Raw genomic sequence first — 57,671 nt, forward strand, 5'->3', positions numbered from 1 at the left:
GCTCCCGCAGCATGCTCTGACTCAGAGTGCGAGCGACTGCAGTGACTTGTCCGAGCACGAAGCGTGAGCGAGTGCATTCTCCAACGCACTCACTGCGTACTCTGATCAACACCCCAAAAACAAAACTGGCCGCCAGAAGATCTGGCGGCCAGCGACATTTCAGATGTGTGCAGCGGACCTGATCAGAAGGTCACGACAGCGTCCATCATGAACATGCAGTTGTTGAGGTAGTCCCCGGCAGAAGCCTTGTTCGGGGGTGGCAGTCCGCCAGCCAGGAAGTTCGGCACGCCGTTGGCCCAGTTATACCGGACTTCAGGACGCAGCAGCAGGTTGGCCATCGGACGGTAGTTGATACCGTAAGCCATTTCCTGCATCGAAACGCCGTTGGCTTTCCACCATTCGACGCGTGCACCAGCTTTGGTGTTGTCGTTGATGGTGTAGAACAGGTACTGGTTCACGCCCAGGGCGTTGTACTGCTGTCCAGCATTGTTCGGGGAGTTGTTGATCGCATCCAGGTCGCTCTGGAAGACGTATTCCCAACGATCGTTGATGACATAGTCAATGACGATCGAGTGTGAGTACCCGTTACCGATCCACCCGAGGTTACCCGCGGTGCAGATGTAGGTCACGGTGACGTCATCGGTTACCCCGACGCTCGCACCGCCCAGGAAGCTGCTTCCGCCGTTCAACTGATCGAAACCAGTATCCCATCCGAAGGTGTAACCGCCGTACAGGGTGACGTTGTCAGAAGCCTGATAGGTGGCCAGAGCACCGGTGTGGGTAAACGCTTCACCGAAGTTGAAGGTGTACGGAATGCTGTAGAAGAAGTTACCGGTTGCCGGAACGACCTGATAACCGAGCAGCGTGTAGAAGTGACCGACCTTCACAGACAGCTTGTCATAAGCCACTTCAGCGTACAGCTGAGGAACGGCCCAGCCGTAAACCCCGTACTGTGCACCGTTGAAGTCGAACACGCCGAAGCGGTTACCGAACGACTGGGTGTTGGTAGCGTCGGTACCGTACATCACGTCGATACGGCCCCCGAACCCGAGTCCTTCACTGCCGTCTGCAACCTTTTCGACGAAGATGTTCGTCTGGTTGTTCTGGAAGTGGCCGGGGTATGTCGCGAACACACCGTCGTTGTCGGTGCTGAATCCCCAGCTGGTCCATCCGCCGATGTCCCATCCGGAATCCGGAGCAAACAGGGAGTCGCCCAGGTCATAAGCTTCATCTGGTCCGAACAGGTAGCCGCTTCCGCACCCTGATGCGTCGCAGGCGTCGTCACAGTTGATGTCACAGCTGGTCGCGCAGGCATCGTGTCCGATCTGCTGCACGAGGGGCTGTTCCGACGAGCCGAAAATGGCATCGGCTCGCTGCACATACTGGTTGTCCTCGGCGTACGTCGACGACGCTGCGCCAAGCATGGCTGCAAGGGACAGCAACCAATCTCTCGTCTTGAGTTTCTGCATTGAAGTTCACTCCAGGAACTGTTTCTTTTTGGGACGCGGGAGCACTCCACTTCCCAGTGCCGACGAACGTTTCCCTGCTATGCGTCCGCTTCGTGTTTGCCACCTGTGACGTGGTGGCGGCTCCGGCAATAACTGCCGCAATCGCTTCGATCCGGACAATGAGCGCATCCGCAGGAATCTCTCTGCGTCGTCAGATCGGCACTGCAATCATGCCGTAATCCGGATTTGAGAGAGGGGCCGGACAATCGATACAACCATCAGAATCGGTCCGACAAACTTCAGATTTCCCCTCAAGTCAACTTGCCTAACACCAATTCGTCCAGGCGGGTAGAATGCAGAGCGGTCAGGGAGCGGGCAGAAAACGGCGGATTTTGCGCCACTTGAAGGGAATTGAGAAATGTACGGTCGTTTGACTCGATCCGAAGCGGGACGTTGGAATCTCGGATTTGCACTGTTCGCCGTATGGCTTCTGGCAGCCATCAGCGCCTGCAATTCCGAACCGAAACCTCCCGTCGACGGCGCCTCCGCACCAACTCAAACAGCGACCGATCCCGCTGCTCCCGCTAAAACGCCCCCAGCAAACGCTTCCAAACCGGCAACCTTGCTCGGCGACTGGCAGAGTCCTCAAGCCGCGCTGGTCTTCACGGGTGACATCCACGGATACCTCGAACCGTGTGGATGTCAGGAAAAGCAGTCTGGAGGATTCGCCCGTCGCGGCGGCCTGTTGAAGCTGCTGCGGGAAGAGAAAAAATGGCCGACGACGGCACTGGATGTGGGCGATTCGCTGAACGAAGCCCGCATCACGTACCCCCAGACCCGCATCAAGTTTTCCATCATGCTCAAGGGGCTCAACGAAATGGGCTACGAGGGACAGGCCCTGGGCAAAACCGAGTTGATGCTGGGAGCTCAGGACCTCTACACCGAATTCACGCAGGTCTCCTCCGAGCCCGACTTCCATGTTCCTTTTCTGGGAACCAACACCACGATCTTTGGTGCAAAGGAACTGGGAACTCCGCTGGAAGTTCGATTGATTGAAATCGGCGGGATGAAGATCGGTGTGACCGCCATCGCGGGTGACAGCACCATCAAGGAACTCGCAGCGGCTGGACTGACCCGCGACGCCAATGAACTGCTCGTCCAGGATCCTCGCGAAGTTCTTCCAGCAACCATTGAGAAGCTCAAAGCGGAGAAGCCGGATCTTCTCGTGCTTCTCTCCGCTGCCACGATGGAAGAATCCGAATCACTTGCCCGCACCTACCCCGAGTTCAATATCGTCGTCACCTCGGGAAGCGTGGAAGATCCGCGATCCGAGCCCGTCTATATCGGAAAGACGATGCTCGTGCAGGTCGGTAAGAAAGGGAAGAACGCAGCCGTTGTCGGTGTCTATCCCGACAATCAACTCAAGTACACCGTGCTGGAGCTGGATCAGGAGCGGTTTGAAGAACTCCCCGCCATTCATGATCTGATGCAGGAGTATCAGGATCGCCTCAAGGCAGCGTGGCCTGAACTGACCGCCCAGAAGATTTCCGATCCGGACGGCAGACAGTTCGTCGGCGTGCAGGAGTGCAAGGAATGCCATGCGGACGCCTACGACGTCTGGAAAGACAGCAAGCACGCTCACGCATTTGAAAGTTTGAAGACGGGACGCGCCGGTCAGGAAGCACACTATATCCCGCGCATCTGGGACCCGGAGTGTCTGGCTTGCCATACGACCGGATGGGAACCGCAGAAAGCACTTCGCTATCAGAGTGGATTCATCGACGAAGCTCAGACACCGCTCCTCGCGGGCCAGCAGTGCGAAAACTGTCACGGCCCCGGCTCGGAGCATGTCGCTCTGGAAAAATCCTGGAAGACCGGCGATGAGATCACCGCCAACCTGCAGAATGCGCGAGAGGGCATGAGACTCACGCTCGCCCGGGCGAAATCAGAAACGTGCATCCGCTGTCACGACGGCGACAACGATCCCCATTTCGACTTCGAGAAGTACTGGCCGGACGTTGCTCACTGACCGGGGGCGGGAAGCAATCATCTCCCGAAGCGGAAGATCTCGCCGTCAGGGTTCGGGGTCCCGGTGAGTTGATCGGCCAGGATCCTGGCAGCGATCACGCTGAAGGTAATTCCGTTTCCTCCAAAACAGAGTGCGAAACTCGTGTACGGATCGCGCGGGCTGGGGCCGATGTATGCCAGCCCGTCAGCCGTCTCCCCGAACGTGCCTGCCCAGGCATATTCCGGTTCGAGATCCTGATCGGGAATCAACTTGTTCAGCCTCTTCATCAGCTTTCGAACTTTCACCGAGATGCGGGCATCGCGACGTGCCGGGTTGCGGAATGAATCATCTTCTCCACCGACCAGCAACCGGTCATCTTCTGTCGTTCTCATGTAGAAATAGGGCCGAGCCGTCTCCCAGAAAATCCAGTCACGGTTCCACGGGCTAACGTCTTCGAGCGGCTGAGTCACCAAAGCATACGTGCTTTTGAGCTTCGCCACTTTGACACCAGCCTGCCGCTGGGATTCGTATCCGTTCGCAAAGATGATCCGTCCCGCGAGAATGTCCGGACCTCGATCCGTTTCAACTCGAACTCCCTCGCCGGAGTGGATGAACTGTGTCGCTGTCGTGCGGTCGTAGACACGGGCTCCGCGATCAATCGCATTCTGAAGGAGTCCATGTGCCAGCGAGAACGCGTTGCAGACGGCCGCATCATGGGAGACTAGAAGTGCGGGCTGATTGAGCCCGTACCGCGAGATCTCTTCGGGGGTCTTCAGCAACTCGACGTTGATCCCGCAGGCACGGCGGGCAGCGTGTTCTTTCTCCAGCTCACGGACATCTCGCCTGCGACTCGCAGCGTACAAACTCGTTTTCCCTTGAAAGCCACACGGGAAACGGCATTCCCCTGCCAGTCGCTCCAGTTGAGAGATGGAGTCGAGACAAAGCAGATACGCTCGCTCAGCGTGTGCACGTCCGACTTTGCCGATGAGATCGCACAGGTGAACGTCAATTTCGTACTGCAGGAGCCCTGTGGTCGCGCTGGTGCTCCCCTGCCCCACATCGCGGCGGTCCAGAACGACGACATCCATCCCACGCCGACTCAATTCGTCCGCAACCAGTGCACCGGTGATCCCGGCACCGACGACCACAACCTCACAATTCTCATCCCGGGTCAAGGGAGGATAGGTGGCCAGAAGCCCCTCTTTGATCGGCCAGAACGGGGATGCGGATTTGAGATCCACGGATGCGATCCTTGTTGCAGACACATGTTGACGCCGAAGTGCATCCCGTTCCCGGCAAATTTCAGTACGATACAGGTTCTTGGAAAAACAGGAATTTCAGAAACTGACGACTGCGAGTGGGTGTTGGCATGGCGATGGTGGAGGTGCGATGTGAAGTGAGCGAGGAGCAGGCGGGGCGACTGGATCAACTCGTCCAGTCCATGGCGTCCCGTTCCCGCGCAGAGGTTCGCGGCCTGCTTCATCATGACTGCGTTCTGCTGAATGGCAAGCTCTGTAAGAAAGGAGGAGTGACCGTTTCCCCGGGGGATGTGGTCGTCGTCACTCATGACCCACACACCCGCTACAAGGAACCGGCTCCGGAACCCCGCAACTCAGCTTTTCAGGTCGTGTACGAAGATGATCAGCTGATTGTGGTCGACAAGGCAGCCGGAGTTCTCAGCGTGCAGACCGATGCGGGTGGGCAGAAAACACTCGTGGATGCGGTAACACACTACCTGCGACGCAGACACAAATCGGCCCGGGCTGTCCCGGTGCATCGACTGGATCGGGACACATCGGGCTTGCTGGTCCTCGGGAAGTCCGATCGGACAGCGCAGGCTCTCATCGAACAGTTTCGGGTTCGCAAGGCGGAACGCGAATATGCCGTCATCGTGGCGGGCAAAGTGGCTCAACGAGCCGGAACCTTCAAGACGTTCATGGCCACATCGAAACGGCTGCAGCGGTACTCGGTCCGTCCTGGCGAAAAAGGAGAAATCGCCATCACTCATTACAAGGTCGAACAGCATTTGCGTCAGGCCACTTCGCTGCGGGCCACTCTGGAGACGGGGCGGCGAAATCAGATCCGCGTTCATTTCGCGGAAGTCGGACATCCAGTGCTGGGGGATGACAGATATCGACCGGACCTGGCGACTCACCCCGCGTGGAAGGCAAAACGCCTGGCACTGCACGCAGCGATTCTCGGGTTTGTTCATCCTCAGACAGGGAAAGCCGTGCGTTTCGAAGCCCCGCTCCCTCCCGAGTTTGAACGCTTCCTGCGGACGCAATCGACTCGAACTCCGTGAGACTGTGTCGTCCGACAACGAGGATCACGGTATCATCCAGAATCAACCACGGAGGGAGACGACGATGTTACGAAGACTCTTTAAACTCTGCTTGCTGACAGGGATCTGCGGTCTGCCGGGAATGGGTGTTCTGCAGGCTGGGGACTGGCCGCAAATCCTCGGCCCGCAGCGAAACGGAATCGCCCAGGACGAACAACTCGCCCGGCGGTGGACCCGGGAAGGCCCGCCACAGCTGTGGGAAAAGAGGGTCGGCAGCGGTTACGCCGGGCTGGCTGTCGTCGGAAATCGGGCAGTTCTCTTCCATCGTATTGGCGATGAAGAAGTCATTGAAGCTCTTGATGCCACGACCGGTCAGACCCTTTATGCGGACTCTTACCCGACAACATTCGAGCCGCAGGTCGGTTCTGAAAATGGCCCTCTCTGTGTCCCGGTGATTCACGGCGACAACGTGATCACTTTTGGAGCGCAGGGCGTTCTGACCTGTTTAAACTTCCGGACTGGAGAACGTCTGTGGCAACGGCAGACACACAGGGACTTCAAAGCTCCGGAAGGCTACTTCGGAGCGGGAAGCAGTCCGATCGTGGTGAACGATCTGGTGATTGTGAACGTCGGCGGGACCAAGACAGACGCGGGAATCGTCGCCTTCTCTTTGAAGAACGGTGAAACCGTCTGGACTCGGACGAACGAACCGGCCAGCTACGCAGCTCCTGTCCTGCTGGAGATGAACGGCACCCCGCTGGTGATGATGATCACCCGTTATCAGTGCCAGATGCTGGATCCGAAAACGGGGACGATCCTGTTCCAGTTTCCGTTCGGACAGCGAGGCCCCACCGTCAACGCTGCAGCTCCGCTGATTCTCAAAGACCGACTGCTTGTGACCGCTGCCTATGGAATCGGAATGGTTTATGGGGAATTCAATCTGCTGGGATTTCGGACTCTGTATCGTGAGGAAGGTCCAATCGCGACACAGTACTGCACACCCATCCACAAAGACGGATATGTCTACGTCATCGACGGCCGGGATGATGTTCCGCCAGCGGATTTGAAGTGCGTGGAACTGTCTGCATTGAGCGTGACAACGGACGAATCCAATCCCTCGACACCATCCGGGAAAGTGGCGTCACCGGTGAAATGGGTTGAGCAGGATTTCGGCTATGGAACGCTGCTGCTGGCGGACGACAAACTGCTGGCGATGAAGACAACCGGCGAGTTGCTGTTGATGAATCCCGACCCGGAAGGGATGAAGGTCATTTCGAAATGCCGGCCACTTTCAGGCACAGTTCGGGCTCTGCCAGCCCTTTCGAATGGGAAGTTCCTGATTCGAGACGAAAAGGTGTTGAAGTGTTTAGACCTGGGAAGGTGACTGTAAGGGATAGCCCGACTCAGGGGGAGGAAATGGCTGGGATTTGGGCGAATTAGTGAATCTCGCCTTGCAGGAAGCACGATGTAGCAATTCGCCTCAAAGCAGTTGTCGGGGAGAGAAGAGGGGGGCCATCGGGGCGATAGCGAGAGCGGCTCAGAACTCCAGCTTTTTTTGAATAAAAGTTGGAATGGCAAAAAAAATCTGCGTGGACGGTCATTGGAGTTGTGTTAGGATGACAGACGAGTTGCAACGATTTTGTGTCAAGTCGTGCAGCGACCCGGATTCATTGAACACGTTGAGCCACAAGATGTTACAGCGTGAATTCGAGGGTAGAATCCGGTACGGGCTTCGTCATCGGGAGAGAGACAGGATGCAATCGCCCCGAAAATTCTTAGCCGGCCCCTCCTCGGTCGGTCTACCGGTGTTGAACAAGGTGTCTGCAGGAGCTGAGCCTCAAAATTGCGGGACGCCCCATCGACGCGGTCAATTGGACGGGAGTTGGCTTGTGCAATTCGGACTTTCTTCTGATTTTTCAGAAAAGTCTGCACCAAAGCGAAGACGGACAGGACATTAGCTGGCTGAGCAGTTTTGATAAGAAGTGTGGATCGCGACGATTGGTTGCGAAGGAACTGTCCTCCGTATGTTTTGACCGCTTTGTTTTCACCTCTCACCCGGCATGACGTCGTATGATTCAATCACGCATTATTCCCCGGAAAAAGGATTGAACAAGAGCAAGTCTATCGCAGACGAAACATCTCGTGCTGCATTCGCTGATTTCCGATTTCCTTGGAAATTCTGCGAAAACTTTGGAAGACGACCGTAAAGACCAGAAGACAATTGGCGTTCATGAGATGACCTGCAGGCCGGAGTGTGGTGTTTCCCGGCCCAAATGACGCCCGACAGAACATTCAGATTCAAATTTTGTGTAGGAGCTGACCCCGTGCATCGACTCGATTCTGGACTGGCCGACCTGATGAAGAAGGCCTCCAAGCGAGGGTTTCTCACCTATCAGATGGTCGACGAGTACCTCCCTGATGAAGGGGGTGACCCCGTCATGATGGACCGGATCATTCATGCGCTCGAAGAACTCGACCTGCCGCTCATCAACGATCCGAATCAGCCCAAGACGGTCGCTGAAAAAACCCGGATGGAGCAGCACACGACCGACAAGGACGTGACGGAAATGGCTCTCGCCCGCGGGCTGATCGAGCCAGATGCTCCCATGTCCTCGCGCGATCCGATCCGGATGTATCTGAGCCAGATGGGAAACATCCCGCTGCTCACCCGCGAAGACGAAATTTTTCTCGCCAAGCAGATCGAAATCACCCGCAAGCGGTACCGTCGCACGTTGATGGAATCCGATTTTGCCCTGACAACGGCCGTCGAAATCCTCGAGCAGGTTCACACGAACGAACTCCCGTTCGAACGCACCTTGCGGACCTCCGATACCGAAAACACCAAGAAAGAGCAGATCCTCGGCCGCATGCCGGTCAATCTGCCGACCATCCGGCACCTCCTTGCCGAGAACCGACTCGACTTCGACGTCACGCGTTCCGAGAACGCCACCGCTGAAGAAAAGAGTGCTGCCAAAGAGCGGATGAAGATCCGCCGCCGCAAGATGTGCTCGCTGTGCGAAGAACTCTCGCTGCGAACACATCGTCTGCAGCCAGTCTACAAGCGGATGCAGCAGATCGGCGAACGGATGGCCGAACTCGTTCGCGAGATCAACCTGCTCAAACGCAAGCCGACCGCCGCCAACGAAGTGGCCATGCTTCGTCGTGAACTGCAGGATCTGGTCGACCTGACCTGTGAAACTCCGGAAGAGTACAAAGCCCGTCTGATCCGCATTCGCGACCGCTTCGATGCCTGGACACATGCCAAGCAGCAGCTGTCGGGCGGTAACCTGCGACTGGTCGTCTCGATTGCCAAGAAATACCGCAACCGCGGCCTCAGCTTCCTGGACCTGATCCAGGAAGGGAACGCCGGACTGATGCGCGGCGTCGAAAAGTACGAATACCGTCGCGGCTATAAGTTCTCGACCTACGCCACATGGTGGATTCGCCAGGCGATCACCCGCGCTGTCGCGGATCATGCCCGGACGATTCGAATCCCAGTCCACATGTTCCAGAGCATCTCCACACTCAAGGCCAAGAGTGAGCAGATTCGTCAGGAAACCGGGCGGGAGCCGACCACCGAAGAACTCGCGGAAGCAGTCGGGCTCTCGGTCGAAGAAACCGAACGGATCATGAAGACCTGGAAGCATCCGATCAGTCTGGATACTCCAGTCGGTGAGAGTGAAGACTCCAGCTACGGAGACTTCCTCGAAGACAGCAGCGAAAGCACTCCTGCCGATTCCGCCATGCACCAGATGCTGCGGGACAAGATCACTCACGTGCTCAAGAGCCTGACGTATCGCGAACGCGAAATCATCAAGCTCCGTTACGGTCTGGGCGACGGCTACAGCTACACGCTCGAAGAGACCGGACGGATCTTCAAGGTGACCCGCGAGCGTATCCGCCAGATCGAATCGAAAGCTTTGCGGAAGCTGCAGCACCAGACCCGTGCCGAGCATCTGCGAGGATTCGTCGAGTCCCTGTACTCGGGCGAGCCGGGCGAAATGCCGGTGATCGATGTTGAAGACGAAAGCCTGGAGCCGGCCGCCCTGTAAGGTGGGACCAGCTGCACTCCATGAATCCAATCGGGTCGGTCTTACCGGCCCGATTTTTGTTTTTAGGATCGTCTTCTCACGGCACCAGTCGTCGTGTACTCGCTTTCAAATTGCAATTTCACCGAGAATGCGCGAAGTTCGCGAAGAGCGGAATGTTGAAAGTCATTGTGATCTCTATTCGTAAGCTGATTGACTGAAACGAAGCGATGCTCTTCAAGTTCAGGTTGATATCGTGAACCAGGGGAGACTTCGCGTCCTTTGCGTCCTCGCGGTAAAAAACTGCGACTCTCCGCCGTATCGATCCAGTGCCTCTCAGCAGAGAAGACCCCATGCTGTGCATCTGAGGTCACTTCCGGTCTGGCTCAATGGGAGTTCGTTGCCACGGCGCTCGACTTCAAGACTGCCAGCAACTCGGTGAAGTTACGGGCCTGAAGAATTCGCTCCATAACCCATTCCGGCTTGAAGGCCTGGGCGATGGCAGCGATCAACTCCAGCTGTGCTCCGCCGTCATTCTCCATCACCAGAATGAGGAAGATGACATGGGCCGCCTGCCCGTCGGGGGAGTCGAAGTCGACCCCTACGTCGGAGAGACCGACAGCGATCAGCGGAGCAGCCAGATTGTTCAACCGGCCATGCGGAATCGCGATGCCCCGGCCAATTCCCGTATGCATGGTCTCTTCGCGGTCGAGCACAGCTCGAGTCGCCTCTTCAACGTCGACATTACTGGCATTGCATGCTGCCCGCACAAGTTCCTGAATGACCTGAGTCCGGTTCGTCCCTTGCAGCCTGTGAACGAATCGCTGGCTCGACAGCAGGTTCGCCAGCGTGCGCCGCTTGGAGAGCCCCAGGACCATCTGCATTAACGGTCCGCTGGCAACGGATGTCACCACAGCCATCACCACCAATGCCACAAACAGCTTTTCGCCAATCAGCCCTGCGTCGAGTGCCAATGACCCAAGAATGATTTCCATGGCTCCGCGGGCGTTCATTCCAAGCCCGACTGCCCATCGGTCTCGCGACGGCAGTCCAGCCCAGACCGCCCCCAGCCAGCAACCGGCGAGTTTGCCGATGCAGGCGATAATCAACACGGTGAAGACCAGCACCGGTTCGAAGTTCGAGATGAAATTGACCTTCAGCCCGATGCTGGCAAAGAACAGTGGAGCGAAGACAAACGACACAAAATTGTCGATCGTGATCCGAGTCCGCTCCCGCAGATGTGAAGAATCACCAACCGCCACGCCGACCAGGAATGCACCGAAAATGGCATGCACGCCAATCCATTCCGTGAAGGCTCCTCCAATGAGAGCCAGTGCCAGCGCACAGCTGAGAACACCTCCCGCGCCGTGCGAATACGCCTGAATGACCGGGACGCTGCGATCGATCAGCCATCGTCCGACCGTCAGCATTCCCGTGGCAAAGATCAGGATCATGGCGATCGTTGCCCCGATCGACAGCTGTGGTCCGTGCGCGTCCCCCATCAGGCTCAAGGTCATCGCGAAGACCACCCAGCCGACCAGGTCGTTCAGGATGGCTGCACTGATGATCAGCATCCCGATATCGCTGCGGTAAAGGTTGAGATCCATCAGCATCTTGGCGATCACAGGGAGCGCCGAGATGGACAGGGCTGTTCCGAAGAACAATGCAAACACCAGCGCGTTGCCGTGCTGGTTGCACCCCATGGCCCTTGGCACCAGCCAGCCGCACAGAAGACCAATGATGAAAGGAACCACCATCCCGGGAAGGGCCACTTTCAGGGCGGTCGTCCCCTGTTTCCAGACCGAGGAGAGATCCACCTCCATGCCGGCCACGAGCAGAAACAGCGTGATCGCCAGTGTCGTCACCGCATCGCGGACAACAGCAATCGATCCTGTCTGCGGAAAGAGGCTCGAAGCCAGATCCGGAGCCAGAACCCCAAACACCGACGGCCCCAGCAGAAGGCCCGCAACAATCTCTCCCACCACCGCCGGCTGATGCAGCCACTGGGCAACTTCGCCGAGCAGGCGCGCAATCGCCAGTAATACTCCCAGCGAGAGCAGCAGGATCGTCAGGTCGTGGCTGGACAGGGCATCCATAAAAAAATCGGCATCAACCGCGGCATCGCAACGTCTGTTGGACCGCAGTTCATGATCATGGCCTCAGAGGCGGGGTTTTCCTTTTCAACTGCGTCGTTTCGATTATGGTGAACAGAGCAATTCCCAGGGCGGGACTGAGCGATGAGTTGTAACCGGTGACGGCAAACCGGGAAACTGGAATTTGGGAGTGACAGGACATGACAACAACATTTCGCTCAATTAACCCCTCTAATGAAAAAGTCCTTGCGGAGTATCCCCCGCATTCGACAACGGAAGTCAATGCCCTGATTTCCAGAGCCCGGGACCACTTTTCATCCTGGCGATCCACCCCGGTAGATGATCGGGCCAGGCTGCTGCAGCGATTGGGCCAAACCCTCAAGGCCCAGCGTGATGCACTGGCGGAGCTGATGACCCTCGAGATGGGAAAGCCCATTCTGCAGGCTCGGTCGGAAGTGGAGAAATGTGCCCTTCTGTGTGACTACTACGCGAAAGAAGGGCCTCCGAACCTTAGACCACTCGAGGTTCAGGGAAACTCCGCAAAACGCAGCTACATCCGGTTTGATCCGATGGGGGCTGTCCTTGCTGTGATGCCCTGGAACTATCCCCTTTGGCAGGTGTTCCGGTTCGCAGTGCCGACTCTGCTGACGGGAAACGTTGGAATTCTCAAACACGCGACCAACGTCCTTGGCTGTGCTGCAGCGATTGAAAGAGTGTTCCTGGAATCCGGATTTCCGCAAGGAACATTCCTCTCGCTGAATGTTGACCGGGACGCCATTCCTGGGCTGATCGAGCACCCGTTCGTCCGGGCAGTTACGTTGACCGGAAGTGAAAAAGCGGGAATCGCCGTCGCTGAGGCGGCAGGGAGACAGCTGAAGAAATGCGTCCTGGAACTGGGGGGCTCTGACCCGTTCATCGTACTTCCGGATGCGGACCTGCAGCGAACGATTCGAAAAGCGGTCGAATCCCGCACGATGAACAACGGTCAGAGCTGCATCGCTGCCAAGCGGTTTCTGGTGCATCGCGACGTCTATGAGGAATTCGTAGAGGGCATGACCGCGGGCCTTCAGGATTTGAAGGTTGGAGATCCGATGCAGGAGGAGACTCAACTGGGGCCGCTCGCCCGTGAAGATCTACGTGAAACGCTGCACAAGCAGGTTCTGGCCACGTTCAAGCAGGGAGGACGTCTGTGCACCGGAGGAACATCCCCCGATCGCCCCGGATGGTTCTACCAACCGACGCTATTGAGCGACGTCGAACCGGGCATGACCGCGTTTGATGAAGAAACCTTTGGCCCGGTCGCTGCCGTCACGCGGGTCGACAGTGCTGAGCACGCGATTGAGCTGGCGAACCGCTCCGAATTCGGACTCGGAGCGAGCCTGTGGACCAGCGATTTGACGCTTGCAGAACAACTGGCGGCGAACATCGATTCCGGGAATGTCTTCATCAACGAATATACAAAATCGGACCCGACTCTCCCGTTCGGCGGCGTGAAAAAATCAGGATTCGGGCGGGAGCTGGGAACATTCGGACTCCGCGAATTCGTGAACATCAAGACGGTGTGGGTCGATTCCGGGAGCACTTGATCCCTCACCGTGAACAACACTCGCGGAACCTGCGCCAATTTGCGGTCGACACCCATCCGCTTCGATTTCCGAATTGACAAGCTCTTCCTGATGCAGGATGTTGGGGCTGGCACGATCTGAAATTGCCCCAACTGCTTGAACAGGAGAAGTGGAAAGTGAATCTGGAACTGGGACGTCGTGAATTTCTCCGGCAGAGCATCCTGGGCGCAGCGATTTTTGGCGCGTCGCAGCTCACCGACGGCATCGCGACTGGCGGATTCCTGGCGCGTGCATCTGCTGCCGACGCCAATCCGTTGTTCCGAATTTCGCTGGCACAGTGGTCCTTGAATCGCGCCCTGTTCGGGAAATCGGATTTCAAACTGGATCATCTCGATTTCGCCCCGTTCGCCATGAAGGAATTCGGCATTGATGCTGTCGAGTACGTCAACCAGTTCTTCAAGGACAAAGCTGAGGACACCGATTATCTGGCCGAAATGAAAAAGCGGGCCGACGATGCAGGCGTGCGGAGCCTGCTGATCATGGTGGACGGCGAAGGTCTGATTGGCGATCCCGATGATGCAGCTCGCAAGAAGTCGTTCGAGAATCATAAGAAATGGGTGGATGCCGCAGCCCTGCTCGGCTGCCATGCCGTCCGCGTCAATGCGGGGAGCCGGGGAACCCCCGAAGAACAGCATGAATACGTTGTTGACGGTCTGCGAATGCTCACCGAATTCGCTGAAGAGCGAAACTTAAGAGTGCTCGTCGAGAACCATGGAGGACTTTCTTCCAACGGCAAATGGCTGGCGAAGGTGATCTCGGCCGTCGATCATCCCCACTGCGGGACGTTGCCCGACTTCGGCAATTTCCGGATTTCTCCCGAAGAGCAATACGACCGCTACGAAGGGGTGACCGAGCTGATGCCGTTTGCCATGGCGGTCAGTGCCAAGTCCCTGGACTTCAACGAAGCGGGTGATGAAACCACGATTGATTATCCGCGCATGCTGAAGATCGTGCTGGATGCCGGCTATCACGGATACATCGGGATCGAGTACGAGGGGCACCGTCTGGATGAGGTGGACGGAATTCGAAAGACACAGGCCCTGTTGACCCGCGTTCGCGACGAGCTGACAAAGTCAGGCACCACCGAACAGTCGTAGAGAGCCCGCAACGTGGGTGAGTTTTGAATTCCCGAAAGATCGATCGAGTCACGTTCAGTTGCACACGTCAAGCGTGCAGCTGAACCACCGTTGTTGTGATCTTCAACGGACAGCCCGTGGAAAATTGCCATGCCCGAACTGTTTGTGGGAGTGGATGTCGGCGGTACGTCGGTGAAATTCGCCCTGGCAGGAGCGGATGGGAAATTGGTCCGCGAAGGGAGCATTCCCACGGACTCGCACGAAGGGCCGCAGGCGGTTCTTCAGCGCATCGGCGAATACGTCAAACAACTGACAGCTGAAGCCGGCGTTTCGCCGGCCGCCCTGGGGATGGGACTGCCCGGCCTGGTCGATGCGAGGCAGGGAATCACGCGGTACCTTCCGAATATGACCACGCACTGGAAAGATGTCCCCGCCGCAGACATTCTTTCACGGCAGCTGGGATGCGAAGTCCGCCTGCTGAACGACGTGCGGATGGCGACCTATGGCGAACTGGTCTACGGGCACGGACGCAGCGTCGAAACCATGATGTTCATGGCGATCGGGACCGGTGTCGGCGGCGGCATCGTGATCGACCGAAAGCTGCGGATCGGTCCGCTGGGCGCTGCCGGCGAACTGGGCCATCAGACGATTGACCCGACGGGGCCGTTGTGCGGCTGCGGAAATCACGGCTGTCTGGAGACGCTCGCCAGCGGAACTGCCCTGGCCGCCGAAGGGATCCGGCTGATGCTGATGGGACTGGCCCCTGCCCTGCATGACGCTGTCGATGGAGATCCCGGAAAGGTCACCGCGGAAGTCATGGGAGAAGTGGCCCATCTGGACAATCCCGTGAAGCAGGCGATTCTCCACGCGGCATCCTATCTTGCGATCGGCATTGCCAACGTGGTTGTCACAATCCACCCGGAACTGGTCGTGATCGGGGGTGGAGTTGCGAAGCTGGGGGACCTGCTGCTGGGACGGGTGCGGGACGATATGCAGGCGCGGGTCGGCCGACTGTTTCCCGTCGACAATCTTCGCATTGAAACGTCACAGCTGGGAAGCGAAGCGGGCGTCCTGGGAGCGATCGCGCTGGCCTCGCAAGGACTGCCTGCCTAAGCGTTGAATTTGCTGCGATTTGCGTGTCTCCACGATTTCGGTGCCCCGTTTGCTCGAATTCGATTCCGCTGTTGCAACAAAGAAACCGCTGGTTTTAGAATCATGCAAATTTGGCTTTCTTTCTCTTCAACCATTTTGGTGTCATGAACAGGTCGACAGACGTCCGTATCAAGCAGGCAATCATCACTCTGGAAGAGTTTCCGTTCCGGACTCCGCTGAAGTTCGGCGGTCGAGTGATGGAAAAGCATCAGTTGATCAACGTTCAGGTGACGCTTGAGCAACGCGATCGGAAGCACGCCTTCGGCCTGGGAAGCATGCCGGTTGCTCCCGCCTGGGCCTGGCCGTCAGAAAATGTCACCATGGATCAGGCCCAGAAAGCCATGGTCGACTTCGCAGGGCGAGTCGTCGAACTGGCCGACAGCCTGGAAGATTTCGCTCACCCCATCGACCTGATTTACACCATCTCCGCGGAATATGCACATCTGGGCAAAGTGGTTGCCCGCGATCATAAGCTTCCCGAACCCCTCCCTCATCTGGCCCAGCTGGTGGCTGCCAGTGCCCTCGACGCTGCTCTGCATGACGGGTTCGGTAAGGTCAATAACCGGAACAGCTACAACACCCTGTCAGCCGAGTTCATGCACCATGACCTGGGCTACTATCTCGACGATCAGTTTGCGGGTGAGTATCTGGACAAGTACACGCTGCGCGAGCCGAAGAAGACGATTCCGCTGTACCACCTTGTCGGCGCGCTCGACCCGCTGACTCAGGCGGACGTCACCAAACCGATTAAAGATGGCCTTCCCGTCACGCTGGGAGAGTGGATCGCTGCCGACGGCCTGACCCACCTCAAGATCAAACTCGCTGGCGACGACCTGGACTGGGACATCGCACGCGTGCTGGGTGTCGAACAGGTGACCGCCGAAGCACAGGTCAAGCGCGGCTGTTCCGAGTGGTTCTACTCGCTGGACTTCAACGAGAAGTGCGAGAACGTGGACTATGTTCTGACGTTCCTGAAGAAGATTCAGGAGCAGTCCCCGCAGGCATACGACCGCATTCAGTACATCGAACAGCCGACACACCGGGACCTGAAGGCAAACCCGGACAACAAGATGCACAAGGCTGCCGCACTCAAGCCGGTTGTCATTGATGAATCTCTCATCGACTACGAATCCCTGCTTCTCTCCCGGGAACAGGGTTACAGCGGAGTCGCCCTGAAGGCCTGCAAGGGACACACCGAAGCTCTCTTCGCAGCTGCAGCCGCACAGAAGTTCGGCCTGTTCCTCTGCGTTCAGGATTTGACCTGTCCCGGCTTCTCGTTCCTGCACTCCGCCAGCCTGGCAGCCAGAATTCCCGGCGTCACGGCCATCGAAGGGAATGGCCGCCAGTACTGCCCGGTGGCAAACAAAGTCTGGGCGCACGACCTGCCCCAGATGTTCGACATCAAGAACGGAACCGTCGAAACTGGTTGCCTCACCGGCAACGGGCTCGGCTTTTAAAGAAGTTGAGTCAGGGTCGATGCCGGCCACAGCGACGTGGCCGGGCTGGACCGAGCAAAGCGAAGGAATCCCCGGAATTCACGAGTCCGTTTCTCGCAGGATGAAATGCACTTGCTGACGCAGCGTGCTCTGATCACTCAGAGCACTCAATTATCAGTTTTCTGACGGGACAGCTCCTCGAAGTAGCTTCTCACGAAGTCGGTGTACTTCTCGGGGACAGGATCTCTGTCGACGGGGACCAGTTGCCGCTGGGGATCGCGGCGGGCAAGTTCTTCCGCAATATCCTTCTCCAGCTCCAGAAGCGGACCGTAGATGGACGCGCGGACCACTTCCCAGTCGGGAGCTTTCGAGTGGCGTTTGATGCTGATCCGCTCTTGACGGACGCGGTCGCGAATCGCTGCCGCCTGTGCCCGCAGTTCCGCTGTCGTTAAAGCCTCTTCCAGGTTCTGCAACCGCTGAGACCACTCCGTGTATGAAGTCCCGGTGAGTGGGCCTTCCTCGGGTCCGCTCCCCATTCCGCCCTGAGATCCCCCCAGTCCCAGCAGCCGGTTTATGGCCTCGCTGGAGGGAGCCCCCTCCCCTTTTCCGTTCGCCCGACTCCCCCGCTGGCCCTGCGATGGTGCTGAAGAGGACGACTGCCCGGAAGTCCCGGCCCGTTGTTGACCCCCGTTCGCATCGGCGGATGACTGCCCCTGTCCGGCAGACTGGTTGCCTGCGTTGTCCATTGGCTTTTGCCCGGATGCCTGTGCCGGGGAAGCTTCGGAAGAATTGCCGTTCTCCTTGCTGGGCGACGCTTCGACCTGTCCGCTCGAAGGATCGTGCTGCGCGAGTTCCTTCTGAATCGCTGCGGTCAATTCATTGAGTTCCGCCTGAGCATACCGCAGCGATGCCTCTTCATTTCCCAGAATGCTCTCTGTTGCAGCTTCAACGCCGGCCTGAAGTTCTTCGATCCCCTTGCGTGCCTGTTGCTCTATCTCCGGAACAGAGCTGCGAATTCCCCGCTGAGTTAATTGAACGACATTCTCCAGAGCCTCTTCGGGCTGATACTTCCGAATGCCTCGCAGCGTCTCATAGAGATTCTTCGAAAGGAGCGGCTCGCTGGTCTCAGACTCCCGAACAATTTCCTGACTTCGCTCCAGAATGTCCCGGAGATCTTGTTGCTGCTGCCGAAACTCATCAGCGAGCGCATTCCCCTCGGGCAGAGCCGGATCGCCCAGAGTTTTCTGGCTCGGTCCTTTTCGGCCGGGCTCCTGCTGCAGTTTTTCTGCGAGTTCCTGTTCTTTCCGGGCAAGCTTCCGAACATCGTCTCTTAACGTCTGCATCGCAGAATCGAATTGACCGGACATCTGCTGACGGAGATTCTGCTGCATCTCGTTCAATTGCCGCTGCGCCCGAGTCCCTTCGGTAATGGCTCGAGAGGTCTGACCCTCTTTGAGTGCCTGCGCGGACTGAACGAGTCGTTCCCGCGTTACGTCCGCCTGCTCGCGGGCCTCGGGCATGCGTTGTCGAATTGGCTCGCTGTTCATCTGCTCCCGGACTTCATCCAGATGATGAAGCAGTTCTTCCTGATCCTGCTGTAGGCGCTGCAGTTGACGCTCAATCGATTGACGCTGTTCTTCACTGACATCTTCGCGAAGCGAATTCTGCAGCTCACGAATGCGGTTATTCAGGTCTTCCTGGCGCCGGGCCAGTTCTTTCAGACGGTCCAACGCTTTGACCACTTCACGATCGGCGGCAGTTTTCGCAGCCTTCGCCTGTCGCTCGGTTTCATAGCGATCACGATCATTTTTCAGCTTCAGAGCGTTGAGCTGTTGATTCATTTCATTCCTGGGAGCGCCCGGCCTGTCGCTGGCCCCCTGATTCTGCTTCAGGTGCGTTTCACGTGCCTGAAGTTTCAGCAACGTCTGATAGGCGGACTGCGCGGACGTCCGACCTTCACTCACCGGGGCGACCGCTGCTGGATCGAGAGCTCTGTTGAAGGATTCCAACGCCATCCCCATCTGCTCAATCGCCTCCCCTGCATGCTTCTGCATCAGCGGATCCGACAGGCGGGACTTCAGAGTCTCGGTGAACTTCTGGATCTGAGACTGCGAATCCCGAATGGTCTTCACTTCGGAAGCAAAGCGGTTCGAAACAGCATCGGCCGGCTCCTTGCGAACGACGTTCCAGGAAGCTGCGACCACCTGCCGTTGCAGTTCAATTAACTTCTTGCACTCTCCGCTCCCCTGGCTGCGGGAGTCCGCTGTCAGCTGCCGATAAATCTCCTCAAAGGGGCGAACTTCGGCGAAGTAGATGTCACTGAACGATCGCCGCAACTGTCCATCCGGGCCGACATCATCAGCATAGAAGTAATACGAAAACAGGTCGTCGGGCTGTACCTGAAACTTCTCCATGGCGAGCAGATACTCCGCCTGTGCAAGTTCCTGAGTCGCTGTCGTCCCGGTGAAATCAACCGTTTCCTGCGATCCGCTGGGAGTCTGAAGAATCATGCCGAAGTTCCGGACCCCAAAATCGTCCGACGCCTGGGCCTTCAACACCAACTCCTGCAGCGGTGACACACGCAGGTCTTTCGTCGGAAACGACACCTTCAAGTCTGGCGTTCGATTGGGAACGACGGTGATCAGAAACTCCGTCGGATCGCGATTGGTCCTCCCCGCGTCGTCCACGAGCTGCAGTTGAAACGTTTGCTCGCCCGGCGAACTCAATGTCCAATGTGCGGACCGCAGGTTGCCCTTGCTTGAATCGGACGTTAACTCCTGTGTCGTTGCATCGGCTCCAATCAGCCGAGCCGATGTGACCGGCTTGTTCAATTGACACTTCAGATCTAAAGCGGTCCCTTCGACCACCGTGATCCTGCGGAAGTCCTGAATCGTCCGAGGCTCAAGTGACGTGTATGAAGGAAAGGTCAGATCGGCATCTGCCTGGACGAGTGCTGGATAGTCAAACGTCGTCACAACGAAATCGTCCGACTGGATTCCATCATATTCGACACGGTACGTCAGGTTCTCTGCGACATGGGCAACCCGTCCACCGAACAGCGGATCATCCAGACTCTTCTGCATCGGATGTCGAACTTCACGTCCCTGCGGATCCACCGTGACGAGTTCCACTTGCCCCGGGAGCTGCTCGGGAAACCGGGCGAGCACCAGTAGACTCGTCCCGCGTTCGATCTCCGTGTTGCCCGGCTCGACCAACACCACCCAATCGCTGGTCGCAAATATCGAATTGGGCTGTGAACCCGGAGTGCGTGCCAAGCCGTCCTGACCGTGGATGGTTTTCAGCAGAGGAACAAGCAGCAACAGGCAAACGAAGAGGGTCAGCGCGTGAACCCCGTGCGCCAGCCACAGCCGGGACCCTGTGACCGCGCGATGCCAGTCCTGCTTCCGCAGCTGCGCGAACACTTCCGACAGCAGTTCGGATTGAAGGAATGAAAAGTCCCAGTTGCTTCCACGTGGCTGCTGTTCGATGGCTGTCAGTAACCGTGAATCCAGCTGAGGGTATTTCTTCTCGATCAGGACAGCTGCTGCATGAAGATCGGACCGACGGCGGGACGATGCGAGCACCGCTGCGATCAAAATGCTGGGCACGCCGAACAGAACAGCACACCAGGCCCACGAGTTCTGACCGGACTGCCGGAACAGAAAGATGAGGATGGCCAGCAGGCTCCAGCCGACGGCCGCTGCCCAGAGCCCTCGCAAGGTACGAAGTCGAGAGGCGACTTGATCCAGACGGCGAACCAGACGGGGATCGGACATGATGATTCCCTCGAATGAGGCGGTATCGTCCCGGGTGATGGAAACCATCATATCAGGGGGAATCTGCCTGACGAGAGCGTTATGGCTGGTTTTGCCGTCAGATTGGTTATCACCGGAATGACGGGATTTCCGCGTGAAGCGGGTTGAATGGCTCGTTCCGAGTTACCACTTCACTCCGGAGAACAATTCCGATCCGTGCGCCAAATTTGAAGTCGGGATCATCAACTTGATGATCGATGAGGCTCAGTGAGCCGCAGACTCGAAACGAATCTCACAATCTGCCAATCCTTCCTAATTCCCCAAAACTGCGAAGATAAACAGGTCGTGTCAAACTCTGCGGACTTTGACATGTGCAACCATGAAGTTTATTAGGTGATGAGGCAAAACGGATCTTTCTTCTCAAGTTCGTCTGAACGACGCAGTAGGATGGATCGCGTGAACTTGCCACGTCATGCCTTGTTTGGCATTCAAAATCTGGGGTTCGGGGCAAAGATTTTAATTTGCACCCCGTACTTTTGTATGGCAGCATGGACGCGAATGTTCGGATCAGGAGGGTTCGATGAAATCAGCTACGACGACTGAGAAAGACACCTGTGAAGAATGTTCGGAGGAATGCTGTGATGCGTACATTGCTCGGCAGAGCAGCGGTGTTGGCTGTTGCTCTCTGCGGCGGATCTGCCGCTCAGGCCGGTTGGTTCCATGGGCCAGGTTATAACGCCTGCCCTGTTTCCAGCTGTGCTCCAACGTCCTGCTACACCGCCTGCAAGGTCGAGCGGGAAACCTGTTATCGCACGGTTTATGAGACTGTCTGCGAGCCTGTGCAGGAAGTCTGCAACCGCACTGTGATGGAAACCGTTTACGAAGATGTGCAGACCACCTGCTATCGCAACGTGGTCGAACAGGCCTGTCGCGAAGAGCAGTATCAGGTCAGCCACCCCGTTTATGAAACCGGCTTCCAGGAACAGCAGTATCAGGTTCAGCGACCGGTCTACGAAACACAGTACCGCCAGGAGAGCTATCAGGTCTCCCGTCCGGTCTTTGAAACTGTGAATCAGCAAGTCTGCCGCACCGTGATGCGTCCTGTGACCGAAACAGTGAACCGACAGGTTCAGCGGACTGTCATGCGACAGGTCGTGGAAACCGTCAACCAGGAACGTTGCTACACCGTGATGCAGCCCGTTACCACGACTCGCACCGTGCAGCGTGTCGTCGGCCAGTGGGTCAATCAGCCTGTGACCGTTCCCGGCCCCGTTGTTCCGCAGGTCACCCGTGATTGCAACGGCTGTCCGCGAGTCTGCCTGACTCAGTGTCCTCCAGTGCAGTCCTGCCGCCGTGTCTGGTGCTCGCAGGTCGTGCAGTGCCAGGTCCCTTGCACAACCTATGTCCCGCAGGTGGTCCGTCAGGTCTGCCCGGTGCAGGTCTGCAAGATGGTCCCGGAATGCATTACCGAAAACTGCCCGATTCAGGTCTGCCGGATGGTCCCTGAACAGGTCACCGAAACGATTCCTGTTCGGACATGCCGATGGGTCTGCGAAACCAAGACCTGCCAGATTCCGGTCCAGGTCTGCAAGATGGTCTGTGAAACCAAGACCTGCCGCATTCCGACCCGGACTTGCCGAATCGTGACCGAAACTAAGACTCGCAAGATCCCGTACTGTGTTACTCGCCAGGAGCCCGTCACCGTCACACAGCGCGTGGCAAAGTGTGTTCCTCGTCAGGAGCAGTACACGGTGACTCGCATGGTCTCCAAAGTGGTCCCACGTCAGGTGGCCTATGAAGTCTGCAAGATGGTCCCGGTGGAAACCTGCTGTCCGACCAGCAACTGCAGCAGCTGTGCAGCTTCCGGATTCGGTGGTTGCTCCGACGGAAACTGTGCCAGCGGAAACTGTGGCGCCAACGTGGCTCCGTATGAAGCTGCCAAGCCGATTCCCGAGCAGGTGGTCGCTCCTCAGCCCAAACCGGCTGAACAGCCTGGACCGATGCTCAATCCGATGCCCGCTGGCCCGGCAGTGTAACGCTGTGAAGTCAGTTCGAGTTTGAATTGAAACGACCACTTCTTCGGGAGTGGTCGTTTTTCATTTGAACAGGACCATATCGTGTGTCGACCTGAACGCGGAATCGGAAGCGGTGCGTTCACATCAGAGTGGCATCTCCAAAGGCTGCCGGACACAATTGACTGGCAGGTTCCCTTCTTTTCTGGCAAGACGCACATCGGAAAGAGTCCGAGGTCTCACATGCTTTCCAGATACACGATCTACCGCCGTCGTCCCGACTCCGCTGGCCCGCTGCCGGAGGGGATCCGCCAGGACACCCGGTGGAGAACGCGGCATCTCCTGCGTCCCACACAAGACATGGTGGAATCGTTTCTGGCCGATCCATCCACAGGCTGGAAGGAGTTTCAGAAGCAGTATCTCCATCTTCTGGCAGAACGTTTTCACGCTCAGCGCGAGGAATTCGAAGCTCTGGCCACACTGGCCACCCATCAAGATGTCTTTCTGGGATGCAATTGCCCCACTGCCAAAAATCCCGACGTTCATCACTGCCATACCTGGCTGGCACTCGAATTCATGCAGCGGAAATTCCCCCAACTGCCGGTGACTTTCCCCAGCGAGTGAAGATTCCGGTCCAACGGCTGCTGCCGCCAATTTGAAAATTCGTCTCAAAATTTCGATTTTCCATCCAAGATTCTCTGCTCCCCGGCGAACCCCTTTGCAAATGACGGGTGCTTCCGACAAACGCACCCTTGTCCCGCACAAGTCTTGCAAGGAGTGTTCAAATGATCCGGAAACTGGTCTACGGAGCTGCAGCTGCTGCCACCATCGGCGGTCTGTTCGCTGGGAAGGAAATGTTCAGCTACGCCCGGACAGGAGTCTGTTCGGCCCGTGAACACCTGCGGAAGGAAGTCCCGGTCGAGTTCGAGATTCGTCGGGCACGCCATGAAGTCGAACGGCTTCTGCCTGAAGTGCGGAAATCGCTGCACCTGATCGCGGAAGAACAGGTTGATGTCGCACAGCTTCAGACGTCCATCGCCAATCGCGAAAAGGCACTGAAGTCCCAGCAGGAAGCGATCCTCTCTCTGAGCAGCGACCTGAAGAATGATGACGTCCGCTTCGTCTACGCTGGCCACAAGTATTCGCGACACGAAGTTGAGAAAGACCTGGCGGAACGCTTCAATCGCTTCAAGATCGCTGAAGACACGGTGAAGCGCGAACAGCAGATGCTGGCCGCCAAGGAAAAAGCCCTCGCCGCCAACCGGGAAACTCTCGAGGGGATGCTCTCCCAGAAAAAGAATCTGGAAGTCGAACTCGAGCGGCTGGAAGCCCGAATGCGGACAATCGACGCCCGAAAGCAGATTCACGGACTGGCTGTGGATGACTCCCAGCTCACCCGCGTCAAGACGCTCATTTCGACAATTGAGAAGCGGCTGGACGTGGAAGATGCGGTCCTGGCTTCCGAAGGTGACCTGAACGGCCTGATTCCCGTTGAACAGCATCAGGCCGAAGAGACTGGAGATATCACTGCGAAAATCGACAGTTACTTCAGCCAGCAGGCCCGGGACCAGGTCGCGAACGCGGACGTTGAGTGATTTCGAAAATCTCTCCCGTCAGGCCAGATTCCAAGCGAACTTTTGAGCCAGATTTCGCAGAATTTCGTTGGAGAGAGTGTCAACTCAGAGCACGAAGCGTGAGCGAGTGCATTTTACACTCGACATTTGCGGGATGCCCTTGCTCACGCAGCGTGCTCTGATCAAAGTTGAACGATGTGGCTGAAACGTTAGACGGATCTCGTTTTCCATGAAATTCACGTTCCCTCCTGAATCGCGGCCTCTGGAAGGTTTCACGCTGAAGCGTGCGATCTATCGGGGAGGGTTCGGCGAGGTGTACTACGGAATTTCTGATTCCGGTCGTGAAGTCGCTCTCAAGCTGCTGCAACACAACACAGACGTTGAGCTGCGCGGCGTCCAGCAATGCCTGAACCTGTCTCATCCCAATCTGGTGACCATCTTCGATGTCCGCAAGGACCACGATGGGGACCACTGGATCATCATGGAATACGTTTCCGGGGAGACGCTGGAGGCAGCGATCCATCGTCATCCCAACGGGATGCCGGTCGAGACGGTACGGAAATGGCTGCCGGGGATCACAGCGGGAGTCGGATTTCTACACTCCTGCGGACTGGTGCATCGTGACCTGAAGCCGGCGAACATTTTCATTGAAAACGACGTCGTCAAGGTGGGCGACGTTGGGCTCACAAAGTTCATTTCGGTTTCAAAGCAGAGTGCCCACACGCAGAGTGTCGGCACTGTCTACTACATGGCTCCCGAGGTGGCGAAAGGCCGCTACGGAAAAGCGGTCGATGTGTACGCCCTGGGAGTGATTCTCTATGAGATGCTGACTGGGAATCTCCCTTTCGATGGAGAATCGACCGGCGAAATCCTGATGAAGCATCTGACGGAACAGCCGGATCTGTCCAAGCTCCCGCCCCGATTACAAAAAGTCGTCGCGCGAGCTTTGCAGAAGGATCCCGAAGATCGCTATTCCTCGGTTCATGAACTGACAGAGGCGTTTGATGCTGCGGTCCTCGGTACGGATGTCGCAGCTCGCGGACAGCCAGTCGTTCAGCAGCAGCGGTCAACATCATCGCGAAATCAATCAAATCGACGCTGGTTTGAAATTGCGAAGCCGGGATCCCGCCGACGGTTCTCCGGCATCCTGCTGCTTTTGATATTACTGAGTTCACTCGTGGCTGCCCGCCTGGACGTTTCTGTTCCTGGCTTGCTGGGACTGGAAATGGGTCTGCTGGCAGTCCTGTTCGCCGTTTTTCGTTGGTTTCCACGAAACTCAGAAAAGCATCTCTCCGCGGAAGAACTGATTTCGCGCTCACGCCCCGTGAAGCAGAAGGAGATCGCACGACGATCGAGCCCCATCAGTGCAGCATTGAAGTCCAACATCCTTGCTGTCCCGACGATTCTGCTTTTGAGCGGACTGCTCGCCGCATTAAGGCCCTCGCTGTTTTCCCTCAACCACTCAGACAAGATTGACCCCGGGTTGCTGGGCTTCTTCATTTTCGTCTCGGTGCTGGCGAGCTGGGGGGTGGGCTTCCTTTCAGCACTCTCTGCTGACGCCCGACACAACGGGCGATCCTCACGCTGGTCGAACGCTGTGATTGGATCGATCGTTGGAATCCTCGCGTGGAAGCTGGACCAGTTTCTGCTGGTTGATCTCCCCGCCCGAGGCGAATTCTCAACGCGTGCTCTCTTTCACCAGCTGGGCGAACATCCACTCGTTTCGCCATCGACGGGTCCAACGCTGGCGGGATATTTCGCGTTCTTCACGACACTCTTTGCACTTCGGAACTGGAGCTACCTGACGTCACCGCGACGAGAGAAACGCTTCAGCATCGGCGCGGTCTTCATGACGCTGTTCATCGCCATACTGACGACAAAGGCGTTCGAATTCCCACTGCCGTGGGGACTGGCCTGGGCAGCGGTGGTCGCCTGCAGCGTGCAGCTTTCGAGTCCCTGGAACGATTCCTCCCGGGCCCGATTTATCGATCACCGATGAACGGCGAACGGGAGATGTGAGTCTTCCGAGAGTCGATGACAGTGTTTTCATCGGGAGACTCACGTCTCCCGCTCGCAATAGCATCAACTTTTATCGCGTCGAGAAGAGTCGTATGTCGATCATGATTTTTCCATTGATGTTTCTGGCTGTTCTCCTGTTCATGGGACTAGTGGCCGTCGTCTTTCTGGTCTCATTGATCAAATTCGGCTGGATGGCAATCACCTCGCTCGGTCTGGGTGGGGTGTTACTGCTGGCGGTTGTCGTGGTGGGTGCGATGGAGTTTTCGCGGCATCAACACCACTTCGCGGGTCCCCATAAAATGAAACCCCCGAGGTATCATCTCCCAGCACCGGCTCTGCGCATCCCCGATCCTCCGCCCGCTCCGCAGCCACCGGTGATGTTACCGTCCGCCGTTCCATCCCCTCCTGAGATCGCAGCGACAACTCCTCCTGTCGTTCCCACTCCTGTCTTGAGTTCCGACGCAACAGGGCAACCTCTCAATGCTTCCGATCCCATTTCCATCGTCGAGGTGATTCACGATGCGACGGGCCGGGAGATCAGCCGCAATGAGCTGACTGTTGTTCCTGACTGGGTGAATGCTCCTGATGCCGTCACCCCCAGCGGCTTCGAAGAGGTGCTGCATTCACAGCGATTCGCCACCCCGGAAGAGGCGAGACAACAGCTGTGGCCGGTCCTGCAGACACGGATCCTCGATGAGCTCGCCCACAGCCATGCCGACGTACGACGGTGGATGCCGAATCATCACGACATCGAACACGCAGGAGTGATCGTGAAGGAATGCATCGTCGCATTCCCTCTGACTGTCGGTGACTTTCAAGAAAGCGTCTCACAGGTTCACTGGCTGGTCCGGCTGGATCAGCAGACGACTCGTGACCTGCTGGCCCGGTGGAAGCCATCGCTGGTGAATCGCCGACTGTTTCAGGTGGCGAGCCTGTTCGGCGCCGCCATGCTTGTGATGGGCGCCGGAGCCATCCTGCTCCGACGGTAGCCAGATCACCAAGCAGGAAGGCGGAGGGACCCTTCAGCTAGATTGCATCGACTCTGTATAGGCCACCCCCAATGATATGACTCAAAATAGAACCACGGAATGCACGGAATTCACGAAAAAAGAATCCACAATGTCAACCACGACTCGGGCGAAGAGGGCGAATGGATGAGCCACGTCGTTACCATCTGCCCGGAGAATTCACACACTGGAAATTCGTCGAAACCAAAATTCGTCAGATTCGATTGGTTTGCGGCTCCTTTCCGTGAATTCCGTGGTTGAAGTTCTCCCCTGAGACAGGGGCTAGCTGCGATCATTTCCCCGCTCCTCCACATTCCAGCCTGTCAATCCGTTCACCATTTCACAAAATCGCTCTCGACCCGGTTTCGCAGTTTCCGGTAGAGTCCCGCCGGAAGGGATTCCGTCGTTTCAACCCATACTGAGAAGTCATGTCGGCAGGGACAGCCACACATCGTCAAGGATCGCTGATTCAGGCACTGGGCAAGCTGGTGCTCGACTTTCTGGCGCTGATGGGCGACCTGACCCTGTTCTCGCTGAAGATGACCAGCTGGATTCTTCCCGGATGGCCGCGTGGCACTGTTCTCTGGCCGGTGATGTTTCAGATCGGAGTGCAAAGCGTTCCGGTGATTCTGGTGACCGGCGGCTTCATTGGTATGGTGCTGGCCATTCAGGCCTATGAACAATTCGCCATGATGCACATGGAGAATCAGCTGGGCACGGTGGTTAACGTGACTCTGTTGAAAGAACTGGGGCCGGTGCTGGCAGCGGTGATGCTCGCTGGCCGTGTTGGAAGTTCGATGGCAGCCCAGCTGGGGACCATGCGAGTGACCGAACAGATTGACGCCCTGACAGCACTGGGTGCCAATCCGGTCGCCTATCTGGTCGTCCCCCGTTTTCTCGCGTGCTTTCTGCTGATTCCCATGCTCACGCTGTTTGCAGACGGCATTGGCGTCTTCTCCGGATGGTGGTTCAGCACACAGGTCCTCAGCATCAACAGCTTCTACTACTGGCATTACTCCCGCAGCTTCGTCAACGCGTACGACCTGTGGAGCGGCATCATCAAGAGTGTCTTTTTCGGAGCAGCGATTTCACTGATCTCCTGCCACCGTGGCTTTCACAGCCGGGCTGGCGCGGAGGGAGTGGGACAGGCTGCCACGGAAGCCTTTGTGTATTCGTTCATCGCGATCCTGGCCCTCGATTTCCTGCTGGGCTTTTTCATGATGGAACTGTTCGAAGTCCTCTATCCCAAAACCGTGATTCTGTAAGGAGGGGAAAGAGAATCGAGGACAGGAAAAAGAGAAATCTCGCCCTGCCCCCTGTCCCCTGTCCCCTGTCCCCTGTCCCCTGTCCCCTGCCCCCTGACTTCCATGTCTTCGTTCGTTGAACTCCGTGGCGTCTACAAACAGTTCGGCTCACAGCCGATTCTGCGGGACATCGACTTGTCTGTCGAAACCGGCACGACGCTGGTCCTGATCGGAGAGTCCGGCTGCGGGAAGAGCGTCACGATGAAGCTGATGATGGACCTGCTCCGCCCGACCACGGGTGAGGTTTACTGGTCCGGGCAGCCCGTCCGGCAGCTCAGCGAGAAAACCATCGTCCGGGAACGCCTGAAGTTTGGTTATCTGTTTCAGGGAGCGGCGCTCTTTGACAGCCTGACTGTGTATGAAAATGTCGCCTTCAGCCTGCGTCAGAACACACGGCTGTCCGATGATGAAATCGAAGCCATTGTCCGTGAGCGACTCCGTGATGTCGGTCTGGACGTCCGGGTTGTGAAGGACAAGAAGCCTGCCGAACTCTCCGGGGGAATGCGTAAACGGGTCGGACTGGCCCGCGCACTGGCGATCGATCCAGACGTCATTCTGTACGATGAACCGACCACCGGTCTCGACCCCATCATGAGTGACGTGATTAACGAGCTGATCATGCGGACCCGCGAACGTCGACAGGTCACCAGCATCGTCGTGACACATGATATGCATACCGTTCGCAAGGTCGCTGATCGGGTCGTGATGTTTTACCCGCTGTCCCGGCTTGACCCGCACGAACCCCAGATTCTTTTCGACGGCACCGCGGAGGAGGTCTTTGAATGTGAAGACCCGCGCGTCTCCCAGTTCGTCCGGGGAGAAGCGGGGGAACGTCTCACGGAGCTGGCAGCAGCATGACGACTCATCATCGGCCCCAGACTGACCACGGGCGATATCAGTCAGCGGAACGCATTTTGACTTCCCCCGTTTCCCTTTTCTCTTTTCCCTCATCCCCTCGATCCCCCCATGAATGAACGCCAGCTGCAATACCGAGTCGGTCTGTTCGTCGTCCTGGCGATGGCGGTCGGCGCGGTTCTGATCTTCCAGTTCAGCGACTTCAAAGATCTGTGGCGGGAAACCTATCCCCTCGCAGTCCACTTCGAAGAGATTCCCGGTCTGCATCTGGGAAGTCCGGTGAAGCAGAACGGAATCACCATCGGGACCGTGCAGGAAATTGTGCTGGATGAAGAGGCGGGCGGAGTCCTGGTGATCGTCGCCATTTACGGAAATCATCAACTCCGTTCAGATGCTCAGCCGCATGTCTCGCGATCCCTGTTCGGGGATTCCAAGATTGAATTCAGTGCCGGTCGTTCGACACAGTTTATTCCGCCCCGTTCACGACTGCAGGGGCTGGCAGCCAGCGATCCCATGCAGGCCATCGAACGTCTTGAGCACACGGTCAGTACCACGCTCAGTTCCTTTGAAGCGACCAGTCGCGAATGGCAGCAGGTCGCCCGCAACGTCAACAACCTGATGGACACCAATCGCGGAAACCTGGGAGATGTCGTCGAACGGGCTGTGCTGGCGCTCGACACATTTCATGAGGCCATGCGGGCAGCCACATCCACCTTCACCGAAGCGGGCGAAACGCTCAAAGTCGCCAGCAACACACTCGCCAATGCGAATTCTCTGCTCGCCGATCCGGAGCTTCAGGCCAATCTGCGTAAGACGGCAGCCGAGCTTCCAAAAATCGCAGAAGAGACACGTCTGACGATTGCTTCTGCAAGAACTTCGATGGAACAAGTCAGCGCAAACCTCAACACGATCCAGAAAGCAACGATGCCGCTGGCGGAAGAAAGCGACGTCATCGTCCGCAAACTTTCCGGCAGCCTGGTGCAGCTGGAATCGCTCCTGACGGAGCTCAACATGTTCTCACAGGTCATCAATGCCAAAGACGGCTCGCTGCAGAAGTTCGCATCGGACCCGAGCCTGTACAAGAATCTGGAACGCTCCGCGGCAGCTCTCACTGTCCTGCTGGAGAACGCAGCCCCGGCGTTGAACGATCTGCGAATCTTCACGGACAAAGTGGCCCGTCACCCGGAACTGCTGGGAGTCGGAGGAGCAATGCGTCCCAGTACCGGGCTGAAGAGCTCGGAAGTGCAACAGGCTGGATTCTCGACTCCCGGCAAGTAATCGGCCTGTCATCTCCGCATCATTTCGCTGCAGATCCCTGCGTACCCAAATCGAGCTGACAGCTTCGTTGAGTTGGAAATTCTGAAACTAACATGAGCTTCACCGGAAGTTCATCGATCTGTTGATACTCCCTGTCACACGCGAGAGCGAAGTGCCCTGAAGTTGGGGCCGCGTCATTTCGCTGTCATAATCCCAGGGAGTTAAGATGAGCCAGTTGAGTCCGTCTTCGGTTCTTTCACCACGTCGAGCGAGTGCTCGAGGATTCACATTGATTGAGTTGCTGGTGGTGATCGCCATCATCGCCGTGCTGATCGCTCTGCTGCTGCCCGCTGTCCAGCAAGCCCGCGAAGCCGCCCGCCGCAGCCAGTGCAAGAACAACCTCAAGCAGATTGGTCTTGCGATCTACAACTACGAGTCCACCCATTCCGTCTTCCCCAGCTCCGGGGAATCCACCGACATTAATGCGAAGGACCGTCGATTCTTCCCCTGTTCCCTGTTTGTCGCGATCCTGCCCTATACGGATCAGGCACCTCTCTTCAACAGATGGAACTCCAGCGAGCATTACACGTCTCCCACCAACGCTCCACTCTCGCAGACGTATGTCGCGACCTACCTGTGTCCGTCGAATGGAGTCACCCAGAAAGACTCGCTCAACTACGGGAACACCGATTACATGCCGATCGCGTACACCGACCTGAGCCCCACCACGGGTCTTCGCGACCCGCTCACCGCCGGAACCGCATTGAATTCCGACACTCCGGGAATGCTCGGTTTCTGCAAGAAAGTCGCTGCCACGACGGACGGCCTGAGTAACACACTCTGTATCTTCGAAGATGCCGGCCGATTGACTCAGTCAGCCGGCAAGTACGACTACAGCACTGCGACCCAGTCGTACGGCGGCGTTCCTGCCAACTATCAGGCGGCTCATCTCTTCACCGTGAAAGATGAAACCCCGGGAACCTTCGGCGCCGGCGGAAAGTTCAGTGCTCCGTATCGCTGGGCCGATCCCGATAACGCCAGCGGTGTCTCCGGTGCTCCCGCGAACCGCACCACGATCATCAACAACAACAAGACCGGTTCCACCGCGACCAGCGGCAACTGCCCCTGGAAGGACAACAACTGCGGCCCGAACGACGAACCGTTCAGCCTTCACACCGGCGGCTGCCATGGACTCCTGGGAGACGGCAGCGTCCGATTCCTCTCCGAGAACCTCGACACCCAGATCGTCCGCCGACTCTGCAACCCGATCGACGGTGAAGTCCTCGGCGAGTTCTAGAACGGTTTTGCAATAATCTACTGCGTTCCGCAGGCGATCATATGGACTTTCAAGCGATGGGAATCCTGAATCGCCTGCACATGATAGACCAAACTGGTCTAGAACGAGCCTCACAAAAAGAGTGGCGTTCCGGCGGCGATAAACACAGTTTTTGAACGACAAATCTCCGTGAATCGCCGCCACACTTCCCTGAGACAGAGGCTAATTCACTCGACGGAATTGACAAAAACCGAAAGCCGCCAAGATCACTCCTGGCGGCTTTCTTCGTTATTGTTTCCGCAGGACATCTCCTGAAGAACCTATTTCAGATTCTCCCGAAACGCTTTGCGAAACTTCTCCATCTTCGGTCGGATCACCATCTGGCAATACGGTTCATGACCATGCTGGGCGAAGTAGTCGCGGTGATAATCTTCCGCCGGATAAAAAGTTGCCAGCGGCTCCACGGTTGTCACCACCGGATTGGGCCACGCCTTCGCTTCATTCAGACGTTGAATCAACTCTTCCGCAGCATCTTTCTGCTGTTCCGTGTGAGGAAAGATCACCGAACGGTACTGCGTTCCGACGTCGTTCCCCTGACGGTTGAGGGTCGTCGGATCATGCGTGTGAAAGAAGACCTCCAGCAGCTTCACATACGTGATCTTGGCGGGATCGTAGCTGATCTGAATCACCTCAGCGTGGCCGGTCGTGCCGGTACAGACCAGACGATACGTGGGGTTCTTCACAGTTCCACCCATGTATCCCGGCACGACTTTCTCCACCCCCGCGAGAGCTGAGAAGACCGCTTCTGTGCACCAGAAACAGCCACCGCCAAAGGTCGCCAGCTGAAGTTGAGCCGGAGTGGATCCCACCGTGTCCATGAGAGTCTCTCAGAGTTGAAGTCGTCGGGCTGACTGCCCAGATTGCATTCACGACGAATTGGATTGCGCCCAGTGCTCAATCCTCTTCGACAAACGCTGCAGCTATCATATTCGAAAGATGCGTCAACGGGGAGACCCCTTCTCCCATCGAACGTGTCGACAGCAGAACCACTCCGATCTCCCGCTGGCGGTCGACCCAGAAGAGTGTCCCGGTGGCTCCCCAATGGCCTGCGACCTCGCCGGAAAGAATATCGCAGAAGCTGCTGCGGTGATCCTTCCAGTTGAGCCGCCATGCCAGGCCCCAACCACGCGATCGCCGTTCTGAATCGGGAATGGCGGGATAGTCATCAAGTCGGTTCTCCAGCGACTCCCGTCGGCTCGCTGCGGACAGCAGATTGTCTTCCACGTCGCCTGCCAGCATCATTCGCAGGAAACGACTCGTATCGCTGGCAGTGGTGAGCACTCCTCCCCAGGGAGCCCCAAGTTCTCTCCAGTAGGCACTGTTCCAGTTCCACCCGGAGGCGATCCGCTGGGACGATGGAAGTTCGACTTCTGCAATGATCGCAAGTTCCGATTCTCCCGCAGGCAGACCAAGCCAGGCGTTCTGCATGTTGAGGGGTCGAAAGAGTTCCTGATGGACAAAGTCGCGACAGGAGAGTCCGGTGACTTTCTCGATGATGCTTCCCAGCAGCACAAACCCCATACTCTGATACTGAGCACTCCTCCCGGGCGGGAAGAGCAGCTCTGTCGCGCAAGTCTCTTCCAGAAAAACGCTCAAGGGGGCGTTCGCTTCCCGGAGTTCGGCGTTGTTCGGAAGCATGTCCGGCAGGCCGGAAGTGTGCGTCAGCAGGTGCTTGATCGTCAGCGGGCGTTTGGCCGGATCCTTGATCTCCGGAAAGTACTGACCGACCGGTTCGCTCAGCGAGATCTTTCCACGCTCGACCAGTAACATTACCGCTGCTGACACCATCGGCTTGGTCAGCGATGCGATGAGAAACAGAGTGTCGTCCGTGATGACCTCCGGGCGATCCAGGAGTCTCGACCCGAAGTGATGCGCACCGGTCGTCAATCCCCGTTTCTGCACCTGCAGACTGAGTGCGGGAAGGGCCTTGTTCCGGCACAGTTCATCCGCAGCCTCAAGAACTTTTCGCCATCGCTCCGGATGCAATCCCATCTCCGCAGGCAATGCGGTCTGCAATTCGTAGGAACTCACAAAACTTCCTCAAAAAAACGGGCCTGTCGTGACTTGTGAAATGCCCTGCCGACACGATGATGGGGGACTGATTCGGTTGTTGACAGACAGAGGGAACGGGCAGGAGAAGGTCATGCTGCAAACAGCACTTCATGATTGGCATGCATCACACGGCGGCCGAATGGTCGAATTCGCCGGCTGGCACATGCCCATTCAATATACCTCGATTGTCGAAGAACATCACGCTGTGCGGGAGCACGCGGGGTTGTTCGACATTTCGCACATGGGTCGAATCTGGTTCACCGGACCGGACGTTGTCCCCCTGCTGGACCGGGTGCTGACCAACCATGTCGCGAAGCTGAAAGTCGGACAGGTCCGATATTCGCTCGTTTGTCGCGAGGACGGGGGAATTCTCGACGATGTCCTGATTTATCGATTTCCTGAAAAATATCTGCTCGTCGTCAACGGAGCCAATCGCGAAAAGATCGTCGACTGGATCAACCGTCATCTCGAAGGCTACGACGTGAAGATGGACGACACGACGACCAGCACCTGCATGATTGCCCTGCAGGGACCGCAGGCTGAGTCGCTGCTCCAGAAGTATGTCGATGCCGACCTGAAGACCATCAAATACTACGGAGCCCTGGAAGTGACGGCTTTCGGTGTTCCGGCAGTGGTCAGCCGCACGGGCTACACCGGCGAAGACGGTTTCGAGATCGTCGTCTCGAATGAATTTGGACCCGCTGTCTGGCAGGAACTCATCGATGCCGGCCAGGCTGTAGGACTGGTTCCGGCCGGACTCGGCTGCCGGGACACACTGCGTCTGGAAGCAGCCATGCCGCTTTACGGACATGAAATGGATGAAAACGTCGATCCCGTCACAGCGGGCCTCACATTCGGGGTCAAACTCGACAAGCCTGATTTCATCGGCAAGGCCGCCATTGCCGAAATCGCTGCCAAGGGCAATCAACCGCAGCGGGTCGGACTTCGACTCGAAGGGAAGCGGATCGCCCGGCAAGGTTCGGAGCTGTATCTGGGGGACGAAAAACTCGGGACCGTCACATCCGGAACGTTCTCTCCGACGCTGCAGGCGGCCCTGGCCATGGGATATGTCTCCCCATCCGCAGCGACACCCGGTACGAAAATCGAAGTCGACATCCGTGGAAAGCGCGAACCGGCGGAAGTCGTCCCGCTTCCATTCTATAAAAGAAAATGAAGACGTGGACAAATCCACCTGACCTCTGCCCCATCACCCCTTTCCTCTGCTCTCGCCATGGCACTTCTCGGAGTCAACATTGATCACGTGGCCACGATTCGTCAGGCCCGTCGAACGATCGAACCGGATCCCGTCTGGGCAGCCGCTTTGGCGGAACTCGGGGGCGCGGACGCCATCACAGTCCACCTGCGTGAGGACCGGCGTCACATTCAGGATCGGGACCTGCGTGTTCTCAAAGAGACCGTTCAGGTCAAACTGAATCTGGAGATGGCTGCTGAGGAGGAGATGACCGCCATCGCCTTGGAAATTCGACCTGACCAATGCACCCTGGTCCCCGAGAAGCGGGAAGAGGTCACGACGGAGGGAGGGCTGGATGTCATCCGAAATTACGACCGGGTCCAGCGTTGCGTCGATCGGCTGCTGCAGGGGGGAATTGAAGTCAGCATGTTCATCGACCCAGACTCCGAGCAGATCGATCAGTCCCGGAAACTGGGCGCTCAGGCGGTTGAGCTCCACACCGGAAAGTACGCGGACGCACTCACCGAGGACGCCCGGAAAACGGAACTGCGAACTTTGATCTCTGCCGGAAACGTGGCACTGCAGCAGGGGTTGCATCTGCACATGGGACACGGGCTGACGTACCGGAATGTGGGGCCGATCGCCCGGATTCAGGGGGTTGGGGAATTGAACATCGGCCACAGCATCGTTGCCCGGGCCGTCATGGTCGGCTTCGAGAGGGCCGTCCGCGAGATGAAGGAGCTGCTGGTCCGAAATAGCCTGTAATGCCGCAGAAATCAAATTTCGGGGTCGGGAATGAAATCTTGTTTCCGCTTCCTCAAAAGTTGAGCGGTCAAGTTGACGATAGAATCCGGTCCGCATAAACTCGCGGACCCAAGCAAGTTTGAGGGGCGGTAGCTCAATCGGTTAGAGTGCCGGACTGTCGATCCGGAGGTTGCGGGTTCAAGTCCCGTCCGCCTCGCTTGCAAACGAAAAGCCTGAAGTCGTTTTGACTTCAGGCTTTTTTGTTTTCAGGACCCGAATCTGGAAAGAGTTAACGCCGCCACGGAATCAGGGCTCGGACGCGTGAGTCGCGGCAGAACAGTCCCACCCAGATCAGAATCCCCATAATGACCGGCGGGCTGAAATCGTCGCCGACACGTACATGCGTGGCGATTGCCCCTCCCAGATAGCCGGTCAGCAGGATGGCCCCCAGCACAGCTGTCTGCGGGATCAAATACAGCAATGTGCAGACCGCTTCCACCACAGCGAAACCCGGCATCAGGCTGAGTGACCACCCCAGATGTTCCATCCCTTTGAGCATCTCCTCCGGATGGGGCTTTTTGACCTTCATGAAGGCGCTCATGGCCAATGCCAATACCGGCAGAATGGTGATGATCCAGCCGATCCAGAACAGTGGACCGCGCTTGGGTTTCAAAACGGATTCTGAAGTCATGATCTGCCTGAGGGTAAGTGACTGGGGAGCTGTATTACTCGCTTACTGGTGCCGGGACGGGTGTTGGCGAATCGGACGGTCCGCCAGACTCCGGTTCGATTGGCTTTTTCGCCTCTTCCTGAGCCACCTCATCGAGGTTTCGCAGCCCGTTTTCGAACTTGCTGCCGATCATATCGTCCATATCCATGAACATGCAGATCGCCTTGCCGAGGAAATTGCTCTTCCCTTCCATGCTCCAGGTGACTTTCGTCCCTTCGCTGGAGGGGGTGAGTTCGTATTTGATTTCGCTGGTCCCCGCCATCGGTCGGGTGAAATCCAGCTTCACGCGAATGAACTCATCCGGCCGGGCTTCTTCGATGGTCATGGAACCGGCTCCTGCCTGCTCACTGCCGTCCCACTCATAGTGCGCCCCCGGACCCGATTCCGGGCCTGAGAAGGTCCGTTTCATCGTGGGGTCGAGCTTTTCAAACGGCGACCAGCGGCCCCCCTGATGCAGGTCATTCAAAATGTTGAAAACCACCGCCGGCGGAGCATGAATCTCGGCAGACCGGGCAATTCGGAAGGACGAAGGCTGCAGGGAGACGATTAGCAGAAACAACGCCAGCAGACCGACGACAGCGATCACGATCTTCTTGACCATGCCAGATTCCTGATGTTTGTGCTTCCAATGGGTTCTCCGCAGAGAATTCGGCTCTGAAAAGATCAGTCCTGCCCCGTCTGCTTCACGATCATCCAGGAAATCCCGAAGCGATCCAGCACAACTCCGAAGCTGGAGGCAAAAAAGGTCGGAGCCAGCGGGACCTGAATTTCGCCGTTCGTCCCCAGGGCATCAAAGAGCCGCCTTGCCTCAGCATCGGACTCGACGTTCAGCGAAAGCGAAATGCCCTGAAAAACGGGATTCCCTTGGCACCCGCAGTCTGACGCCATCAAGACCGAGTTTCCCACGCGGAAAGAAGCGTGCATCACCTTGTTTTCGTTCCCGGTTGGAACGAGCGAGGGATCACAGGCTTCCGGGCTGTCCTTGAACCTCATGAGCATGAGGATTTCAGCACCCAGGGCTCTGTGGTAGTACTCGAGTGCCTCTTCGCATCGGCCGTCAAAATTCAGATAAGGCTGCACGAGCATCGGGGACATTCCAGGAGGGGATGAATGATCAAATTCGAGTTTGATTGAAACCGATCCGCGTCAGCCTGGCAATGATTTTGGAGAATTTCCCCGCTTTAAATGGATTTTGTATTCAAAGTGAAATGATTTTGATGCAACTGCCGTTCGAGCGAATCAGGAATTTGACTCACGAGCAGGCCCGGGGTTTCAGACCGGGACCGGAGACAGAGGAGGGCATTTCAATCAGCGGAGGGAATCAGGGACGCAGTTGAAGTGTTGCGGGGGATCCTCACTTTAGGACTCACCCTGATATTCTTAATAGCGTTTTCCCTGATCAGAAAACACTCGCTACAAACATAAAACACCCTACTAATGTCAAAAGCGGGCTGGAATTGTGGAAATCTTGGCAAAGAATGAGGGGACGGTGCGACTAAGCAAACAGCCGTGAGATGCAGTGCGGGCAGGTTTCTTCACACCAGAGTCGTCTGGCGTAAAAAGCCAGGCGATGCAAGAAACGCATCAAGCGGTCAGAGCATGCCGAGTCCCGGGGCCTGGTGCGGAACTCGGCGTGCTTTTTTATGCAGAATGGCCGAACGCTGGCCCGGCCACTCTTCTCTCTGCCGGAACCGAGCATTCAAAAAAGCAGAATGCGGTTCAGCACGAATGCTTTCAGCTCGCCCTCCGCCGGTCTTCCACTTCAGGCGGTTTCGATTGGCCCCTCGGGCTGGCGTGAACTCCACCACAGCTGTTTTGGCAGCAGGCCAATCCCTGCGATGACCAGCTGGGAAATGACGAACAGCAGCAGCATCCGGAGCCGGCCTTCGGTGAAACCGTAGCTATGCAGTCCGACCCCCAGCTCATTGACGCCGAACCAGGACCAGCTGGTCACAATATTTCCCAGGATCGCCAGAATGGCGAGACCGCGATCTCGGACCATCCCTCCCCAGCGGGCATGCAGGACCAGGGCATTCCAGAGAACGATAATTAATGCTCCGTTCTCTTTCGGGTCCCAGCCCCAGAAGCGACCCCAGGAATCGTCTGCCCAGAGTCCTCCGAGCACCGTTCCCCAGAAGCTGAAGAAGATCGCAAAACAGATCACGCCGTAGGTCATGCGGGTCAGTTCGCGCCCCATCTTCGGACTCAACCCCGGGGTCAGAACCCCGAGCAGGACGTACAGCACACCGAAGAGACCCGCCAGGAATGTCGTCGCGTATCCGAACGCAATACAGACGACGTGGGTCGCCAGCCAGAACTGGGTATCAAGCACCGCTTCGAGAACCACAAACGTATCACCATCCGCTGCGAGGCCGTGGGCGATCCGCAATGCCAGAAATCCTGCAACCGCAGCCACGGCAGTTCCCAGCCCGAGGCGAGTCATCGATTCAATGATGAGTCCCCCCAGCACCACGCCCCATCCGACGAAGACGGCCGACGAATAGAGATTCGTCACCGGCGGACGTCCGGAAATGTAGATACGGGCCACGAGTGCCAGCGTATGGACGATGAAGATCAGCACCGTCAGCCAGAACGCGGAACGTTCGAAGATCTGCGGCAGCATCAGCCAGCCGAGCAACGCCAGCGCGAAGGCGAACACGTAAAGCCACGAACAGAGATTCAGTGCTCCCACGCGGTTGTACCACGCTTCAAAATCAACCTTCTTCACCGGCAAGTCATCTGCGGAAGCATGCTTCTTCAGCAATGCCTGATAAGTGGCCAGGTCTTGATTGAACTTCGCCACATCACCCGCTTTGTAGTCCTTGAGCAGTTCGATGAAATCATGAATCGCCGGGGGAGTGGGAGCAGGAAACTCTTCATAAAACTGATTGTAAATGTGGGCAATCGTGACCGGCTCCCACTTAGACTGCAAAGCGTCAATATTGCTGACCCGGTCCCGGTCTGCTCCCAGATGAGTCGGGACAACCAGCGGCAGCGGTCCAAGACCGTATTCCTTGGCAAAGCCCGCCAGAGTCTCGCGACCGGCTTTGATGTACTCGAAATAGTCCTGCGCCCGTGCGACCATCCGCTGCTCGCTTCCAGCCTCTTCCTTGGACTGATCAGGCGGAATCTGAGGGGCCTGCCCCATGCTTCGTTCCAGGAAGCTGTAGAAGATGACCCGGTTTGCCAGTTCCACCATCTTCCGCTGAAAGAGGGTGCGTCCTTTCGCAGGCACCTTGCCCGCTTTGGACGCTTCTTCGATGATCTTCTGAATCTTCTCGTTCAGTTCGTTGATCGAATACGCGAAGCCCTTGCGAATTTCCAGGCCGACCGCATTGCGAACTTCTTCACTCTCGATACGGATGACCCGCAGATCGCGAGCATTTTCTTCGTCAGCCATCAGAGCGATCAGCCAGCGAATCGCAGGCTGAGATTTCTTGTCAGTTTCATCGAGCTTGAAGGAAGGATAGTCCGAAATCTGCATCAGCGAATTCCGGGCAAAGGTATCCAGCGGCTGCGGACGTCCCTTGTACCACATCGGCAGTTCGCCGAATTCGCTCAGGTGAAACTCGTCCGGCTTGGGTGAACGGGGCATCGCGACGAGGGCAAATGCCGTTGCAACTCCGCCGACAATGACTGCTGTCACGATCCAGCTGGCAATGCCCATCCAGTTTCGAGCATGTGGCACGTGATCAATCGTGGACTCGCTACTGGCGTCGGTCAGCAGTCCCGCGCCGCTCGTCTCGCGCAGCCGGCGATGCAGATATCGCAGGAGCGTCTGGCCGAAGTGGTAGATCATGCCGACCACCACCATCATGCAGGCGACATACGGGGTCATCCAGCCCGCGTTATCGACCACCTGCAGCGTGGTCATCTCGTCGCCGTTTTCAAGCACCTGAAAACCGGACTGATAGAAGGTCTTGCCGCCATAGCGCATCGGGTTATTCATCCAGATGCGATGATCAAAGGTGGTGTCCTGCTTGGGATCGCTCAATGTAATGAAGGAAGAGTAATCGCGTGGTTTGTCAGTCCCCGTGTAGTCGTTCTTCTGTACGTCCTTCAGAGTGACGTTGTAGTCGTTGTACAGCCGACGGAACCGGAGCGCGAGGTCATAGGTTTTTCCGTCAACCGAAATCTCGTCCCAAGCGTCGCCAAAGTTGGCATCGATCAGGGCAGAGGCCAGGTAGGTCCCCAGATCTTTCCCGGAATGATCGGTCAGTTTGAGATAGGCACTGGGAATATCGAACCGGGCCTGAGTGTCGGTTCCGGTCGATCCCGCCTGGCCGACGACTCGAACATTCAGTCCCATTCCCGCTGTCGCCGGATTCTTCTCCGGGACCCCTTCGGGCAGGGGTTGCTGCGGGCCGAGCGGAACAGAATTGGGGAAGTATTCGACAACTTCGATATCGAAGGGGAGTCGTTTATCCTGAATCTTCGCGCCCGGCTTGGAGATCCGGAACGCATCAATCACCGTGACGTTTTCCTTGTTCCCGGCCAGCGGCTCGATGATCGCCAGTTCCGCATCGCGAAAGTCCCGGGTGAAGTTGACGGTCTCACCTTCCACGATGTGCATCTGACTTTCCACGTGTTCCATCCCCACGAGAACGTCATAGACCATCATCAGGCCAACGCCGGCGTGCAGCAGCACGATCCCGGCGCGTTTCTTGAAGACCGCAATACACCCTGCGAGCAGCACCAGTCCTGCAAACGTCGCTTTCACGACCTGATACAGAATCCGCATGGTCGCTTCATTCGTGGCGTCTGTCTGAAATGCAATTGCCGAGCCGACCCCCAGAGCAACCGCAATCAATCCGAACAGCCAGCGCTGTTCTTTCTTCTGGCTGCCAGCTGTGATTGCCAGAAACAGGGAAAGAGCACACAGAGCGAACACCATCGTCTGCATCATCCACCACAGGGTGTCGTAGCTGATGATGGGCTTGGCCTGAAGACCTTCCGGATTCGAACCGCTCAGAATGACCAGAAATGTAATGACAGCCCCGAGTCCGATGACTCCCCAGCCGACATAGAGGCGGCTGCCACTCGCCTGCACCTTGAACCGCACCAGATGGGCGGCAAACAGGTTCAGCATCATCACCGTCCCGATGACCCAGCCTTTGGGGCACCAGACTCCCAGCCAGTCTGGAAAGTTCGGCGGACCCTGCGGAGCGAACGCGGGAGGGAAGAACAGCTTGGGGCTGCACCAGACAAAAAGCTCAGAGAGATGAATCCAGGGGAACTCCGGCGTGAAGACCTTTCGGAAGTCGACGCGGAAGTAGTCGTGCACCACCTTCCAGATGTCGTGGTCGACCTGCGCAAACGTGCCGGCGAGAACAATGAAGATCCCGGCCAGAAACAGGGCGACCGTCAGTTTGAGCGACGCCAGCGGCTTGAGCACTCGCTGCACGGTCTGCCACGCCTGGGAAGGAGTTTCATCCTGCATGCGAGGTGGAATATCTCTATGTTGTGTATCGAGGACAGTCGCCATTTGAATCTCCCCCTCAATTTTCCGGCGAGCGAGGGCGTTCAGTTCCCCGATTTCGACATCTCCGGAAGATGACGCCTCCGGCTGACCGGGGGCGCTGCATGTCGCAGATTTTTACTTCTCGAACTTCACAGACTTCAGGAATTCCTCGAAATGTGCCGTCTCCGCAGCGACGGCATCTTTGGGTCCCTGCATCTTGAAGAACCACTTGGCATCCCCGTCCGGGAGGATCGCAGCCAGAATCGACTGCTCGGGTCCGACCAGTTCAACATATGTGGCTGCCTGTCCCCCAATCTCCAGTTGCTTTGCGGAAGACTTGAACTCATCTTCACTGAGCGGATCAAGTTTCACCTGCCCGCGCCAGCGATTGACGTTCGAAAGTTCATCGCCTCCCCCCGGGAATCGTGAGACACTGACGTCGGCCACTCCCGATTCATGTTTCGCTTCGAATGAAGCAATACGCATCGCATTGCCGGCGGACGCGACCCACGATTCGGGGGGCGTGAAATCAATCGGCGGCTTCGCGGAAACAGGAGCCTGCTCCTGCGGCTGCTCGCTTCCGGATGCACCGGGGATCGAAAGAATGATCGCCCCAAGCACGCGGCTGGGCCCCTGATCCGGGATTTCACCCAGCAGATTCACCATCACCACAGCGCGGGAGCGCAGCGGAACAATGACAACTTCTCCGTTGTTACGGGCTTCTTCCAGCCAGTTATCACTTTCATACTCAGGCTTGCCGAGCTGACCACGCCAGCGGTTGATATTCGAGAGCAGATACTCGATCGGTGCCGACTGCGGGCCTGGCAAGGAAGAAACTGTCAATTCCAGCGGTGGATCTGTGTCGGGAACTTTGATGGTCTTGTAGCGGGGAGGAGGACCATCGGACTGGGTCCAGCCTGCCGGCAGTTCCATCTGGGGATTGCCGCCCAGATCAAACGAAAGCGACTTCACGATCTGCGAAAAAGGGACGATCTGTTTCAGGACAGAATCCGCCGGCCCGGTCATTTTCAGGAACCAGGCGGGAGCATTGCCGGTCACCACAGCGGGCGACTTTTTCTTTTGCGGTGCCGGGATCTTTTCGACTGTGTATTGACGAATCCCATCATCCTGCTGACAGCCCAGGAGGCCGAACGCCAGAAAGAGGATGGCCAACGAGCATCGCTGACGGGTCAGCTGAAATGTGCTCTGCATAGTCAACTCGATGCTGAAGGCGGGAACCAACCTGCAACCTGAGCTGCATGTCGGCGAAGGAGCAGGCGGGAGGAATGATTCCGTTTTTCCGGAACTTGAACTGAAGTATAGATGCCGACTTCATCAAAGTACACGTATTGATCGTCAATTCCCACTTTCAACTGCCAGCCGACTGACCGATCTCCAAATTTGGGAACAACTTGCAGCAACACCCCCACGGTCACTGATAAAAACACCCTGTCCATGCATCAATTTCCATTAAAATCGAAAGAGGTGGAATTTCCGTTAACGGTCGAAAACTTCCGTTCCTCAAGCAAGTTGTCGATTCGTTCCGTCGATCAAATGATATGAGGGCGTCCTTCTGCTCGCTCGGCAGCGGTTCGCGCTTGGAGGCAGGACAGTCAGGATGGAGTCGGTAATGTCGAGGCCAGCTAAACTCAATCGCCGTGTCTTTCTCACGAATTCAGCTGCAGCCTGTTCCGCACTGGGAACGGGATTGCTGGTGGGAGGAAAGCTCTTCGCAGATCGAACCCAGCTTGCTGCCCGGGTCTCTGAGACGGAAGAGTCACATCCCCTCCGCCCCGCTTTTGATCTCGCCACGAAAAGCATGACTGCGATGGACGCTGTCAATGACTATCAGGCGACGTTCATCAAGACCGAACTCGTCGGCCGCAACACGCTGAATACCCGAATGGAACTGAAGCTCCGCGAAGAGCCGTTCAGCGTCTACCTGAAATTCATTCAGCCACACGCTGGCCGTGAAGTGATTTACGCCAAAGGACAGAACAAAGACAACCTGCAGGTCCATGACGTCGGTTTCGCGTCGCTGGCGGGGACTCTTTCGCTGGACCCGAAGGGAAGCATTGCGATGGAAGAGAACCGGTATCCGGTCTCGAGCATCGGAATGCGGAACATGCTGATCAAGCTGGTGGATACCTGGCTCGCGGAACAGCACCTTCAGGAGATGCATGTCAATGTGTTTCCGAAGTCACAGATTGGGGACCTCGCCTGTCAGGCAGTCGAAGTCTCCCATCCCAAGCATCATCCGCAGGCGAAGTTCCAGATGACCCGCCTGTATCTGGACCGTGAACATCACTGGCCGGTACGGGTCCAGGCGTTCGCCTTCCCCGGGAAGAAAGACAAAGAGCCAGTTCTCGTCGAAGACTACATGTATGCCGACCTGAAAGTGAACGTCGCACTCGGCAACATCGACTTCAGCACAAAGAACCCGAAGTACCGCTTCTAGACCAGTTTGATCTATCATGTGCAGGCGATTCAGGATTTTCACCGCATGAAAATCCATATGATCGCCTGCGGAACGTAATAGATTATTTGCAAAACCGCTCTAACCCCTGTCTCAGGGGAGTGTGGCGGCGCATACTGGCTCAATGAGGTTCAAACGCTGAGTTTATCGCCGCCGGAACGCCAAACTCTGGTGAGTTGCGATCTAAGACCCGCTTGCGTGATCACGTGCATCTTCGTCAGAGCACGAAACGTGAGCGAGTGCATTCTCGACATGATGCGACTCAACGCACCTGCTCACGCGGTGTACTCTAAAAAAATCAGACTGAGCACTTAAAGCGATGCGCCCAACTGTGGGGTCGCATTATCAGCGGAGGCAGACTTGGCTTCTGCCGCTTTCTTGCCGGCTGCCTCCTGGAGTTTCTCCAGCAGTGTCCCCTTCGTGTACTGACCGCGGAGCGCGATGATTTCGCTCTCCTTCCCCGGGGGAACAATGATGGTCAGGGGAACGCTTTCCTGCCCGAACTCGCGGAGCCATTTCTGAATCTCAGGGTTCTCTTTGGTAAAGTCGGCGAGCATCGGGACAAACCCATTCTCTTCGACGAACTTCACGGTCTCATCGCGATCCAGAGCGAACTTTTCATTCAGCTTGCAAATCACACACCAGTTGGCGGTGAAGTCAATCAGCATCGGACGACCTTCATCCCGCAACTTCACAAGTTCCTGTTCAGAAAATTCCCGCCAGGGCATCTTCGATGCCTGCATCTGGGCATCCTGACTCGGATGAAACTCATTCAGCATCCAGAGGCCAAAGAGGAAAATGGGGGTCGCGGTGACGAGGGCGGTCAGGTGTGCCCGCCATTTCTTCCAGAGCGGATCGTGGTTGAACGCCATGTTCTCGTTGACCCAGACCAGCAGCGCCAGTGCGAGCAGCAGCACCAGAACGGGAACTCGCCACGCCATGTTGATCGAGACCAGCACCCAGATCACGGTTCCCATCAGCACGAAGCCGGTGAACTGTTTGAACTTCACCATCCAGTCACCCGGGCGGGGGAGCCAGTTCACGAGAAACGGAAAGAATCCGGTGAGCAGAAACGGGGACGCCATTCCCAGGCCCATCATGCCGAAGATCGAAAACACTACGAGCGATGGCTGCGTCAACGTCCAGGTGAAGACCGGGGCAATGAACGGGCCGATGCAGGGGGTTCCCAGCACCGTGGCAATGATGCCCGTATTGAATGCACCGATATATCCCTCCTGATGATGGCCGGCAGACGGGATGATTCCGGGAACCGGTAGTTCGAACACTCCGAACAGGCTCAGTCCCATGAGGAACACCACGCACGCCATCACGATCATGAACGTTTCGTTCTGAAACACCGAGCTGAGAGAATTCCCCAGCCCCCACGAGAGGACGGCAAAGACCAGAAAGACCGACATCACCCCGGCGGTATACGCCAGATTCAACGCGATGATGCGAGTTCGGCTTTCCCCCGCCTGCTGCACGAGGCTTAGAATCTTGATCGCCAGGACCGGCAGGACGCATGGCAGGATATTCATAATCAGGCCAGCCAGAAACGCCGCCACGAACGCACCAGCGAACGAAAGATCACCGCCGGTCGACTTCACATTGAAGGCAGCTCCTTTGTCTTCCTTGGTCACTGACGTGAATGACTTCACAATGGGCTGGGCATCGGCGATATCTTCAGCCCGTTGCTGGCTCCCCAGCGAGAATTTCACACTGAGTGGACGCAAGCAAGTCTGTCCGGTCTGGCAAATCTGATAACGGATCTCCCCTGTCGCACCGTAGGGAGCATCCTTCAGCACTTTGAACTTCTGCAGCCACGTCACCTGATGTTCGTGGGCGTTGGAATGCACAACTTCATCTAGAACCTTGGTCGTATGGAGTTCCGGTTCCGGGACAGACGAAAATCCACCGACCGCTTCGAGGTTCTCCAGCTGAAACTTGATCGAAGTGGGAACTTCTGTCTGATTTTCATCCGCTTTTTCGAGCCCGTAGGTACTCCAGTTGTCAGCAATCGTCATGGTCACTGCGAGGGTCACGGTCTCGCCGGCCTTGGCATTCTCCGGGCTGAGTTCGAACTGCAGGCGAACTGGATCAGGAGCCTCGCCATCCAGCGTTTTTCGTTTGGGAGTGACTTCATAGCCAGCGGTGATCGGAGCGACCTGTCCGGCAGCCGGGACTTCGCCAGCAGTCAGCTGAATCGGAGAGTTGAGAATCGCCTCTTCGAGCATGCTGGTTCTGGCATCACGCTTGAGTCCCTGCGGAGCGAATGCCGCTTCGATGGCAGCGGACTGAGGAACGCAGCTGTCTTTGTCACAGACCAGAAAATTGATCTTACCAGTGAGCTTCGCAGCGGCGGGGTTGGTGCCATTCGGCAGTTTGAAGCGACGCGAGAAGGTGACCGTCCCGTAGAACTTCTCCATCTCCTGCCCGAACACTTCATCAAAGCCCTTTTTGGGGGGCGGATTCGGAGTGTAGCCCGGATCCACTTCCGCCCACCCGGCTGGAAGCGAGATTGTGATCTTGGTCGGTTTGGGGAGACTCGGGTCCATCGAGTAGGTGTTTACACCTTCCGGCATGACGAGTCGGACCTGCAGCGTCACCACTCCCGGCTGATCGGTCGGAGCGAGTGCGGAAGTCACTTCGGTCTTCGACTTCCCGGCAGCGACGTTGTCACGGGGCGGAAAGAGATCCCCCTTCAAATCCTGGGCGATGGCTGCAGAGGCGAAGGAGAACAGGAGGGCGGTGAGGAGGGACGCGAAAATCGGGCGCATGAGTCTTCCTTATTCAACGTCAGTGACGTCGCGACACATTCTTCCATGAAGTGATTCAATCTTACCGAAATCGACCGGGGAGGGCGATGTTTCTTCCGGGAGTTGCCAGCGACGCTGAACTCTGACACCTCCCCTCCCCGATGCCGGGAATTTCCGAGTCCCTGCCGGGAGATTTCGTTTCAATCATAGGTTGTCGGTTGTGGAATCGGGTAATTTTGCCCGGACACGCGCGGGAGGACGCCCCAGCTTCTCTTTGAGTTCCGAGACGACTCCCCGGGGATGCGGAGCCCGGCAAATGGCACTGCTGACGGCAACCCGAGTGGCACCCGCCAGCTGAACCTCCGCCAGATTGTCCACTTGAATCCCTCCAATGGCAAACCAGGGAACGCAGGTCGACTCGGCAACGTGCTGCACGAACTTCAACCCTGCAAATTCCGTAAACTCTTTCGTCACCGACGGAAACACCGGACCGACCCCCAGGTAATCAGCGCCGTCAAAGACCGCCTGCCGCGCCTGTTCCGGGGTGTGAGTCGAAACACCGATCAACCCGATTCCCCCCATCACCTGCCGGGCAGCCTGGACGCTCAAGTCATCCTGACCGAGATGAACGCCATCCGCACCGACGGCAGCTGCGATGTCAGGGCGATCATTCATGATCAGCAGAGTTTCCGCACCGTCGATCCAGCCTCGGACCTGTTCCGCATACCGCAGCAGGTCCCGGTCGGACATCCCTTTTTCCCGCAACTGAATGACGTCAACACCCTTTTCGACGCTGTGACGGATGGTCTGCTCCGCTCCGTACCGGCACTGATCCGCTGTCACTAACAGATAAAGCTGACAGTGCTCGAGCCTGTGTCGCGTCTGCAATGCGACCTCCAAGGCTTTCTCAACAGTGTACATCCGATAACGACATTCGGAGATTTTCAGGCTGAGTGCGGAATCGAGGAGCTTGCTGTACTCTTCGAGACTGCGAAGTGCCTCTTCCACCCGTTTCAGGTTCGCCCGCAGCACATCCGCGAGACTGCCCCGCAACCGTTCTGACGCCAGTGTCCCGAGCGTTCCGACATCATGCAGGGTGTCGCGGGAAGCGGCCCAGCTCGCCTGCCCCAGATGCTTCAAGGTGCCGGTCAGCAGATGCCTGATCGATTTCAGTTCCCCGGAAATCTGGGCGTCATTGAGACGGAAGCGGACATAGTCTTCGACCACCCGCAGCCCTTCCCGGGCGCGGTTGGCACTCGCATCGAGAATCCGGTACAGCCCCGCTTCCTCAACCGTTCCCTGATTGGCAGGTCGAATCTGCACAATCGCATGTTCGGGCACCCCCAGCTCCGGCTCGTCCACGGTCACCAGATCGAGAACCGATTGAAGTGTCAGACCGAATGGAGTGAGGACATCCAGGATCTGCTGATCCAGCTCCATCGCGGCCAGCAGAAGATGCTCTGAACCGGCAGGGCCGCTCGTGTTGGTCTCTCGGGCGAAATGATCCGCCCTGCGGATGAGAACCCGTTGCCACTCGGAGTAGTCCGACGGATCTGCCGCTGCCTGCTCACCAACAGGCGCGGGAAGAATCACCCCCGCCCCCCGGAGGATTTCGGTGGCCCGACCTTCCCCTTCCAGCAGGTTCAACACCAGCAGATGAAACCACGACGACTGCCCCTCTCTCACCTGGACCTGAAGTGAGTTGAGCGTCCGTTCTGCTCCGGGTGTCAGGTTGAGTTCAGACATGGGAAGGTCGCTGAGTGCTTGAAAAAGGGGGCGTCGGGTTGAGGTGGGTGACCGATTCAAAATCAGTGGGAAGTTCCGGTCACCCAATGATATCAGGAAAGCGGAAAAGGGGCGGCCCGCAGCTGGATTATGGTAGACTGAAGGCTATCGTTCGCATATGATCCAACTTTGATGCATGCCTCGCCTCGTGGTCCCGCCACACCGATTCCCCGCCCGCCCTCCTCAGTTTCCGGGTACTCCTGATGCGCGTCCGTTGTCCCCATTGCGACCACCGCTTCCAGGTTGATGATGCCGCCCGCGGTCTACGCGGAAAATGCCCTCACCCCGCTTGCGGCAAGGGACTACGAATTCCGCTGGCCCGCGTTCCTGCCCCCCCATTCCCGACAGCCGTCTCGACTCCTCCCTCAGGAAGATTTCCTGCCCGGCGTCTTGTTGCTCCGGGCGTCGTCCTGGCGGGTGTCCTGCTGGCAACTCTGCTGCTTCATCAGGGGGAGACACCGCTCCCTTCCTCCGGACAAACGCTTCTGGCAGGCGAAAGCTCTCCTCCTCCGCCCGCCCCTGCCCCCGCGGCCGCGAACTACGAGACCGACCTCAAACCCTTCATTCAGAAGTACTGCGCCGACTGCCACGGAAACGGGTCGCAGGAAGGAGATTTCGCTCTGGACCGATACGCCGATTTGGAGAGCATCCAGAAGGATCGGGCGGTCTGGACGAAACTGCTGAAACTTGTCGAACTCGGTTCGATGCCTCCCAGCGACGCAACGCAGCCGAGCCCCGAAGAACGTGCAGCAGCCGTCTCCTGGCTGGATCACCAGTTGTTTTACGTCGATTGCAGCACGCTGCAGAACCCCGGCCGCGTCACAATCCGCCGCCTCAATCGCACCGAATACAACAATACGGTGAACGACCTGCTGGGAATCGAATTCAAACCTGCCGACAACTTTCCATCGGATGACGTCGGCCATGGATTCGACAACATTGGAGACGTCCTCACGGTCCCTCCACTTCTCATCGAAAAGTATCTGGCAGCTGCCGAGGCGGTTTCCAAGGCGGCGATTCAGGCCCGATCTCCCAAGTATTTCGAACAGAAGTTCGCAACAGGCAGCCTGAAGACGGAAGGGTCTGTCCATCCCGGCAGCGACGAAATGGTCTTCGTCAGCAGGGGGCGAGTTCTCGCTGCAGCAACCTTTCCACGTGACGGAGAATACCAGCTGCGGATTCAGGCATTCCAGGACCGCGGCGGTCAAGAGAACGCCAAGATGGCTGTCAAACTGGGTGAGAGTCCACTGACGACCATTGAAGTGAAGAATTCCAGGCGGTTCGAAGAGCTCACGATCCCCTTTCAGGCATCCGCCGGACCCGCGGAGTTCAGCATCGAGTTCCTGAATGACTTCTATGATGAAAAGGCCGAAAAACACCGAGACCGGAATCTGCATGTCGGTTCCATTGAACTCGAAGGGCCGCTCGATGTCACCGATGAGGAACGCCAGCGGGTCTCACTGACCCGCTCCCTGCCCGACGAAAACCGATCCGTGCGGCAGGCTGCAGCGGAGAACCTGCATGCATTTCTCCCGCGTGCTTTCCGACGTCCAGTCACCGATGAAGAACTCGCCCGCTTCAGCGGACTTGTCGAACTGGCGGTCGAACAGGGGGGAAGCTTCGAAGACGGGATGGAAGTCGCGTTGCAGGCAATCCTCGTCTCGCCGGCGTTTCTCTTCCGAGTCGAAGGAGGTCGCCGACAGTCGGGCGAAGTCGAGATACTCGACGACTACGCCCTTGCCTCTCGGCTGTCCTATTTCCTCTGGAGCAGCTGCCCGGATGATGAACTCTTCGAGCTGGCACAGGAAAACCGCCTGCATGAACCGGAGGTTCTCAAGGAACAAACCAACCGCATGCTGCGTGATCCCCGGGCTCAGCAACTGGTCTCGAACTTTGCCGGCCAGTGGCTGGGGCTGAGAAAACTGGACACCCGCGATATTGCTCCCGATCCGGAGAAGTTTCCGAACTTCACCCCGGAGATCCGCAAAGATCTGTGGAAGGAAACCGAATTGTTTTTCGGCTCCATCGTGGAACAGGACCGGAGTATTCTCGAACTTCTGACGGCTCAGTATACGTTCCTGAATGATCGACTCGCCCAGTACTACGGGATCGAAGGGGTGGAAGGTCCTCATTTCCGCAAGGTGGACCTGGCTGGCCGGCATCGAGCCGGGTTATTGACTCAGGGAAGCGTCTTGACGCTCACCAGCTATCCGAACCGGACTTCGCCCGTGAAGCGTGGCGAATGGGTCCTGTCGGTGCTGCTGGGGGATGCTCCTCCGCCTCCGCCGCCCGCCGTCCCCGGTCTCGATGAAACTTCGACGAAGAATCCGGATCTAACGTTTCGTGAATCCCTGATACTGCATCGCGCCGACCCAGGCTGCGCCTCCTGCCACAAAACGATGGATGAGATTGGTTTCGGACTGGAAAACTTCGACGCGATCGGACGATGGCGAACCGAGGAAAACGGTCGCCCGGTCGATGCCTCGGGAGCGTTGCCGGATGGCCAGACCTTCAACGGTTCGGATGAACTGATCCGGGTGCTGATCGGCAGACGTGACGATTTTGCACGTTGCCTCACCGAAAAAATGCTGACATATGCCATTGGACGCGGAGTTGACTGGTACGATCGCTGTGCCGTCGACGACATCCTTCAAAGCCTTGAGAAAGACGACCGATTCTCGACCCTGATCCTGGGAGTCGTGAATTCGGCGCCGTTCCAGTCCCGCAAGCGGCTGCAGCAGGCGGAGACAAACTGAACACTGAAACGGGCTGACGGGAAAACGACGGGCATTACTCCAGGAGAGTTTCATGAAACCGATCTCACGTCGCACTTTGCTCAAGGGAACCGGAGCTGCATTGGCGCTGCCGGTGCTGGATGCCATGGTCCCGCGAGCGGCATGGGCTGCTCCCGAGATGCTCGTGCGGAACCGCATGGGATTCGTGTACGTCCCTAACGGCGCGATCATGCAGTCCTGGACCCCGGAACAGACCGGTGAGAATTATCAGCTCTCCAAAACACTTTCGCCGTTACAGGACCTGCAGCAGGACATCCTTGTTCTCTCTGGTCTGTCACAGAACAATGCCCGCGCACTGGGGGACGGAGCTGGCGACCATGCACGTGACTCTGCCTGTTATCTGACAGCCCAGCACCCTCGAAAATCAGATTCAGATATCTATGTGGGAGTTTCGGTCGATCAGCTCGCCGCCAAGAAGCTGGGGCATCTGACGAGACTCCCTTCGCTGGAACTGGGCCTGGAAGGTGGTCGCCAGGCGGGGAATTGCGATTCCGGCTACGGCTGCATTTATTCTTCAAACATCTCCTGGTCGTCCGCCACCACCCCCATGGCCAAGGAAATCAGACCGCGAGCCGTCTTTGAACGGATGTTCGGCGATGGACAGGATCCCAAGACAACCGCCCGCCGGAACTTTTTCCGGCAGAGCATTCTGGATTTTGTCGCAGATGACGCTGCCAGACTCAACACGACGCTGGGCACCTCGGACCGACACAAGCTCGACGAGTATCTGACGAGCGTGCGGGAAGTGGAACAGCGGATCGCGCGGTCGGCCATTCCGATCGACAAGATTCCGGAATTCGTCATCCCGGACGAGCCGCCTGAGACGTTCCAGGAGCAGGTCCGCCTCATGTATGACCTGATGGTCCTCGCCTTTCAGACGGACACGACCCGCATCTGTACGTTGATGCTGGCAAATTCCGGAAGTAACCGCACGTACAAAGAAATCGGAGTCGTGGAAGCCCATCACCAGATCTCGCACCATCAGAACGATGAAGAGAAAATGGGATCGCTGCAGAAGATTGATCAGCACATGATCGAGCAGTTCGCCTACTTCCTGAACAGACTGAAGCAGATACGGGAAGGGGACGGGACCCTGCTGGATCACTCCATGTTCATGTACGGTGCGGCGCTTGCGGATCCGAACAGGCATCAGCACCACGACCTCCCGATCCTTGTCGCTGGCCGAGGAAGTGGAACCATTCGCACAGGCCGCCACATCCAGTACCCGGAGAACACGCCGCTTGCGAATCTGTTCGTCTCGATGCTCAACGGGATGCAGGTGCCGACAGACGTGTTTGGCGACAGCTCAGGGAATCTGGCAGACCTGTAAGCCGACTCGGAGAACTGCGAGTTCGCCCGCCTACCAAGTCAAAGACCGCACTCGGAATTCCGAATGCGGTCTTTCTTTTTCCATTGCCCCTGAAGTGACTGAACCTGCGAGGCACTTCAAGCGACCGCAGGCTCAACGGGCATCAGGAGAGGATCTTCTGCACGGGCTTGCCGTCGTGGGCAACCTTGAAGGGTCGACCGGTCGGGGAGTGGATCACGGTATCGGTCTTCAGGCCCAGCGCGGTCGCAATCGTCGCGTTCAGGTCGGCCGGTTCGACACCGTCTTCCTCGACGTTGACCCCTTCCGGGTCGGACTTGCCGTAGAACTGGCCACCCTTGATACCCGCTCCTGCGAGTACGCAGGAGAAGGCAGCGGGATGATGATCGCGGCCGACGTCGTAGTTGATTTCCGGGGAACGTCCGAATTCTGTCGCGAGCACCACAACGGTTTCTTCCAGCAGTCCCGAGGCGGAGAGGTCAGTCAGCAGGCTGCCGATGGCCTTGTCCAGAACTCCGGCACGATAAGGAATGTTGCCGCCGCTATAGATATTGGCGTGCATATCCCAGCCACCGAGGGTCACTTCGACACAGCGGACGTTATTTTCAACCAGACGCTTGGCAAGCAGACATCCCTGGCCAAAGCCGTTCCGCCCGTAGCGATCGCGATCTTCTGCCTTCTCTTCTTCGAGGTCGAAGGCTTTGAGTGCTCCGCTGGAAAGCAGGGCGGTCGCTTCGGAATAGAAGTCGGTGTAGGACTTCACCTTGCGAACGTCATGGGACGAGCGGAACTTCTTATCGAAGGCGTCGATCAAAGCGATTCGTTTGTCGAAAGAATCTTCGGTCAGGTACTCTGGAGCCTTGGTGTTCTCCAGCCCGCGATTTGGATCTCCGATCGGCAGCGGGCTGAAGGATGGATCGAGGAACCCTGCCCCGGGATGCCGCGCGGGACTTGAGATCAGCACGGTATCCGGCAACGTCTTGTTCTGACGTCCCAGCAGCCGTTGCATCCACGGACCGAGCGAAGGATGGCGTTCCGTCGCAATCTGGTCGTAGCTGGTCCGCATGAGATACTCGCCGTCCTCATGGTCCGCCGTCTTGGTGTACATCGACCGGATGACTGCCAGCTTATCAAACTGACTCGCCAACGTGGGCATGTACTCGGCAATCTGGCAACCAGCGACCGACGTCTGAATCCCTGAGGTCTGCCCCTGATTTTCATGACCGGGCTTGAGGTCGAACGTGTCCAGGTGGGACATCGCTCCGCTCATGTACAGGTAAATCAGGCGTCGGGGCTTTCCACCGGGAGCCGCTTCCGCAGCTGTGACAGCCCGCCCCAGAGTCGGGAGAACGGTCAGACCGAATGCGGTCTTGGCAGCATACTCGAGAAAGGATCGCCGATCGATTTCGTTCAGGCCACGCATGAGTTCTCTCATGGTTCACTCCTCCTTTGCAGTGCAACACCCTGACTGGGTGAAAATGATTTTCGGGAACGATTGTCGTCACACGCAAACCTCCCGAAAGTCTCAATCGACTTCCGGGAGGCGGGATTCGCAGCGACTACTGGACGAACAGGAACTCACGGGTATTCACCAGCGACCAGATGACGTTGCCGTACCCCGGAGGTCCGTTTGCCCGAATCTCGCGAGATGCGAGCGCCAAGTCGTCGGCATCCGGCTCACGGTTCAAGACGGTCAGGAAGACGACTTTCACCCCTTCTGTCACCGTTTTCTTCTTCATCACGTTGTTGTAGATGGTGGAATTCTTCTCCAGCAACATGTGGGTGATTGGTCCGTTGAACATGAACAGCACCTGCGGCACAGATCCGTTCGTCGACGACGACGAAATCAGTTCGCGGTCCGACTGCCCAAACATCCGGATGAAGTGATTGGGAGGCAGCGGGGAAGGAAGCTCTGAAGCTCGAGCGAGCAGAACACCCTTGTACCGGTACTTCTCTTCCCACTGGTTGAGTCGCTGGTTGAGTTCATTTCGACGGTGACGCGAATCCATCATTCCCTGAGCGGTCACTTCCGTGAGGTCAAATGCCGTCACTTCCATTCGCAGCTTCGCATCGACTTCATGGTACTCGTTCGGGTCGACGAGCGCGAGAGTCAGGAACGAATCCCAGACCTGTTCGGCAGTCATCCGGCGAAGAGCGGGGCCGGGGAAGTGATACGGGGCTCCAAACGGAACTTCCTCAAAGCAGGCCTGACGCTGATAGGTCTGCGAGTTGTAGAGCATCCGCAGATACTCCTTCATGTCGTAATTCAGATCTTTCATCCGCTGCTCGAGGAAATCCATCAATTCTGGATTCTCGGCAACCGTGTGATCTGTCATGTCGTCGACCGGCTCGATCTGGCCGATTCCGAAGGTTCGCTGCCAGAGACGATTCGCGATCGTTTTAGCAAATCGCGGGTTTTCTTTTTCCGTCAGCCAGCGAGCAAACGCCTCGCGGGGGGTTTCTCCCTCACGGATCTGTGCCTTGCTGCCAAAGAGCGTCTCCGGCTCAACAACCTGTTCCGGTTTGGCGTCATCGTAAGCATAGGTCTTGGGCAACTTGATCTTACGATCGACCTGATTATTCACGGTCCGCATGTTCACGGCCATCATCCGGTCGAACTCGTAGGAGCCGTTCCGTCGATCTTCTTCTTCCTGCACGATTGCATCGTACTGTTCCTGCAGTCGATCACGCGGATTCTTTTCCCAGTACCGCTTGTCATTTCCACCCACGCGAGGCGAGACGCCGTATGTGAAAGCGGCCATCTGGTAGAACTCTTTCTGAGTCCACCGATCAAACGGATGATTGTGACACTGTGCACACCCGATACGGGTTCCGAGGAAAATCCGCACCGTGTTGTTCATGTTGTCCAGCGGCATATCTGCATCGCGATGCATGTATCCCGTGGCTGGATTCGTCCAGATGAAACCTTCGGCAGTGACCATCTCCTGGACCATTTTGTCCCAGGGCTTGTTCTCTGCCAGTGACTGCTTGATCCACTGACGGTACGGCCGCCCGTCGACGTCCTGAGAAATCCCATCGATGTATCGCAGCACATCCGCCCAGTAGTTGAACGAATGGCTGGCATAGCCCTCGCTGGCCAGCAGTTCATCGATCAATGCAGCCCGCTTGTCCGGCTCTTTCCCGCTGAGGAACTTCACAGTCTGCTGGTAGGTGGGGATTGTTCCGGTGATGTCCAGATAGATCCGGCGGACGAACTCGGCATCCGTCGTCATTTCATTGGGTTTTACATTGTACTTCTCATAGTTCTTCGCCACGAACTCATCGATTTTCTTCGAAGCTTCAATCGCTTCCTGGCGACGCTTTGGATCCACTTGCTTTGACGACACCTTGAAGAACGCCAGTTCCTTTTCCTTCTCTTTGGAATCGGACTTCTTGGCGGGCTGAAGTTCTTTAAGCTTAGCGGTGTCGAGCTTGGCAAGTTCGGTCTTGTTCAGACGCCGATAAGCCTGTGCCCGGCCGGTGAGCGCCGGAATGGAGTTCGGGTCAACGGCGATCGCTGCGGTGTAGTCCTCGACGGACTTCTCGAAATCTTTCTTATCACTGTAAAGCTCGGCACGGAGCAGCAGGGCGGGAACGAAAATCTCATTCAGTCGCAGAGCGCTGTTGATGGACGTGAGCGCGTCATCGGTCTGCTTCTGATGCTTGAAGGCCATCGCCATCTGGTAGTGAGCCCGGACCGAAGCGGGGTTCTTGCGAAGTGCGGTCTCCAGGTCGCTGATGGCAGCGTCGATGTTTCCGGAGATCCCCTGCATCATGGCACGAACGCAGTAGGCGTCCGCATTATTGGGGTCCTGCTTGATCGCTTCGGTGACGTCGGCGGCAGCCTTCTGGAAATCCTTAGCCCCCAGATATCCCATCGCCCGCCGTTCCAGGAAGACCGAAGAATTGGCGTTCAGCTTCAATGCTTCCGTCTGATCGTCAACGCACTTCTTGAAATCCCCCTTCAAACCGTATGCGAGGCCTCGAACGCTGATCGCGTCAGCCAGCTTGGGGTCCAGAGAAAGGGCTTCATTCGCGAATCGAATGGCCTTATCTTCTTTCTGCCAGCCCACGTAGCCCTTGGCGC

At 57.3% G+C, this 57,671-nt stretch carries 37 protein-coding genes and 1 tRNA gene (1 of these 38 only partly in view); 23 read left to right on the forward strand and 15 right to left on the reverse strand.

Annotated elements, in window-relative coordinates; genetic code table 11:
* Positions 1-182: 182 nt before the first annotated feature.
* Positions 183-1,469, reverse strand: a complete 1,287-nt coding sequence (locus tag SH661x_RS22855) for an outer membrane beta-barrel protein (RefSeq protein WP_437226409.1) — start codon at positions 1,467-1,469, stop codon at positions 183-185.
* 397 nt (positions 1,470-1,866) lie between these two features.
* Between SH661x_RS22855 and SH661x_RS22860 the strand changes: the two genes are divergently transcribed.
* A complete protein-coding gene (locus SH661x_RS22860) occupies positions 1,867-3,477 on the forward strand; it encodes a multiheme c-type cytochrome (protein WP_437226411.1) in 1,611 nt (536 codons plus the stop codon).
* 17 nt (positions 3,478-3,494) lie between these two features.
* On the opposite strand, the gene SH661x_RS22865 is transcribed toward SH661x_RS22860, so the two are convergent.
* The gene (locus tag SH661x_RS22865; RefSeq protein WP_437226413.1) at positions 3,495-4,697 is read right to left on the reverse strand and encodes an NAD(P)/FAD-dependent oxidoreductase; all 1,203 of its coding nucleotides are present in this window, start codon (positions 4,695-4,697) and stop codon (positions 3,495-3,497) included.
* 128 nt (positions 4,698-4,825) lie between these two features.
* Between SH661x_RS22865 and SH661x_RS22870 the strand changes: the two genes are divergently transcribed.
* From SH661x_RS22870 to SH661x_RS22880, 3 genes are all read left to right on the forward strand, one after another.
* A complete protein-coding gene (locus SH661x_RS22870) occupies positions 4,826-5,758 on the forward strand; it encodes an RluA family pseudouridine synthase (RefSeq protein ID WP_437226415.1) in 933 nt (310 codons plus the stop codon).
* A 64-nt stretch (positions 5,759-5,822) separates the two neighbouring features.
* Complete coding sequence (locus SH661x_RS22875) at positions 5,823-7,121, forward strand: outer membrane protein assembly factor BamB family protein (RefSeq protein WP_437226417.1); 1,299 nt, start codon at positions 5,823-5,825, stop codon at positions 7,119-7,121.
* A 940-nt stretch (positions 7,122-8,061) separates the two neighbouring features.
* On the forward strand, positions 8,062-9,789 hold the full coding sequence (locus SH661x_RS22880) for a sigma-70 family RNA polymerase sigma factor (RefSeq protein WP_437226418.1): 1,728 nt from the start codon (positions 8,062-8,064) through the stop codon (positions 9,787-9,789).
* Between the two features lie 362 nt (positions 9,790-10,151).
* Here SH661x_RS22880 and SH661x_RS22885 read toward each other — a convergent pair whose 3' ends face one another.
* The gene (locus SH661x_RS22885) at positions 10,152-11,861 is read right to left on the reverse strand and encodes a cation:proton antiporter domain-containing protein (protein ID WP_437226420.1); all 1,710 of its coding nucleotides are present in this window, start codon (positions 11,859-11,861) and stop codon (positions 10,152-10,154) included.
* Positions 11,862-12,058: 197 nt separating this feature from the next.
* Between SH661x_RS22885 and SH661x_RS22890 the strand changes: the two genes are divergently transcribed.
* The 4 genes from SH661x_RS22890 to SH661x_RS22905 all read left to right on the forward strand — a co-directional run bounded on the left by SH661x_RS22890 (position 12,059) and on the right by SH661x_RS22905 (position 17,168).
* Positions 12,059-13,444: an NAD-dependent succinate-semialdehyde dehydrogenase gene (locus tag SH661x_RS22890; RefSeq protein ID WP_437226422.1), complete on the forward strand. Its 1,386-nt coding sequence runs from the start codon at positions 12,059-12,061 to the stop codon at positions 13,442-13,444.
* A 122-nt stretch (positions 13,445-13,566) separates the two neighbouring features.
* The gene (locus tag SH661x_RS22895; RefSeq protein WP_437226424.1) at positions 13,567-14,580 is read left to right on the forward strand and encodes a sugar phosphate isomerase/epimerase family protein; all 1,014 of its coding nucleotides are present in this window, start codon (positions 13,567-13,569) and stop codon (positions 14,578-14,580) included.
* A 129-nt stretch (positions 14,581-14,709) separates the two neighbouring features.
* Positions 14,710-15,672, forward strand: a complete 963-nt coding sequence (locus SH661x_RS22900) for an ROK family protein (protein WP_437226426.1) — start codon at positions 14,710-14,712, stop codon at positions 15,670-15,672.
* Positions 15,673-15,815: 143 nt separating this feature from the next.
* The gene (locus SH661x_RS22905; RefSeq protein ID WP_437226428.1) at positions 15,816-17,168 is read left to right on the forward strand and encodes an enolase C-terminal domain-like protein; all 1,353 of its coding nucleotides are present in this window, start codon (positions 15,816-15,818) and stop codon (positions 17,166-17,168) included.
* 146 nt (positions 17,169-17,314) lie between these two features.
* On the opposite strand, the gene SH661x_RS22910 is transcribed toward SH661x_RS22905, so the two are convergent.
* Positions 17,315-20,974 carry a hypothetical protein gene (locus SH661x_RS22910; protein ID WP_437226430.1) on the reverse strand — a complete coding sequence of 1,220 codons (3,660 nt, stop codon included), beginning with the start codon at positions 20,972-20,974 and terminating at the stop codon, positions 17,315-17,317.
* Positions 20,975-21,543: 569 nt separating this feature from the next.
* On the opposite strand from SH661x_RS22910, the gene SH661x_RS22915 reads away from it, so the two are divergent.
* From SH661x_RS22915 to SH661x_RS22955, 9 genes are all read left to right on the forward strand, one after another.
* Complete coding sequence (locus tag SH661x_RS22915) at positions 21,544-22,938, forward strand: hypothetical protein (protein WP_437226432.1); 1,395 nt, start codon at positions 21,544-21,546, stop codon at positions 22,936-22,938.
* A 219-nt stretch (positions 22,939-23,157) separates the two neighbouring features.
* The gene (locus SH661x_RS22920) at positions 23,158-23,538 is read left to right on the forward strand and encodes a DUF488 family protein, N3 subclade (RefSeq protein ID WP_437226434.1); all 381 of its coding nucleotides are present in this window, start codon (positions 23,158-23,160) and stop codon (positions 23,536-23,538) included.
* 161 nt (positions 23,539-23,699) lie between these two features.
* A complete protein-coding gene (locus SH661x_RS22925) occupies positions 23,700-24,509 on the forward strand; it encodes a hypothetical protein (protein ID WP_437226436.1) in 810 nt (269 codons plus the stop codon).
* 208 nt (positions 24,510-24,717) lie between these two features.
* Positions 24,718-26,487: a serine/threonine protein kinase gene (locus SH661x_RS22930; protein ID WP_437226438.1), complete on the forward strand. Its 1,770-nt coding sequence runs from the start codon at positions 24,718-24,720 to the stop codon at positions 26,485-26,487.
* 112 nt (positions 26,488-26,599) lie between these two features.
* On the forward strand, positions 26,600-27,496 hold the full coding sequence (locus tag SH661x_RS22935; protein ID WP_437226440.1) for a hypothetical protein: 897 nt from the start codon (positions 26,600-26,602) through the stop codon (positions 27,494-27,496).
* Between the two features lie 446 nt (positions 27,497-27,942).
* On the forward strand, positions 27,943-28,779 hold the full coding sequence (locus SH661x_RS22940; protein ID WP_437226442.1) for an MlaE family ABC transporter permease: 837 nt from the start codon (positions 27,943-27,945) through the stop codon (positions 28,777-28,779).
* Between the two features lie 102 nt (positions 28,780-28,881).
* A complete protein-coding gene (locus tag SH661x_RS22945; protein ID WP_437226444.1) occupies positions 28,882-29,676 on the forward strand; it encodes an ABC transporter ATP-binding protein in 795 nt (264 codons plus the stop codon).
* A 108-nt stretch (positions 29,677-29,784) separates the two neighbouring features.
* Positions 29,785-30,951 carry an MlaD family protein gene (locus SH661x_RS22950; protein ID WP_437226446.1) on the forward strand — a complete coding sequence of 389 codons (1,167 nt, stop codon included), beginning with the start codon at positions 29,785-29,787 and terminating at the stop codon, positions 30,949-30,951.
* Positions 30,952-31,156: 205 nt separating this feature from the next.
* Positions 31,157-32,227, forward strand: a complete 1,071-nt coding sequence (locus tag SH661x_RS22955) for a DUF1559 family PulG-like putative transporter (protein WP_437226448.1) — start codon at positions 31,157-31,159, stop codon at positions 32,225-32,227.
* Between the two features lie 299 nt (positions 32,228-32,526).
* Here the strand turns inward: SH661x_RS22955 and msrA are convergent, their stop codons facing one another.
* Both msrA and SH661x_RS22965 read right to left on the reverse strand, forming a co-directional pair.
* The gene (msrA, locus tag SH661x_RS22960) at positions 32,527-33,084 is read right to left on the reverse strand and encodes a peptide-methionine (S)-S-oxide reductase MsrA (protein ID WP_437226450.1); all 558 of its coding nucleotides are present in this window, start codon (positions 33,082-33,084) and stop codon (positions 32,527-32,529) included.
* Positions 33,085-33,160: 76 nt separating this feature from the next.
* A complete protein-coding gene (locus tag SH661x_RS22965; RefSeq protein ID WP_437226452.1) occupies positions 33,161-34,297 on the reverse strand; it encodes a serine hydrolase domain-containing protein in 1,137 nt (378 codons plus the stop codon).
* A 112-nt stretch (positions 34,298-34,409) separates the two neighbouring features.
* Here SH661x_RS22965 and gcvT point away from each other — a divergent pair, with 112 nt between their 5' ends.
* The 3 genes from gcvT (at position 34,410) to SH661x_RS22980 (ending at position 36,471) form a co-directional block, all read left to right on the forward strand.
* Complete coding sequence (gene gcvT, locus SH661x_RS22970) at positions 34,410-35,492, forward strand: glycine cleavage system aminomethyltransferase GcvT (RefSeq protein ID WP_437226454.1); 1,083 nt, start codon at positions 34,410-34,412, stop codon at positions 35,490-35,492.
* A 57-nt stretch (positions 35,493-35,549) separates the two neighbouring features.
* On the forward strand, positions 35,550-36,275 hold the full coding sequence (locus tag SH661x_RS22975; protein WP_437226456.1) for a pyridoxine 5'-phosphate synthase: 726 nt from the start codon (positions 35,550-35,552) through the stop codon (positions 36,273-36,275).
* A 122-nt stretch (positions 36,276-36,397) separates the two neighbouring features.
* Positions 36,398-36,471, forward strand: a tRNA-Asp gene (locus SH661x_RS22980).
* 72 nt (positions 36,472-36,543) lie between these two features.
* On the opposite strand, the gene SH661x_RS22985 is transcribed toward SH661x_RS22980, so the two are convergent.
* The 5 genes from SH661x_RS22985 to SH661x_RS23005 all read right to left on the reverse strand — a co-directional run bounded on the left by SH661x_RS22985 (position 36,544) and on the right by SH661x_RS23005 (position 43,657).
* On the reverse strand, positions 36,544-36,945 hold the full coding sequence (locus SH661x_RS22985; RefSeq protein WP_437226458.1) for a DoxX family protein: 402 nt from the start codon (positions 36,943-36,945) through the stop codon (positions 36,544-36,546).
* Between the two features lie 34 nt (positions 36,946-36,979).
* Positions 36,980-37,585, reverse strand: a complete 606-nt coding sequence (locus SH661x_RS22990; protein WP_437226460.1) for an SRPBCC family protein — start codon at positions 37,583-37,585, stop codon at positions 36,980-36,982.
* Positions 37,586-37,647: 62 nt separating this feature from the next.
* Positions 37,648-38,070, reverse strand: coding sequence for a VOC family protein (locus tag SH661x_RS22995; RefSeq protein WP_437226462.1), 423 nt, complete (start codon positions 38,068-38,070; stop codon positions 37,648-37,650).
* 676 nt (positions 38,071-38,746) lie between these two features.
* A complete protein-coding gene (gene ccsA, locus SH661x_RS23000) occupies positions 38,747-42,469 on the reverse strand; it encodes a cytochrome c biogenesis protein CcsA (RefSeq protein WP_437226464.1) in 3,723 nt (1,240 codons plus the stop codon).
* A 111-nt stretch (positions 42,470-42,580) separates the two neighbouring features.
* Positions 42,581-43,657, reverse strand: coding sequence for a hypothetical protein (locus tag SH661x_RS23005; protein ID WP_437226466.1), 1,077 nt, complete (start codon positions 43,655-43,657; stop codon positions 42,581-42,583).
* A 418-nt stretch (positions 43,658-44,075) separates the two neighbouring features.
* Here SH661x_RS23005 and SH661x_RS23010 point away from each other — a divergent pair, with 418 nt between their 5' ends.
* The gene (locus tag SH661x_RS23010; RefSeq protein ID WP_437226468.1) at positions 44,076-44,903 is read left to right on the forward strand and encodes a DUF1571 domain-containing protein; all 828 of its coding nucleotides are present in this window, start codon (positions 44,076-44,078) and stop codon (positions 44,901-44,903) included.
* A gap of 329 nt (positions 44,904-45,232) precedes the next feature.
* Here the strand turns inward: SH661x_RS23010 and SH661x_RS23015 are convergent, their stop codons facing one another.
* Both SH661x_RS23015 and SH661x_RS23020 read right to left on the reverse strand, forming a co-directional pair.
* On the reverse strand, positions 45,233-47,698 hold the full coding sequence (locus tag SH661x_RS23015) for a cytochrome c biogenesis protein CcdA (RefSeq protein WP_437226470.1): 2,466 nt from the start codon (positions 47,696-47,698) through the stop codon (positions 45,233-45,235).
* A 183-nt stretch (positions 47,699-47,881) separates the two neighbouring features.
* A complete protein-coding gene (locus SH661x_RS23020; RefSeq protein WP_437226472.1) occupies positions 47,882-49,423 on the reverse strand; it encodes a thiamine phosphate synthase in 1,542 nt (513 codons plus the stop codon).
* Positions 49,424-49,665: 242 nt separating this feature from the next.
* On the opposite strand from SH661x_RS23020, the gene SH661x_RS23025 reads away from it, so the two are divergent.
* Together SH661x_RS23025 and SH661x_RS23030 are read left to right on the forward strand one after the other, a co-directional pair.
* On the forward strand, positions 49,666-52,218 hold the full coding sequence (locus SH661x_RS23025) for a DUF1592 domain-containing protein (RefSeq protein WP_437226474.1): 2,553 nt from the start codon (positions 49,666-49,668) through the stop codon (positions 52,216-52,218).
* A 52-nt stretch (positions 52,219-52,270) separates the two neighbouring features.
* Positions 52,271-53,587 carry a DUF1552 domain-containing protein gene (locus SH661x_RS23030; RefSeq protein ID WP_437226476.1) on the forward strand — a complete coding sequence of 439 codons (1,317 nt, stop codon included), beginning with the start codon at positions 52,271-52,273 and terminating at the stop codon, positions 53,585-53,587.
* 142 nt (positions 53,588-53,729) lie between these two features.
* Here SH661x_RS23030 and SH661x_RS23035 read toward each other — a convergent pair whose 3' ends face one another.
* Positions 53,730-55,019, reverse strand: a complete 1,290-nt coding sequence (locus tag SH661x_RS23035) for a DUF1501 domain-containing protein (protein ID WP_437226478.1) — start codon at positions 55,017-55,019, stop codon at positions 53,730-53,732.
* Positions 55,020-55,143: 124 nt separating this feature from the next.
* On the reverse strand, positions 55,144-57,671 hold the 3' portion of the coding sequence (locus SH661x_RS23040) for a DUF1549 domain-containing protein (RefSeq protein ID WP_437226480.1). It continues 505 nt past the right edge of the window; only the last 2,528 of its 3,033 coding nucleotides appear in the window; its start codon lies beyond the right edge, outside the window; it ends in the stop codon at positions 55,144-55,146.

It is taken from the genome of Planctomicrobium stercoris (genome assembly GCF_051465655.1).
Taxonomy (GTDB): domain Bacteria; phylum Planctomycetota; class Planctomycetia; order Planctomycetales; family Planctomycetaceae; genus Planctomicrobium.

Excerpts from the sequence above, each read along its gene's own strand:
- SH661x_RS22855 (WP_437226409.1), bottom strand. The coding sequence starts at position 1,469 with ATGCAGAAACTCAAGACGAGAGATTGGTTGCTGTCCCTTGCAGCCATG.
- SH661x_RS22860 (WP_437226411.1), top strand. The coding sequence starts at position 1,867 with ATGTACGGTCGTTTGACTCGATCCGAAGCGGGACGTTGGAATCTCGGA.
- SH661x_RS22870 (WP_437226415.1), top strand. The coding sequence starts at position 4,826 with ATGGCGATGGTGGAGGTGCGATGTGAAGTGAGCGAGGAGCAGGCGGGG.
- SH661x_RS22875 (WP_437226417.1), top strand. The coding sequence starts at position 5,823 with ATGTTACGAAGACTCTTTAAACTCTGCTTGCTGACAGGGATCTGCGGT.
- SH661x_RS22885 (WP_437226420.1), bottom strand. The coding sequence starts at position 11,861 with ATGGATGCCCTGTCCAGCCACGACCTGACGATCCTGCTGCTCTCGCTG.
- SH661x_RS22890 (WP_437226422.1), top strand. The coding sequence starts at position 12,059 with ATGACAACAACATTTCGCTCAATTAACCCCTCTAATGAAAAAGTCCTT.
- SH661x_RS22900 (WP_437226426.1), top strand. The coding sequence starts at position 14,710 with ATGCCCGAACTGTTTGTGGGAGTGGATGTCGGCGGTACGTCGGTGAAA.
- SH661x_RS22905 (WP_437226428.1), top strand. The coding sequence starts at position 15,816 with ATGAACAGGTCGACAGACGTCCGTATCAAGCAGGCAATCATCACTCTG.
- SH661x_RS22910 (WP_437226430.1), bottom strand. The coding sequence starts at position 20,974 with ATGATGGTTTCCATCACCCGGGACGATACCGCCTCATTCGAGGGAATC.
- SH661x_RS22915 (WP_437226432.1), top strand. The coding sequence starts at position 21,544 with ATGCGTACATTGCTCGGCAGAGCAGCGGTGTTGGCTGTTGCTCTCTGC.
- SH661x_RS22920 (WP_437226434.1), top strand. The coding sequence starts at position 23,158 with ATGCTTTCCAGATACACGATCTACCGCCGTCGTCCCGACTCCGCTGGC.
- SH661x_RS22925 (WP_437226436.1), top strand. The coding sequence starts at position 23,700 with ATGATCCGGAAACTGGTCTACGGAGCTGCAGCTGCTGCCACCATCGGC.
- SH661x_RS22930 (WP_437226438.1), top strand. The coding sequence starts at position 24,718 with ATGAAATTCACGTTCCCTCCTGAATCGCGGCCTCTGGAAGGTTTCACG.
- SH661x_RS22935 (WP_437226440.1), top strand. The coding sequence starts at position 26,600 with ATGTCGATCATGATTTTTCCATTGATGTTTCTGGCTGTTCTCCTGTTC.
- SH661x_RS22940 (WP_437226442.1), top strand. The coding sequence starts at position 27,943 with ATGTCGGCAGGGACAGCCACACATCGTCAAGGATCGCTGATTCAGGCA.
- SH661x_RS22945 (WP_437226444.1), top strand. The coding sequence starts at position 28,882 with ATGTCTTCGTTCGTTGAACTCCGTGGCGTCTACAAACAGTTCGGCTCA.
- SH661x_RS22950 (WP_437226446.1), top strand. The coding sequence starts at position 29,785 with ATGAATGAACGCCAGCTGCAATACCGAGTCGGTCTGTTCGTCGTCCTG.
- SH661x_RS22955 (WP_437226448.1), top strand. The coding sequence starts at position 31,157 with ATGAGCCAGTTGAGTCCGTCTTCGGTTCTTTCACCACGTCGAGCGAGT.
- msrA (WP_437226450.1), bottom strand. The coding sequence starts at position 33,084 with ATGGACACGGTGGGATCCACTCCGGCTCAACTTCAGCTGGCGACCTTT.
- gcvT (WP_437226454.1), top strand. The coding sequence starts at position 34,410 with ATGCTGCAAACAGCACTTCATGATTGGCATGCATCACACGGCGGCCGA.
- SH661x_RS22975 (WP_437226456.1), top strand. The coding sequence starts at position 35,550 with ATGGCACTTCTCGGAGTCAACATTGATCACGTGGCCACGATTCGTCAG.
- SH661x_RS22985 (WP_437226458.1), bottom strand. The coding sequence starts at position 36,945 with ATGACTTCAGAATCCGTTTTGAAACCCAAGCGCGGTCCACTGTTCTGG.
- SH661x_RS22990 (WP_437226460.1), bottom strand. The coding sequence starts at position 37,585 with ATGGTCAAGAAGATCGTGATCGCTGTCGTCGGTCTGCTGGCGTTGTTT.
- SH661x_RS22995 (WP_437226462.1), bottom strand. The coding sequence starts at position 38,070 with ATGCTCGTGCAGCCTTATCTGAATTTTGACGGCCGATGCGAAGAGGCA.
- ccsA (WP_437226464.1), bottom strand. The coding sequence starts at position 42,469 with ATGGCGACTGTCCTCGATACACAACATAGAGATATTCCACCTCGCATG.
- SH661x_RS23005 (WP_437226466.1), bottom strand. The coding sequence starts at position 43,657 with ATGCAGAGCACATTTCAGCTGACCCGTCAGCGATGCTCGTTGGCCATC.
- SH661x_RS23010 (WP_437226468.1), top strand. The coding sequence starts at position 44,076 with ATGTCGAGGCCAGCTAAACTCAATCGCCGTGTCTTTCTCACGAATTCA.
- SH661x_RS23015 (WP_437226470.1), bottom strand. The coding sequence starts at position 47,698 with ATGCGCCCGATTTTCGCGTCCCTCCTCACCGCCCTCCTGTTCTCCTTC.
- SH661x_RS23020 (WP_437226472.1), bottom strand. The coding sequence starts at position 49,423 with ATGTCTGAACTCAACCTGACACCCGGAGCAGAACGGACGCTCAACTCA.
- SH661x_RS23025 (WP_437226474.1), top strand. The coding sequence starts at position 49,666 with ATGCGCGTCCGTTGTCCCCATTGCGACCACCGCTTCCAGGTTGATGAT.
- SH661x_RS23030 (WP_437226476.1), top strand. The coding sequence starts at position 52,271 with ATGAAACCGATCTCACGTCGCACTTTGCTCAAGGGAACCGGAGCTGCA.
- SH661x_RS23035 (WP_437226478.1), bottom strand. The coding sequence starts at position 55,019 with ATGAGAGAACTCATGCGTGGCCTGAACGAAATCGATCGGCGATCCTTT.